This is a genomic window from Desertivibrio insolitus, assembly GCF_017355965.1.
In the GTDB taxonomy this organism is placed as follows: domain Bacteria; phylum Actinomycetota; class Actinomycetes; order Actinomycetales; family Microbacteriaceae; genus JAFIQW01.
Window position 1 is genome coordinate 1 of record NZ_JAFIQW010000004.1, and the last position, 57,671, is coordinate 57,671.

At 72.2% G+C, this 57,671-nt stretch carries 47 protein-coding genes and 1 rRNA gene (1 of these 48 running past the window's edge); 34 read left to right on the plus strand and 14 right to left on the minus strand.

What is annotated here, in order from left to right:
- Positions 1-83: ribosomal RNA gene (gene rrf, locus JUB10_RS09515) — 5S ribosomal RNA — on the plus strand; the annotation flags it as partial.
- Positions 84-328: 245 nt separating this feature from the next.
- On the opposite strand, the gene JUB10_RS09520 is transcribed toward rrf, so the two are convergent.
- Positions 329-949 (minus strand): DNA-3-methyladenine glycosylase I, encoded by a 621-nt coding sequence (locus JUB10_RS09520; RefSeq protein WP_207456107.1) that lies wholly within the window; start codon positions 947-949, stop codon positions 329-331.
- Between the two features lie 94 nt (positions 950-1,043).
- Between JUB10_RS09520 and JUB10_RS09525 the strand changes: the two genes are divergently transcribed.
- Positions 1,044-2,000, plus strand: a complete 957-nt coding sequence (locus tag JUB10_RS09525; RefSeq protein WP_207456108.1) for an aldo/keto reductase — start codon at positions 1,044-1,046, stop codon at positions 1,998-2,000.
- An 88-nt stretch (positions 2,001-2,088) separates the two neighbouring features.
- Here JUB10_RS09525 and JUB10_RS09530 read toward each other — a convergent pair whose 3' ends face one another.
- The 3 genes from JUB10_RS09530 to JUB10_RS09540 are packed head-to-tail and all read right to left on the minus strand — an operon-like array spanning position 2,089 to position 5,328.
- Complete coding sequence (locus JUB10_RS09530) at positions 2,089-3,453, minus strand: NAD(P)/FAD-dependent oxidoreductase (protein WP_307859176.1); 1,365 nt, start codon at positions 3,451-3,453, stop codon at positions 2,089-2,091.
- Complete coding sequence (locus JUB10_RS09535; RefSeq protein WP_207456109.1) at positions 3,438-4,847, minus strand: aspartate aminotransferase family protein; 1,410 nt, start codon at positions 4,845-4,847, stop codon at positions 3,438-3,440. Before JUB10_RS09535 ends, JUB10_RS09530 begins: the two co-directional genes overlap by 16 nt.
- 13 nt (positions 4,848-4,860) lie before the next feature.
- Positions 4,861-5,328 (minus strand): Lrp/AsnC family transcriptional regulator, encoded by a 468-nt coding sequence (locus JUB10_RS09540; RefSeq protein WP_207456111.1) that lies wholly within the window; start codon positions 5,326-5,328, stop codon positions 4,861-4,863.
- A 220-nt stretch (positions 5,329-5,548) separates the two neighbouring features.
- On the opposite strand from JUB10_RS09540, the gene JUB10_RS09545 reads away from it, so the two are divergent.
- From JUB10_RS09545 to JUB10_RS09610, 14 genes are all read left to right on the plus strand, one after another.
- Positions 5,549-6,121, plus strand: a complete 573-nt coding sequence (locus JUB10_RS09545; protein WP_307859177.1) for an FHA domain-containing protein — start codon at positions 5,549-5,551, stop codon at positions 6,119-6,121.
- A gap of 5 nt (positions 6,122-6,126) precedes the next feature.
- Positions 6,127-6,966, plus strand: coding sequence for a PP2C family protein-serine/threonine phosphatase (locus JUB10_RS09550; RefSeq protein WP_207456112.1), 840 nt, complete (start codon positions 6,127-6,129; stop codon positions 6,964-6,966).
- Between the two features lie 92 nt (positions 6,967-7,058).
- A complete protein-coding gene (locus JUB10_RS09555) occupies positions 7,059-8,489 on the plus strand; it encodes a serine/threonine-protein kinase (protein ID WP_207456117.1) in 1,431 nt (476 codons plus the stop codon).
- Positions 8,486-14,422 carry an Ig-like domain-containing protein gene (locus JUB10_RS09560; RefSeq protein WP_207456119.1) on the plus strand — a complete coding sequence of 1,979 codons (5,937 nt, stop codon included), beginning with the start codon at positions 8,486-8,488 and terminating at the stop codon, positions 14,420-14,422. The genes JUB10_RS09555 and JUB10_RS09560 overlap by 4 nt, the downstream gene beginning before the upstream one ends.
- Before the next feature lie 26 nt (positions 14,423-14,448).
- Positions 14,449-15,420, plus strand: a complete 972-nt coding sequence (locus tag JUB10_RS09565) for an AAA family ATPase (protein WP_207456121.1) — start codon at positions 14,449-14,451, stop codon at positions 15,418-15,420.
- A complete protein-coding gene (locus JUB10_RS09570; protein ID WP_307859178.1) occupies positions 15,417-16,835 on the plus strand; it encodes a DUF58 domain-containing protein in 1,419 nt (472 codons plus the stop codon). Before JUB10_RS09565 ends, JUB10_RS09570 begins: the two co-directional genes overlap by 4 nt.
- Complete coding sequence (locus tag JUB10_RS09575; RefSeq protein ID WP_242682441.1) at positions 16,832-19,207, plus strand: transglutaminase domain-containing protein; 2,376 nt, start codon at positions 16,832-16,834, stop codon at positions 19,205-19,207. Before JUB10_RS09570 ends, JUB10_RS09575 begins: the two co-directional genes overlap by 4 nt.
- Positions 19,204-21,063, plus strand: coding sequence for a double zinc ribbon domain-containing protein (locus JUB10_RS09580; protein WP_207456123.1), 1,860 nt, complete (start codon positions 19,204-19,206; stop codon positions 21,061-21,063). The genes JUB10_RS09575 and JUB10_RS09580 overlap by 4 nt, the downstream gene beginning before the upstream one ends.
- 82 nt (positions 21,064-21,145) lie before the next feature.
- Entirely contained in the window at positions 21,146-23,974 is a 2,829-nt protein-coding gene (locus JUB10_RS09585; RefSeq protein WP_207456125.1) for an FtsK/SpoIIIE domain-containing protein, read from the plus strand.
- Between the two features lie 117 nt (positions 23,975-24,091).
- Positions 24,092-25,315, plus strand: coding sequence for an ABC transporter substrate-binding protein (locus JUB10_RS09590; RefSeq protein ID WP_207456127.1), 1,224 nt, complete (start codon positions 24,092-24,094; stop codon positions 25,313-25,315).
- Positions 25,316-25,332: 17 nt separating this feature from the next.
- On the plus strand, positions 25,333-26,511 hold the full coding sequence (locus JUB10_RS09595; RefSeq protein WP_207456129.1) for an ABC transporter ATP-binding protein: 1,179 nt from the start codon (positions 25,333-25,335) through the stop codon (positions 26,509-26,511).
- 2 nt (positions 26,512-26,513) lie between these two features.
- On the plus strand, positions 26,514-27,431 hold the full coding sequence (locus JUB10_RS09600; protein ID WP_207456132.1) for an ABC transporter permease: 918 nt from the start codon (positions 26,514-26,516) through the stop codon (positions 27,429-27,431).
- Between the two features lie 8 nt (positions 27,432-27,439).
- A complete protein-coding gene (locus tag JUB10_RS09605) occupies positions 27,440-28,234 on the plus strand; it encodes an ABC transporter permease (protein WP_207457024.1) in 795 nt (264 codons plus the stop codon).
- Positions 28,235-28,328: 94 nt separating this feature from the next.
- Positions 28,329-29,003 (plus strand): DUF6518 family protein, encoded by a 675-nt coding sequence (locus JUB10_RS09610; RefSeq protein WP_207456134.1) that lies wholly within the window; start codon positions 28,329-28,331, stop codon positions 29,001-29,003.
- Between the two features lie 77 nt (positions 29,004-29,080).
- On the opposite strand, the gene gabT is transcribed toward JUB10_RS09610, so the two are convergent.
- Positions 29,081-30,460, minus strand: coding sequence for a 4-aminobutyrate--2-oxoglutarate transaminase (gabT, locus tag JUB10_RS09615; RefSeq protein ID WP_207456136.1), 1,380 nt, complete (start codon positions 30,458-30,460; stop codon positions 29,081-29,083).
- A 43-nt stretch (positions 30,461-30,503) separates the two neighbouring features.
- On the opposite strand from gabT, the gene JUB10_RS09620 reads away from it, so the two are divergent.
- Positions 30,504-30,971, plus strand: coding sequence for an OsmC family protein (locus JUB10_RS09620; protein ID WP_207456145.1), 468 nt, complete (start codon positions 30,504-30,506; stop codon positions 30,969-30,971).
- A gap of 60 nt (positions 30,972-31,031) precedes the next feature.
- Entirely contained in the window at positions 31,032-31,784 is a 753-nt protein-coding gene (locus JUB10_RS09625) for an SDR family NAD(P)-dependent oxidoreductase (RefSeq protein ID WP_207456146.1), read from the plus strand.
- 47 nt (positions 31,785-31,831) lie between these two features.
- Here JUB10_RS09625 and JUB10_RS09630 read toward each other — a convergent pair whose 3' ends face one another.
- On the minus strand, positions 31,832-33,166 hold the full coding sequence (locus tag JUB10_RS09630; protein WP_207456154.1) for an aminotransferase class III-fold pyridoxal phosphate-dependent enzyme: 1,335 nt from the start codon (positions 33,164-33,166) through the stop codon (positions 31,832-31,834).
- 70 nt (positions 33,167-33,236) lie between these two features.
- Between JUB10_RS09630 and JUB10_RS15060 the strand changes: the two genes are divergently transcribed.
- Positions 33,237-34,214, plus strand: coding sequence for an FKBP-type peptidyl-prolyl cis-trans isomerase (locus tag JUB10_RS15060; protein ID WP_207456157.1), 978 nt, complete (start codon positions 33,237-33,239; stop codon positions 34,212-34,214).
- Complete coding sequence (gene dxr / locus JUB10_RS09640) at positions 34,214-35,296, plus strand: 1-deoxy-D-xylulose-5-phosphate reductoisomerase (RefSeq protein ID WP_207456159.1); 1,083 nt, start codon at positions 34,214-34,216, stop codon at positions 35,294-35,296. The genes JUB10_RS15060 and dxr overlap by 1 nt, the downstream gene beginning before the upstream one ends.
- A gap of 14 nt (positions 35,297-35,310) precedes the next feature.
- Here dxr and JUB10_RS09645 read toward each other — a convergent pair whose 3' ends face one another.
- Genes JUB10_RS09645 through JUB10_RS09655 form a run of 3 tightly spaced genes read right to left on the minus strand, consistent with a single transcriptional unit; the run spans position 35,311 to position 37,914 of the window.
- Entirely contained in the window at positions 35,311-35,946 is a 636-nt protein-coding gene (locus tag JUB10_RS09645) for a hypothetical protein (protein WP_207456161.1), read from the minus strand.
- Positions 35,947-35,998: 52 nt separating this feature from the next.
- Positions 35,999-36,604, minus strand: a complete 606-nt coding sequence (locus tag JUB10_RS09650; protein ID WP_207456163.1) for a hypothetical protein — start codon at positions 36,602-36,604, stop codon at positions 35,999-36,001.
- Positions 36,601-37,914: a serine/threonine-protein kinase gene (locus JUB10_RS09655; RefSeq protein ID WP_207456165.1), complete on the minus strand. Its 1,314-nt coding sequence runs from the start codon at positions 37,912-37,914 to the stop codon at positions 36,601-36,603. The genes JUB10_RS09650 and JUB10_RS09655 overlap by 4 nt, the downstream gene beginning before the upstream one ends.
- A gap of 75 nt (positions 37,915-37,989) precedes the next feature.
- On the opposite strand from JUB10_RS09655, the gene JUB10_RS09660 reads away from it, so the two are divergent.
- The 3 genes from JUB10_RS09660 to JUB10_RS09670 all read left to right on the plus strand — a co-directional run bounded on the left by JUB10_RS09660 (position 37,990) and on the right by JUB10_RS09670 (position 41,301).
- Entirely contained in the window at positions 37,990-39,318 is a 1,329-nt protein-coding gene (locus JUB10_RS09660) for a M50 family metallopeptidase (RefSeq protein ID WP_207456166.1), read from the plus strand.
- Between the two features lie 62 nt (positions 39,319-39,380).
- Positions 39,381-40,529, plus strand: coding sequence for a flavodoxin-dependent (E)-4-hydroxy-3-methylbut-2-enyl-diphosphate synthase (gene ispG / locus JUB10_RS09665; RefSeq protein WP_207456174.1), 1,149 nt, complete (start codon positions 39,381-39,383; stop codon positions 40,527-40,529).
- 7 nt (positions 40,530-40,536) lie between these two features.
- Positions 40,537-41,301, plus strand: a complete 765-nt coding sequence (locus JUB10_RS09670) for an SGNH/GDSL hydrolase family protein (protein WP_207456176.1) — start codon at positions 40,537-40,539, stop codon at positions 41,299-41,301.
- A gap of 3 nt (positions 41,302-41,304) precedes the next feature.
- Here the strand turns inward: JUB10_RS09670 and poxB are convergent, their stop codons facing one another.
- Positions 41,305-43,023 carry a ubiquinone-dependent pyruvate dehydrogenase gene (gene poxB, locus JUB10_RS09675; RefSeq protein ID WP_207456183.1) on the minus strand — a complete coding sequence of 573 codons (1,719 nt, stop codon included), beginning with the start codon at positions 43,021-43,023 and terminating at the stop codon, positions 41,305-41,307.
- A 77-nt stretch (positions 43,024-43,100) separates the two neighbouring features.
- Here poxB and JUB10_RS09680 point away from each other — a divergent pair, with 77 nt between their 5' ends.
- The 9 genes from JUB10_RS09680 (at position 43,101) to rbfA (ending at position 53,137) form a co-directional block, all read left to right on the plus strand.
- Entirely contained in the window at positions 43,101-44,882 is a 1,782-nt protein-coding gene (locus JUB10_RS09680; protein WP_207456184.1) for a proline--tRNA ligase, read from the plus strand.
- A gap of 4 nt (positions 44,883-44,886) precedes the next feature.
- Entirely contained in the window at positions 44,887-45,900 is a 1,014-nt protein-coding gene (locus JUB10_RS09685; RefSeq protein WP_207456193.1) for a glycosyl hydrolase family 8, read from the plus strand.
- Positions 45,901-45,997: 97 nt separating this feature from the next.
- Positions 45,998-46,786 carry a polyprenol monophosphomannose synthase gene (locus JUB10_RS09690; protein WP_207456201.1) on the plus strand — a complete coding sequence of 263 codons (789 nt, stop codon included), beginning with the start codon at positions 45,998-46,000 and terminating at the stop codon, positions 46,784-46,786.
- A gap of 144 nt (positions 46,787-46,930) precedes the next feature.
- Positions 46,931-47,722: a DUF4397 domain-containing protein gene (locus tag JUB10_RS09695; protein ID WP_207456208.1), complete on the plus strand. Its 792-nt coding sequence runs from the start codon at positions 46,931-46,933 to the stop codon at positions 47,720-47,722.
- A gap of 2 nt (positions 47,723-47,724) precedes the next feature.
- Entirely contained in the window at positions 47,725-48,426 is a 702-nt protein-coding gene (locus tag JUB10_RS09700; RefSeq protein ID WP_207456209.1) for a class F sortase, read from the plus strand.
- 81 nt (positions 48,427-48,507) lie between these two features.
- A complete protein-coding gene (gene nusA / locus JUB10_RS09705; protein WP_207456216.1) occupies positions 48,508-49,503 on the plus strand; it encodes a transcription termination factor NusA in 996 nt (331 codons plus the stop codon).
- A 60-nt stretch (positions 49,504-49,563) separates the two neighbouring features.
- The gene (locus JUB10_RS09710; protein ID WP_207456218.1) at positions 49,564-49,851 is read left to right on the plus strand and encodes a YlxR family protein; all 288 of its coding nucleotides are present in this window, start codon (positions 49,564-49,566) and stop codon (positions 49,849-49,851) included.
- A gap of 44 nt (positions 49,852-49,895) precedes the next feature.
- Positions 49,896-52,694: a translation initiation factor IF-2 gene (gene infB, locus JUB10_RS09715; RefSeq protein ID WP_207456220.1), complete on the plus strand. Its 2,799-nt coding sequence runs from the start codon at positions 49,896-49,898 to the stop codon at positions 52,692-52,694.
- Positions 52,694-53,137 (plus strand): 30S ribosome-binding factor RbfA, encoded by a 444-nt coding sequence (rbfA, locus tag JUB10_RS09720; protein WP_207456222.1) that lies wholly within the window; start codon positions 52,694-52,696, stop codon positions 53,135-53,137. The genes infB and rbfA overlap by 1 nt, the downstream gene beginning before the upstream one ends.
- 175 nt (positions 53,138-53,312) lie before the next feature.
- Here the strand turns inward: rbfA and JUB10_RS09725 are convergent, their stop codons facing one another.
- From JUB10_RS09725 to JUB10_RS09735, 3 genes are read right to left on the minus strand one after another with little or no spacing between them, the layout of a single operon-like run.
- On the minus strand, positions 53,313-54,221 hold the full coding sequence (locus JUB10_RS09725; RefSeq protein WP_207456224.1) for a CAP domain-containing protein: 909 nt from the start codon (positions 54,219-54,221) through the stop codon (positions 53,313-53,315).
- Positions 54,222-54,268: 47 nt separating this feature from the next.
- Positions 54,269-55,129, minus strand: coding sequence for a DNA-formamidopyrimidine glycosylase family protein (locus JUB10_RS09730; protein ID WP_207456226.1), 861 nt, complete (start codon positions 55,127-55,129; stop codon positions 54,269-54,271).
- Positions 55,130-55,171: 42 nt separating this feature from the next.
- Positions 55,172-56,065, minus strand: a complete 894-nt coding sequence (locus JUB10_RS09735) for an A/G-specific adenine glycosylase (protein ID WP_307859179.1) — start codon at positions 56,063-56,065, stop codon at positions 55,172-55,174.
- Between the two features lie 18 nt (positions 56,066-56,083).
- Here JUB10_RS09735 and JUB10_RS09740 point away from each other — a divergent pair, with 18 nt between their 5' ends.
- Positions 56,084-56,572 (plus strand): nucleoside/nucleotide kinase family protein, encoded by a 489-nt coding sequence (locus tag JUB10_RS09740; RefSeq protein ID WP_207456228.1) that lies wholly within the window; start codon positions 56,084-56,086, stop codon positions 56,570-56,572.
- Between the two features lie 7 nt (positions 56,573-56,579).
- Here the strand turns inward: JUB10_RS09740 and JUB10_RS09745 are convergent, their stop codons facing one another.
- On the minus strand, positions 56,580-57,575 hold the full coding sequence (locus JUB10_RS09745; RefSeq protein WP_207456230.1) for a ketopantoate reductase family protein: 996 nt from the start codon (positions 57,573-57,575) through the stop codon (positions 56,580-56,582).
- 60 nt (positions 57,576-57,635) lie between these two features.
- Here JUB10_RS09745 and truB point away from each other — a divergent pair, with 60 nt between their 5' ends.
- Positions 57,636-57,671 carry the beginning of a tRNA pseudouridine(55) synthase TruB gene (truB, locus tag JUB10_RS09750; protein ID WP_207456232.1) on the plus strand. The gene runs 873 nt beyond the window's last position, so the window shows 36 of its 909 coding nt (coding positions 1-36); its start codon is at positions 57,636-57,638; the stop codon falls past the right edge of the window.

Sequence of the window (57,671 nt, forward strand, 5' to 3'; positions counted from 1 at the left end):
ACATTCCGAACCCGGAAGCTAAGACCTGCAGCGCCGATGGTACTGCGAGGGAGACCTCGTGGGAGAGTAGGACACCGCCGGACATCCTTTACGATGCCCACCCCCGTACCCTGACACCACAGACGGTGACCGGGTACGAGGGTGGGCATCACCTGTTTAACCACCCAGCCACAGACGTCGGTGGACGCGGCGATCGCTGAGCGGCGCCCGTGTTCCTAGGCGCGTGCCGCGCCCGGTCGACCTGAACCTTGCACTGCGCAGGACAACGCCAATCGGCTCGCGGTGCCCGTTCGGCCCCGCGTCGCGCACCTCCCGTGTGGCGGAAGTCTCAGTCGCCCGACGTCGCTTTCCAGCAGCCCTCGAGGTGGTCGTCGACGAGCCCGCCGGACTGCATGAGGGCATACACGGTGGTCGGCCCGACGAACCGGAAGCCGCGCTTCCTCAGCTCCTTGCTGAGCGCCGTCGACTCCGGTGTGACGGCGGGCACGTCCGCCCACTGCTTCGGCCGGTCCTGGCGTGGCGGGGCGAAGCTCCACACGAGCGCGTCGAGCGCGCCCGGCGCCTCGCGCGTCAGCTCGAGTGTCGCCCTCGCGTTGCCGATCGTGGCCTCGATCTTCGCGCGGTTGCGGATGATCCGCGCATCCGTCATCAGGCGGTCGACGTCGTCGGCGGTCATCGCCGCGACCTTCTCGGGCTCGAAGTCGTGGAAGACCTCCCGGAACGCCGGCCGGCGCCGGAGGATCGTGATCCAGGACAGTCCGGCCTGGAACCCCTCGAGGCACAGCTTCTCGAGAATGGCTCGGTCTCCGTGCAGCGGCACGCCCCACTCCTCGTCGTGGTAGCGCCGGTACTCGGCATCAGCGGCTGCCCAGGCGCAGCGGCTGCGGCCGTCGTCGCCCTCGATCACGGCGGGACGCGCGGCCGGTGGGGGAGCGGGAAGTGCTGTCATATGGGTCACGCTAGCCCCGGGATCGGATGTCGTCGCCGTCGGCGCCGCCTAGGGGGAGAACCGCGGCCTCCCCGCGGCTTGGGAGGATAGGACCATGGACTACCGCTCACTCGGCCGCTCCGGCCTCCGCGTCTCGACCATCGGCCTCGGCTGCAACAACTTCGGGCGCCCCGGCACCCGAACCGAGACGCAGGAGGGCACGAACGAGGTGCTGCACGCCGCCCTCGACGCCGGCATCACGCTGCTCGACACGGCGGACATCTACGGCTACCAGTACGGGCGCAGCGAGTCGATGATGGCCGGGGTGCTCAAGACCCGCCGCGACGAGGTCGTGCTCGCCACCAAGTTCGGTCACACTGACTACGACTCCCCGCTGCCGAGCTGGGGTGCCAGGGCGTCGCGGCGCTACATCCGCCTCGCCGTCGAGGGCTCCCTCACGCGCCTCGGCACCGAGTGGATCGACCTCTACCAGCTGCACACGCCCGACCCGAACACCCCGATCGAGGAGACGCTCGACGCCCTCGACGACCTCGTGCGCGAGGGCAAGATCCGCTACTACGGCCACTCGAACTTCGCTGGCTGGCAGATCGCCGACGCCGACCACGTCGCGCGCGCCGCGGGACATCCGGCCTTCGTCTCGGCCCAGAACGAGTACAGCCTGATCGCGCGCGGCGCCGAGGACGAGGTGCTGCCCGCCGTCCGCGCGTTCGGGCTCGGCTTCCTGCCCTACTTCCCGCTCGCGAACGGCCTGTTCACCGGCAAGTTCAGCCGTAACGAACGGCCCGAGGACTCGCGCATCGCGCGTCAGCGCCCGCACATCGCCGAGAACGCCGACTGGGACGCGATGGAGGCGTACCAGGCGTTCTGCGACGAGCGCGGCGTCACGATGCTGCAGGCGACCTTCGCCTGGCTGCTCGCGCAGCCGAACCTCTCGAGCGTCATCGCCGGAGCGACGAAGCCCGAGCAGGTGCGGCAGAACGCCGAGGCCGCGGATGCCTGGCGGCCGAGCCCCGACGAGGTCGCGACGATCTCGGGGTTCTTCCCGCGCTGATCCGCCTCGCACGGACGACACGGGCGACGCGCCGGCTCCGCACACCGCGTGCGGCGCGTCGCTCGTATCCGCCGTGCAGGTGCCGGGGTCAGTGCCCGATGAGCGGGCCCATCACGCGCGCCGCGAGCGAGGGCCGCCCGGTCAGACGCTCCTCGACGTCGGCGACGGTCATCGCCGCGAGCCCCGCGTTCGCGCCGAGGAAGCGCAGCGGCTCTGGCTCCCACTGCGGCGAGCGGTGGTTCACCCACGGCAGCGTCGTGAGCTCGGAGTCGGTGCCGGTCAGCAGGTCGGCGAGCGTACGGCCCGCGAGATTCGTGGTGCTGAGGCCGTCGCCGACGTAGCCGCCCGCACCCGCGAGTCCGGTCGCCGGATCGAAGCGCACCGACGCGTGCCAGTCGCGAGGCACCCCGAGCGGTCCGCCCCAGCGGTGCGTGATCGCGACGTCGCCGAGCGCGGGGAACAACCGGCGGAGCGCCTCGCGCAGATGCTCGAACACGCGGTCGACCCGGTCGTATTCGCTCCGGATGCTCGAGCCCCAGTGGTACCGCGCGCCGCGGCCGCCGAAGGCGATCCGGTCGTCGGCGGTGCGCTGGCCGTAGACGAGCAGGTGCCGATGATCGGTGAAGGTCTGGCCCGGTGCGATGCCGAGCTCGTCCCACACCTCCGCAGGCAGTGGCTCGGTCGCGATCATGAGGGAGTACAGAGGCAGCACGCGCCGCTGCCCGCTCGGCAGCTGCGACCCGTACCCCTCGCTCGCGTCCACGACGAGCGGCGCCGTCACCGTGCCGCGCTCGGTCCGCACCCGCCCCGGGGAGTACTCGATGACGCGGGTGCCCTCCGCGATCCGGGCGCCTCGGGCCTCGACTGCCCGCGCCAGACCGCGCACGAGCTTCGCCGGATGCACTCGCGCGCAGTTCGCGTCGAGCACGACCCTCTCGCCGGTCGGCAGCCGGGTGAAAGCGATGTCGTCGACGCCCCACGCCGCGGCATCCGCGACGTCGGCCCGGGCCAGGCGCTGCTGCGCGGGCGTCCGGGCGAACGCGACGGTCCCTGCCTTCAGGTAGTCGCAGTCGATGCCGAGGGCGGATGCCTCGCGGCCCACCTCGTCGACCGTGTCGATCATCGCGCGGCGCATCCGCACCGCCTGGGCGGGACCGTGCGTGCGGGCGAGGGAGCCGGTCGACCGGGGGAACAGGGCGCTGCACCAGCCGCCGTTGCGGCCGGACGCCCCGAATCCCGCGATCTCGCGCTCCAGGAGCAGGACCCGCAGTGAGGGGTCCCGCTCGAGGAGGTAGTGCGCTGTCCAGAGGCCCGTGAGACCGGCGCCGACGATCGCGACGTCCGCATCGGTGTCGCCGGCGAGCGGGGGCCGGGGCGTGAGGTCGTCTGGCACGGTCTCGTGCCAGAAGCTCAGCGCCCTGGCCCTGGCGCCGGGACTCAGAGGTGCGTCCACGCCTCGGTCAGCACGGAGCGGAGGATGCCCTCGATCTCGTCGAACTCGGCCGGACCCATCGTCAGCGGCGGCGCGAGCTGGATGACGGGGTCGCCCCGGTCGTCGGCGCGGCAGTAAAGGCCCGCGTCGAACAGCGCCTTCGACAGGAAGCCGCGCAGCAGCCGCTCCGACTCGTCGTCGGTGAACGTCTCCTTCGTCGCCTTGTCCTTCACGAGCTCGATGCCGAAGAAGTAGCCGTCGCCGCGCACGTCGCCGACGATCGGCAGATCGAGCAGCTTCTCGAGCGTCGAGCGGAAGATCGGGGAGTTCTCCTTGACGCGCTCGTTGAGGCCCTCCTCCTCGAAGATGTCGAGATTCTCGAGAGCGACGGCGGCCGACACCGGGTGCCCGCCAAATGTGTAGCCGTGGTAGAACGCCGTGTCGCCGTGGCGGAAGGGCTCGTAGATACGGTCGCTCACGATCGTGGCGCCGATCGGGGAGTATCCGCTCGTCAGGGCCTTCGCGCACGTGATCATGTCGGGCACGTAGTCGTAGGCGTTGCAGGCGAACATCTCGCCGATGCGGCCGAACGCGCAGATGACCTCGTCGCTGACGAGCAGCACGTCGTACTGGTCGCAGATCTCGCGCACGCGCTTGAAGTAGCCGGGGGGCGGCGGGAAGCAGCCGCCGGAGTTCTGCACGGGCTCGAGGAAGACCGCCGCGACGGTCTCCGGGCCCTCGAAGAGGATCTGCTCCTCGATGCGGTTCGCCGCCCAGAGGCCGAAGGCCTCGAGGTCGTCCGCGGGGCCGCCCATCTCGGCGGCGCGGTAGAAGTTGGTGTTCGGCACACGGAAGCCCCCGGGAACGATGGGCTCGAACATCTGCTTCATCGCCGGGATGCCCGTGATCGCGAGGGCGCCCTGAGGGGTGCCGTGATACGCGACGGAGCGCGAGATGACCTTGTGCTTCATCGGGCGGCCCTGGAGCTTCCAGTAGTACTTGGCGAGCTTGAAGGCCGTCTCGACGGCCTCGCCGCCGCCCGTGGAGAAGAACACCCGGTTCAGGTCGCCGGGCGCGTAGTCCGCGAGGCGGTCCGCGAGCTCGATCGCCGACGGGTGGGCGTACGACCAGATGGGGAAGAAGGCGAGCTGCTCGGCCTGCCGCGCGGCGGTCTCGGCCAGGCGGCGGCGTCCGTGCCCCGCGTTGACCACGAACAGCCCCGCGAGTCCGTCGAGGTAGCGACGCCCCTTCGAGTCGAAGATGTGGTGTCCCTCGCCCTTCACGATGATGGGCACGCCCTCGGGGGACTCCATCACCGACTGCCGGGCGAAGTGCATCCAGAGATGGTCCTTCGCCTTCTGCTGCAGTCCCTCGCTGCCGCCGAGGGTCGTCACGGGCTGTTCCGTCGTCGTCATCGTTCTTCCCTACTCACCGCGTGCCCCAGTTGTAGAACTGCTTGTGCAGTCGGAGGTACACGAAGGTCTCTGTGGACTGCACACCCTCGATCGCGCGGATCTCGCGGTTGAGCAGTTCGATCAGGTCGTCGTCGTTTTCGCAGACGACCTCGGCGAGGATGTCGAAGCTCCCCGCCGTCAGCACGACGTAGTCCACGCTCGGCAGGCTGCCGAGCGCCTGCGCGACCTTCGTCGTGTCTCCCGTGACCCGCACGCCGATCATCGCCTGCCGGTAGAAGCCGAGCTGCATCGGGTCGGTCACTGCGACGACCTGCATCACGCCGGCATCCGTCAGCTTCTGCACGCGCTGCCGCACGGCGGCCTCGCTGAGACCGACCGCCTTGCCGATCTCGGCGTAGGAGCGGCGGCCGTCCTCCTGCAGCTGCTCGATGATGGCCTTCGACACGTCGTCGAGCGAGACGGGCTTGTGGGAGTTCGTCACGCAGGCATTCTGACAGTGAAGAGCGCGCGCGACAAGCGATTCCGTAGCGAAACACGCCGAACTGCTACGGATCCTGTTGCTGTCGAGGCGCGAGACGGCACGCCCGCCCGGAGGCGTCCCCTCCAGTCAGCACGTCCGCGGGCCGCGAGGCAAGGCCTTGCCGCGAAGGGCGACTCGCGTGCGCGTCGGCGGCCGTCGCGCCAGCGCGCATAATGAAGGAGTGGGGGAGACGGACGACGACACCGTCATCGTCCCTCCGCGTGCCACGCCGGCGCTTCCCGACGACCTCCTCGACGGCGACACCGTGCTCGTCGGCCGGACCGTCGCCGACCGGGTTCCGGATGACCCGGCGCGCGGCCCCGCGGCATCCGTCGCCCCGACCCGGCGCCCGCCGGTCGCCCACGCCCCCGCCGTGACCGGCCGCTACCGGCTGCAGGTCAACCGCGGCCCCGCGGTCGAGCTCACGGCGCCCGTCGTCGTCGGGCGGCGGCCGTCGCCCCCGCGCGTGCCGGGGCGCGAGACGCCCCTGCTCGTCGCCGTGCCGAGTCCCGGGCAGGAGGTCTCGTCGTCGCATCTCGAGATCCGACAGCAGGGAACGACCGTGGTGATCACCGATCTTCGCTCGACGAACGGTAGCGTCGTCTCGCCGCCCGGGCGTCCACCCGTCGCACTGCGTCAAGGGGACTCCGTCGTTGTGGTGCCCGGCACCCTGATCGACATCGGCGACGGCAACCTGCTCGAGATCCTCCCCGCCGCCCGGCTGCAGCCGGAGCGGCACCCCGGAAAGGCCTGACCTGAGTGACTGAGATCGGCGACCGCGACGCTGAACGGCGCGTCCTGCTGCCCGGACGCCCCGACGTGACGCTGCGGCTGTCGTGGGCCGCCGCCACCGACACCGGCCGCCGGCGTCAGCAGAACGAGGACAGCTTCATCGCGCAGCCTCCCGTCTTCGCCGTCGCCGACGGCATGGGCGGCCACGCGGCCGGCGACATCGCCTCGGGCGCCGTCGTCTCGCGCCTCGGCGAGATCTCGCGCTCGGACTTCACCGAGCCCGACTCGATCGACGCGTCGCTGCGCGCCGCCACCGACGACATCGAGCGCCTCGCCGGCGACCTGCCGATGGGCGTCGGCACGACGGTCACCGGTGCCGCCCTCACGGTGCACGCCGGAGAGCCCTACTTCGCGATCTTCAACATCGGCGACTCCCGCACCTACCTCTACGATCAGGGCGACCTCACCCGCGTCACCGTCGACCACTCCGTCGTGCAGGAACTCGTCGACGCCGGGCTCATCTCCGAGCAGGAGGCCGAGCACCACCCCGACTCGAACGTCATCACGCGCGCGGTCGGCTTCAACGCCGAGCCCCAGCCGGACTACTGGATGCTGCCGATCCGGCCGAACCTGCGCCTGCTGGTCTGCTCCGACGGGCTGACCAAGGAGGTCAGCGACGACCGGATCGCCCGCTACCTGGCATCCGGGCTCGACGCGGTCGACACGGCGCACGCCCTCATCGACGCGGCGCTCGCCGCCGGCGGTCGGGACAACGTCACCGCGGTCATCGTCGACGTGATCGAGTACGCCGGCGAGGCCGAGCTCGACGACACGATCCCGCGCAACCGAGGTGCAAGCGGCGCCTGAGACTCGCGCCCCCCGTTAGGGGGGAATGAACCGGGCTGAGCGCAGGCCTCTGCCTACAATTGCGCGAACGCTGGCGAGTGTAGGGAGTGAGCATGGCGCGGCGACTGCCTTCGCAGCCCCCGAGCCTTCCCGGTTTCTCGTACCTGCATGTACTCGGATCCGGCGGGTTCGCGGACGTCTTCCTGTACGAGCAGAACATGCCTCGCCGTCAGGTCGCCGTGAAGGTGATGCTGAGCGAGGTCGTCAACGACCAGGTGCGACAGATGTTCCAGGCCGAGGCCAACCTCATGGCCCAGCTGAGCTCGCACCCGTCGATCCTCACCGTGTTCCAGGCGAGCGTGTCGGCCGACGGTCGGCCCTACCTCGTCATGGAGCTGTGCTCCGCGTCGCTCTCCGAGCGCTACCGGCGCGAGCGGCTGCCCGTCGCCGAGGTGCTCCGTATCGGCGTCAAGATCGGCAGCGCGATCGAGACCGCGCACCGGCAGGGCGTGCTGCACCGCGACATCAAGCCCTCGAACATCCTGCTGACGGCGTACGGGCACCCCGTGCTCAGCGACTTCGGCATCGCCGCGACCCTCGCCGAGAGCGACGGCAGCCAGGCCGTCGGGCTCTCGATCCCGTGGTCGGCGCCCGAGGTGCTCATGGACGAGACCGCCGGCACGATCGAGTCGGAGGTCTGGTCGCTCGCGGCCACCGTGTACTCCCTGCTCGCCGGGCGCAGCCCGTTCGAGGTGCCGGGGGAGTCGAACACGTCGCACGACCTCATCCAGCGGATCAACAAGGCGAAGCTGCCGCCGCTCGGCCGGCCCGACGTGCCGCAGTCGCTCGAGCGCGCGCTCGCCCGCGGGATGTCCCGGAAGCCGGAGAACCGGCCGTCGAGCATCCTCGAGCTGGTGCGGGAGCTGCAGGCCGTCGAGACCGAGCTGGGCCTGCCGCAGACGGCGGTCGAGGTCGCGATGGACGACTGGGCTCTCGCGACGGTCGGCGACCTCGAGGACAAGACGCGCGTGCGCGCGGTCGGCTCCGGCGCGGCATCCGGACCCGCCCGGCGACGACGCCGTCGCGCCGTGCAGGGCGGCGACTACAGCGCCGTCGGCACGCTGCTCAAGCACTCGGGCGGCGCCCGCAGCACCGGAACGACGCCCGCCGTCGCCGGCAGGGGCATGCGGGCCCTCGCGTGGAGCCTCGTCGCGGCCGCCGTCGCCGTCGTCGCGCTCGGCGCGACCGCGACGTTCGTGCTGATCCGCAGCGGAAGCGCCGGCGACGAGGGGATCCCGCGGGTCACCGACATCGCCACCTCGATCGAGGGCACGAGCGTGCAGTTCAGCTGGAGCGATCCGGGCATCGCCGGCGACGACGCGTACTACGTGCAGATGAGCGACGGTGCCACGAGCATCCAGTCCGCGACGAGCTTCACCGTGGACGCCGCCCCCGGTGAGCGGGTCTGCCTGACCGTGACGGTCAACCGGAACGGCGAGACCGGCGAGCGCAGCGGCGAGAAGTGCGTGGACGTGCCGCAGTGACGCTCCGGACGTGGATCGCCGCGCGGAAGTCGCTCGCGGCGACGGTCGCGAGCTCCGTGCTGATCGGCGCGGTCGTCGCGGGCATCGCGGTCACGTCGGAGGGCTACACGGCCCAGCGGATGGACCTCGACGACGCCTCGGTCTGGGTCGGCAACGGCGAGCGGCAGTACATCGGCCGCGCCAACACCGAGGTGCTCGAGCTCAACACCGCCCTGCAGTCCACGAGCGCCGACGTCGAGCTCGTGCAGCGCGGCGCCACAGTGCTCGCTGTCGATCGCGGCAACGCGAGCCTCGACGTCGTCGACCCCGCCACGAGCACCGTCGCGGAGTCCGTGCCGCTGCCGCCGGAGTCGCCCGAGGTGTTCCTCGCCGGCGACCGCGCGGTCGTCGTCGCGACGGGCACGGGTGAGCTCTGGATCCAGCCGCTCGCCGAGCTCGCGGTGTTCGACGCCGAGAGCGAGCCCGACCTCGAGCTCGGCTCCGCCGTCGAGGTCAGCGTCGACGACGAGGGCACCCTCTTCGCGCTCTCCGCAGAGCAGGGCGAGGTGTACCGGGTCGACGCGGCGCGAGCCGACACGGTGGCTCAGACGAGCACCGTCGAACTGGCCGACCCGCAGGACGAGCACGTCATCACCTCCGTCGCCGGGCGCTGGGCCGTGCTCGACGTCGACGACGCGGTGCTGTACGCCGACGGCACCGAGACCGACCTCTCCGGCGCGATCGGGGGCGACGCGGATGCCGTGCCGCAGCGCGCCTCCGCCCAGGGCGACGCCGTGCTCGTGGCGCACACCGGCGGCCTCGTCAGCGTGCCCGTCGGCGGAGGCGAGCCGACCGTCCTGAGCGACGACCGTTCGGGAACGCCCGCCGCTCCCGCACGCGTCGACGGCTGCACCTACGCCGGGTGGTCGGACGGGTCCTGGTGGACGCGCTGCTCGGGCGACCCCGCCGGGGGAGCGGTCGGGCAGCTCGCCGACATGCCCGCCGGCGCGACCCTCGCCTTCGCCGTCAACGACGACCGCGTCGTGCTCAACGACCGCCTCGCCGGCGCGTCCTGGGCCGTGCAGCGCGGCGGCGCGCTGATCGACAACTGGGACGACCTCATCGTCGTCGACGAGGACGAGGAGCAGCTCGAGGAGAACGAGCAGGACACTCCGCCGGAGTTCGAGACCGCCCAGGTGCCGCCCGTCGCGATCGACGACGAGTTCGGCGCCCGTCCCGGTCGCTCGACCACGCTGCCGGTGCTGCTCAACGACTACGACGCCAACGGCGACGCCCTCGTCATCTCCGAGGTGTCGCCCGTCTCCGACGAGGTCGGGCGGATCGACCTCATCAGCAACCGCCAGCAGATCCAGCTGACGCTGACGCCCGAGGCATCCGGAACCGTGCCCGTCGTCTACACGATCACCGACGGCCGGGGAGGCTCCGCGACCGCGACGGCGACCGTTACCGTGCGGCAGCCCGAGGAGAACTCGCCGCCGTACCAGGCCCGGCCGTCGAAGTCGATCGTGCAGTCGGGCAACCGGGTCACGACGAACGTGCTCGGCGACTTCGTCGACCCCGACGGCGACCCCTTCTACCTGACCAGCGCGTCGGCGGCGTCGCCCGACGCGGCGAGCTTCGAGCCGGACGGCACGGTCACCTTCTCCGACGCGGGTGAGGGCGGCGAGCTGAAGGACGTCGCCCTCGTCGTGAGCGACGGCACGGCGCAGGGCGCCGGCACGCTGTCGATGACGGTGCGCCCCGCCGGCGAGGTCGACATCATCGCCGACCCGTTCGTCGTGCCCGCCTACGCGGGGCAGGACGTCACCGTGCGCCCGCTCGACCACGTGCGCGGCGGCACCGGCGTGCTCCGCCTCAACGGCGTGCCCGCGAAGCCCGGCGCGACGATCGTGCCGAGCTACGAGGCCGGCACCTTCACGTTCACCTCGACCGAGGTGCGCGACCACATCCTCGAGTACACCGTCACCGACGGCGACCAGACCGTCACCGGCATCGTGCGCGTCGTCGTCGAGGCGCCGCCGAACGCGAACGCGGCGCCGATCACGATCCCGAAGACGGTGTTCGTCAAGACGCTCACGAGCGACACGATCGACGTCGCCGGCAGCGACATCGATCCCGCGGGCGGCGTGCTGCTCGTGACCGAGCTGTTCAACGTGCCCGAGGCGAGCGGTGTCCAGGCCGAGGTGCTCGACCAGCGCACCGTCCGCGTCACCCTGACCGGACCGCTCGACGCCGGGCCGGTCGTCTTCAACTACACCGTGACCAACGGGCTCGCCTCGTCCACGGGCACCATCACCGTTATCGAGATCCCGCGGCCCGGAACGCTGCAACCGCCGATCGCCACCGACGACGAGGTCACGGTGCGCGTCGGCGACGCGATCGACATCCCGGTGATCGCCAACGACGAGCACCCCGACGGCGAACAGCTCACCCTGCGCCAGGAACTCGCGCAGGGCCTCGGCGGGGAGGGCGGCCTGATCTTCGCCTCCGGCAACGTGCTGCGCTACCTCGCGCCCGCCGAGACCGGCGACTTCACCGCGATCTACACCGTGCAGGGTCCGGACGGGCAGACGGCCGACGGCACCGTGCGCATCTCCGTGCGCGAGGCGGACGCCGCGACGAACAACGCCCCCGTGCCCACCCGGGTCACCTCCCGCGTGATCGCGGGGGAGACCGTGCGGATCCCCATTCCGCTCACGGGCATCGACCCCGACGGCGACTCGGTGCAGCTGCTCGGCCAGGAGACCAACCCCGAGCTCGGCAGCGTGGTCGAGGTCGGCAGCGACTACATCGAGTACCAGGCGGGCAGCTACTCCGCCGGCACCGACACCTTCACCTACTCCGTCGTCGACGGGCTCGGCGCCCGCGCGACCGGCACCGTGCGCGTCGGCATCAGCCCGCGGCCCGAGGGGGTGCGCAATCCCGTCGCGAACCCGGACACGGCGACAGTGCGCCCAGGCGGCAGCGTCTTCGTCCAGGTGCTCGCGAACGACTCCGACCCCGACGGCAGCGCCTTGACGGTGACGTCGGTCGAGCCGACGAGCGAGGGCGTCGAGGCGGAGATCGTCGACGACATCGTGCGGATCACCCCGCCTCTCGAGGCCGGCGAGTACGGCCTCATCTACTCGATCGAGAACGCCTTCGGCGGCACGAGCTCGAACTTCGTCACCGTCGTCGTCGATCCCGACGCGCCGCTGGCCTATCCCGAGGCGGATGACGCCGTGCTGAGCCTCTCCGACATCCTCGACCGCGAGGTCGTCGAGGTCGACGTGCTCGCCAACGTGTTCTTCGCCGAGGGCGAGGTCAACGAGCTCGGGCTCGCCGTGCTGCCCGGCTACGGCGGCACGGCGGAGGTCAACGCCGACAAGACCATCTCGGTCACCGTGCGCGACCAGTCGCAGATCATCCCGTTCTCCGTGACGCACCCCGAGGACCCGTCGATCGTGTCGTACGCGTTCATCCGCGTGCCCGGTCTCGACGACGCGCTCCCGCAGCTCGATCGGGGCGCCGAGCCGCTGACGGTCATCAGCGAGGAGACGCTGACGATCGAGCTCAACGACTACGTCGTGGCCGTCGGCGACCGCCCCGTTCGGATCACCGGGTCGACCACCGTCAGCGCGACTCACAGCAACGGCGAGGATCTCGTCGTCGACGCCGACACTCTGCGGTTCACCTCGGCCGACCTCTACTTCGGCCCGGCCTCGATCTCGTTCGAGGTGACCGACGGCGAGTCGGCGGACGACCCGGACGGCCGGGTCGCGACCCTCGTGCTGCCGATCACTGTGACCCCGCGCGACAACCAGCCGCCGGTCTTCAGCGGCGCGGTCGTCGACCTCGAGCCGGGCCAGGAGCGCGAGTTCCAGCTCACCCGCCTCACCACCTACCCGTACCCGGACGACCTCGACGAGCTGAGCTACCGGGTTTTCGACCCGCAGCCGACAGGGCTCAGCTACTCGCTGGAGGGGCAGACCCTCACCGTGCGCGCGGACGAGGGGGTGCCGAAGGGCACGACGACGAACATCGTCCTCGGCGTCTCCGACGCGACCAACGAGGGGACCGCGGGCCGCGTCCAGGTGACGATCGTGCCGTCGACGCGTCCGCTCGCCCAGCCCGCCCCCGACTCCGCCATCGCCCCCCGCGGCACGACGACGGTCGTCGACGTGCTTGCCAACGACGGCGCGACGAACCCGTTCCCCGGCGAGCCGCTCCGGGTCGTCGACATCCGCGGCCTCGAGGGCGCCTCTCTCCCCGCCGGGGTGACCGTGCGTCCGAACGATTCCGAGCTGACCGTCTCGGTGGCGGATGCCGCGGCGCCGGTCAACACGACGCTGCAGTACCAGGTGGCCGACGTCACCGGCGACCCCGACCGCTACGTCTGGGGTGCCGTGACGATCAGCGTGCAGGACGTGCCTGAGGTGCCGACCAACCTCGCGCTCACCGCCGTCGGCGATCGCTCGGTCACGATGCGCTGGAACGCGCCGCAGGCGAACAACTCGGCCATCACCGGCTACGTCGTCACGCTGCTCGGCCGCGACGGATCTGTCCGCTCCACCCAGAATTGCCCGACCACCTCCTGCACGATCGCGACGCCGGGCAACGGGCCCGGCAACGCCGTGCGGGTCTCCGTCGCCGCGCAGAACGCGATCGGGCTCTCCGAGACCGCGGTGAGCGCCGAGGTGTGGTCGGACGTCGTGCCCGGCGCGCCGCGCAACGTGCAGGCGTTCCCCGTCGACGGCGGCCTGGCGCTCTCCTGGTCGCGCCCCGAGCAGAACGCCGGGTCCAACGCCACCCACTACGTGGTCACCTACAACGGCCGGGAGTCGGGGCGGGTCAACTGCAGCGCCGAGACGTGTGCGACCACGATCAGCGGGCTCTCCAACGGCGCTCCCGTGACCTTCACGGTCAGCGCGCGAAACGACGTGTTCAATCCGACCGGCACGTGGAACGCGTCTCCGCCGCAGCAGGCGACGCCCGCCGGTGCGCCCGTCAACACGAACGGCACGGGAGCTTCGGCCTCGACCGACGGCACCAACACGGCGACCGTGTCGTGGCCGAACGGGTTCTCGAACAACGGACGCGCGATCACGAACTACTTCGTGGGCTGGTACACCGGCAGCAACCCGTACAGCTGCCGCGTCACCGGCGTCGGGACATCCGACCCGCGCGTCGACTTCGGCGGCCCGGGCTCGCAGTTCGCCTCCGTCGGCACCGCGACAGATCACACCTTCACCGGGCTGCAGCGCAACACCGACTACCAGTTCGTGGTGTTCGCCTACAACGGCCAGGGCTGCACGATGTCGAACGTGGCGGCGGCGACGCCGCGGGCCCCGAGCGTCGCGGTCACGAACGTGCGGACCGGCGACCGGCCCGACTCCAGCGGCACCAACACCTGGGACGCCCGCATCTCGAACTGGGACTACGCGAAGCAGGGCGGTGACGACAGCAGCGTCTCCTTCGAGTACGAGCTGCTCGGGGTGAACTCCTCGCCGCAGCCGCTCACGGACCGCAACCAGTTCCTGCTCGCCGGTGGGGCACAGTACGGCGTCGCCGAGCTCAGGGTCCGCGTGCGGGCCGTCGAGACCTACCCCGGCGGATTCACGAGCGTCGGTCCGTGGTCCGGTGAGGTCGCGCTGCCCACCCCGGTGAGCCTCAACGGCGTGTCGGTGACGAGGGAGACTCGCGAGGACGGCCGCATCGTCTACAACTGGTTGGGCCTGCCACAGGGAGCGGCGCCCGACGGCAGGGACGGTTACGACACGGTCGAGTACAAGTGCGAGCCACCGGCCGACCCGCAGCGCGCGGGATGGCAGCCGATGGGGCAGAGCGGCTCGTGCGTGGGCGAGAGCGTGCTGGACCTCCCTGTGCCGCCCAGCCTGCAAATGCGCGTGACCGCGAACGGCCAGACCTACGGGCCCGTCGACCTCCGGCCCTGAACGAAGAAGAGAAAGAGATCGACCCCGTGACCATGACCCCGGAACAGGCCACCTGGTTCTCCGACATCTTCGGCCGACTCGTCGCGAACGTAGAGCAGGTGCTGCTGGGCAAGACCTTCGTCATCCGGCTGTCCTTCACCGCGCTGCTGAGCGAGGGCCACCTCCTGCTCGAGGACTACCCGGGCACCGGCAAGACCTCGCTCGCCCGCGCCATCTCCCAGAGCGTGCAGGGCTCGACGACTCGCATCCAATTCACCCCCGACCTGCTACCCGGCGACATCACCGGCGTGACGATCTACGACCAGAAGTCGGGGGAGTTCGAGTTCCACCGCGGACCGGTCTTCTCGAACATCGTGCTCGCCGACGAGATCAACCGAGCCAGCCCCAAAACGCAGTCGGCGCTGCTCGAGGTCATGGAGGAGGGCCACGTCACCGTCGACGGCATCACCCACCCCGTGCAGCCGCCGTTCATGGTCATCGCGACGCAGAACCCCATCGAGCAGGCCGGCACGTACCGACTGCCCGAGGCGCAGCTCGACCGCTTCCTCATGAAGACCTCGATCGGCTACCCCGACCACGCCTCGACCCTTCGCATCCTCGAGGGCGCCGGCCAGAAGGCGCACGACGTGACGCTGCCGCCGATAATCACGCAGGACGTCGTCGTCGAGATGGGGCGGATGGCGCGAAGCGTGCACGTCGACCCGTCCATCAACGACTACGTCTCCCGCCTCGTCGAGGCCACCCGCACCGCCACCGAGGTGCGCCTCGGCGCGAGCGTGCGCGGTGCGCTCGCGCTCGTGCGCACCGCGAAGACGCTCGCGGCCGCGAACGGCCGCCACTACGTGGTGCCCGACGACATCAAGCAGCTCGCCGAGCCCGTGCTCGCGCACCGCCTCGTGCTCGACCCCGAGGCCGAGTTCGACGGCGTCACCGCGTCCGGGCTGCTCGGGCAGGTGCTGCTCGAGACGCCGCCGCCCAGCGAACGGCAGGCCGTGTGACGGACACCGACAGCAGGTCGAGGCCGCGCACCCGCGGCGCGACCCGCGCGACGACCCGCACGAGTTCGCGCTTCGACAGCGCCTTCTCTACGGGCACGCAGGGCCTGACGAACGCGCGCACGCGCATCGTGGGCAACCGCACCGGCTTCGCCGCCGACGCTCTCGTCGCGATCGTCAAGGCGTGGCGCGAGCTGCGCCGCGTCGTCCGGATCGGCTTCGAGCGGATGTCCGCCGTGGTCACCGCCCTCGGCTGGTCGATGCTCGCGATCGTGCCGCTCGCCCTCCTCGCCGGCTACGCGTTCGGCTGGCGGGAGCTGCTCGTCGTCGGGTTCGCCGGTGTCGTGCTGCTCGCGGTCGCCGCGGTGTACCTGGTCGGCCGGAACGCCTTCGACGTGACGCTCGCGGTGGCGCACCAGCGTGTGGTGGTGGGGGAGCGGGCCACCGGCGTCATCCGCGTCTCGAACCCGACGCACCGGCGCCTCCTCGGCGTCAAGATCGAGATCCCCGTCGGGCGCGGGCTCGCGGAGATCGCCATGCCGGGCCTGCGCTCGGGCGCCTCCTTCGAGCACGAGTTCGTCGTGCCCACCGTGCGCCGCGGCGTCGTGCCCGTGGGACCCGTCCGCACCGTCCGAGCCGATCCACTCGGGCTCGTGCGGCGCGAACTGGTCTGGACGGGCGCCGAGCAGCTCTTCGTGCATCCGCGGACGATCGCGATCCCGTCCACGTCGACCGGGCTCATCCGCGACCTCGAGGGCAGCCCGACGCGGGACCTCACGACGAGCGACGTGTCCTTCCACGCCCTCCGCGAGTACGTTCCGGGCGACGAGCGGCGTCACATCCACTGGAAATCCACCGCCCGCACCGGCACCTACATGGTCCGTCAGTTCGAGGAGACGCGGCGCAGCCACCTCGTCGTCGCCCTCAGCCTCGCGAGCGGCGACTACGCCACCGAGGAGGAGCTCGAGCTCGCGGTCAGCGCCGCCGGGTCGCTCGGTGTGCGCGCGATCCGCGACGGCCGCGACCTGACGGCCGTCGTCAGCGGGCGCACGCCCGAGTTCGCCAAGCGCAAGGTGTTCGAGGTGCGCCGGCTGCGCACGACGAGCCCCGCGCGGCTGCTCGACGAGCTCGCGGTCGTCGAGCACGCCGAGTCGGCGCTCTCGATCCAGGACGTCGCACGGGTGAGCGGCGAGCAGGTGAGCGGCATCTCGGTCGCGTTCCTCGTCTGCGGCTCGCCGACCCCGCCCGCGGCCCTCCGCGCGGCGGCGAACTCCTTCCCCCTCGGCGTCGAGGTCGTCGCCATCGTCTGCGACCCCGAGGCGGTGCCCGGGCTCCGCCGCACCCAGGGACTCACCGTGCTGACGATCGGGTACCTCGAGGACCTGCAGAAGGCCCTGGCGAGAGCGAGCGCGGCATGAGCGGCGTCGCCGCGGCTTCCGCCCCCACGCTCCGGCCACGCCTGCGCGAGTCGCGGCTGCCCGCGCGCCGGCTGATCGCCGGGCTCGTCGGCGCGCTCGTGACCAACGCGATCGCGGCGGCGACCTTCTGGCCGATCTACGCCGACTCGAGCTTCGTCGTCATGGCCGTGGTCACCGGACTCGTCGCGGCCGCGATCGCCGTGACCGGCGCGTACTTCCGGCTGACCAGCATCGTGATGCTGCTCGCCTGCCTCGTCGCGTTCCTGCTGCTCGGGGTGCCGCTCGCCGTGCCTGGCTCGGCTCTCTTCGGGGTGCTGCCGACCGCCGGCGGCCTGCGCGACCTCGCCCTCGGCGTCGCCCTCGGCTGGAAGCAGCTGCTCACCATCAGCCTCCCCGTCGGCGACTACCAGGCCCTCCTCGTTCCGGCGTTCCTCCTGATCCTGCTGAGCGTCGTGATCAGCCTCAGCGTCGCCCTCCGCGCGCGGCGCGGCGAACTCGCGGTGATCCCGCCCGTCCTGCTCTTCCTCGCCGGTACCGCCCTTGGCCCGGAGACGGAGTTCATGCCGCTCGCGTCCGCGCTCGCGATGCTCGCCGCCTGCCTGCTCTGGCTCGTGTGGTGGCGGACGCACCGGCGGCGGGAGAGCATCGACCGACTGCAGCGCTCCGCCGCGACCGCCGAGGGTCGCGCCTGGCAGCCGGAACGCGACCGCGGCGTCGCAGCCCTCCGGGCGCCGCTCAGCGCGCTGCTGCTCCTCGCGATCGCCGCGGGTGCCGGGGTCGCCGCCGTCACCGCCCTGCCGCCGCGGTCCGATCGCGAGGTGCTGCGGAGCGCGGTCGAGCAGCCGTTCGACCCCCGCGAGTACCCGAGCCCGCTCAGCGGGTTCCGCTCCTACCTGCAGGGCGAGGCCGCCGGCGCCACGATGCTGACGGTCGACGGGCTGCAGCCCGGCGACCGCCTCCGCATCGCGACCCTCGACACGTACGACGGGGTCGTGTACTCCGTCGGCAGCGACCAGGTCGACAGCGCCTCCGGGTCCTTCACCCGCGTGCCCTACCGCCTCGATCAGTCGGAGACCGGCGGCGAGCAGGCGACGCTCGACGTGACGGTGGGGGAGTACGGCGGGGTCTGGGTGCCGACCCTCGGCCTGCTGGAGAGCATCGAGTTCACCGGCGCCGGCTCCGCGCGCCTCGCCGACGCGTTCTACTACAACGACGTCAGCGGCACGGCCGCGGTGCTCGACGGACTCGGCTCCGGCGACGGCTACCGGCTCGAGAGCGTGCGCCCCGACCAGCCCACCGAGCAGGAGTACCCGGAGCTGTCGCCGGGCAGCGCACGCGTGCCGCAGCCCGCCGTGCTGCCGGAGGAGCTCGACGTCGCCCTGGCCGGCTGGACCCGCGGCATCGACGGGTCGGGCCCCCGGCTCGTCGCGATGCTCGCGGGGTTGCGCGAGAACGGCTACGTCAGCCACGGCCTCGACGACGACGAGCCGTACAGCCGCTCGGGTCACGGCGCCGACCGCATCACGGAACTGCTGAGCTCGCCGCTCATGCTCGGCGACGGCGAGCAGTACGCCGTCGCGGCCGCGCTCATGGCCACCGAGCTGGGCTTCCCCTCGCGCGTCGTCTTCGGATTCGCGCCGGCAGCCGAGGACATCACCGCCGGCGGCACGGATGTCACGGGCGACGACATCAGCGCATGGGTCGAGGTCGACACGGCGCAGTACGGCTGGGTCGCGCTGGACGCCACCCCCGACGACCGCCCCATTCCCGAGGAGCAGCCCGACGACCCGACGCAGGTGTCGCGCCCGCAGTCCGTGGTGCCGCCGCCCCCCGAGGATCCGGAGCAGCTCGACGACCAGACCCCGCCCGAGACCCGCCGCGAGGACCCCGAGGAGCCGAACGTGCTGCTCGAGGTGCTCCTCCGCGTCGCGACGATCGCGGGCTCGGTGCTCCTCGTCGCGATGATCCTGCTCTCCCCGTTCCTGGCGGTCATCGGGGCGAAGGCGCGCCGCCGCCACCGGCGCCGTAAGCGCGGCTCCCCGCAGGAGCGGATCCACGGCGGCTGGAGCGAGTTCCGCGACGCGGTCACCGACCACGGCATCGACGTGCCCGCGACGGCGACCCGCAGCGAGGTGGCGTCCGCCGTCGGCGGGGTGCAGCCGGCGCTCCTGGCATCCGTCGCCGACCGGGCGACCTTCGCGCCTGCGACACCGACGCAGAAGGAGGCCGACCGGGTGTGGCACGCGGTCGACGAGCTGCGGAAGTCGCTCGACAAGGGGCTGACACGGTGGCAGCGCCTCAAGGCACGCGTCTCGCTGCGATCGATGCAGGGTTATAGTTCCGGCAGACTTCGAGGGAGGGGACCGCGATGACGTGTGTCCAGTGCGGAACCGCGCTGCCCGACGGAGCGCTGTTCTGCGGCGAGTGCGGCCACGAGGTGACCGCGCGCAAGGCGCCGGTGCCGGAGCAGTCGCGCCCGGCGCAGCTCGTGTGCGGGCAGTGCGGCGCCGCGATGAACCCCGAGGAGATCTTCTGCGGCGACTGCGGTTTCGTCGCCCGGGGCGTCGCCCGTCGCGCCGACGCGCCCGCCGGGCTGCCAGGGGCCGCGGGCGCGATGCCGCTGTTCGCGTCCGTGCCGTCCGCGCCCGCCCCGTCCGCGCAGGGCTGGGCTCCGCCGCCGCGTCTCAGCTCGACGGTGCCGCCCTCGGCTCCGGTCGCGCCAGCCGGCGCGACGCCTCCGCCGGTGCCGCTCGCACCGCGACCGGTCGTGCCCCCGGTCGGCTCCGCACCGGGCTCCGCCCCCGCGTCGGCGCTGCGCCAGATCCCGCCCGTGCCGGTGCTTCCGCCGCAGACGGGTGCCGTGCCCGTGCCGCCGCCCGCCTCCGCGGTGCCGGCGCCCTCGGTGTCCGCCGCGACTCCGCCGCCTCCGGGCGTCGACGCTGCCTCGGCGGACGAAGCTCCTGTCGACGAGGTGTCCGAGCGCTCCGTCTACGACGACCCCACGGCTCTCCTGCCGGCCGCGGACCTCGAGGATCTCCCGCCGGTTGAGCCCGCCCCGGTCACACGGTCCACGCCCGCCGAGGCCGCCCCGGTGACACGGTCGACGCCCGTCGTGGTCGACGCCGAGCCCGTGAGCGGCGCCGGCATTCCACCCGCCTCGTTCCTCGTGGCGCTGCCCGAGCACGCGCCCGCGCCGACCGTCTCCCCGTACTCGCCTCCGATCTCGATCATCCCGCCACCCCGCGTGACCGAGGAGGAGCTCGAGTCCGCCTCGGCTCCGTTCGGGGCGGAGGGCGACGGCGTCATCTACTCCGCCGACGAGCGGATGCCGGAGCCGCTCACCGCCCACGAGCGGATGCCTGAACCGCTCGCCACCCACGAACCGCAGCCGGAAGCCGCTCCCGCCCCTGCTGCGTCCGCCGCTGAATCCGCACCCCTTGCGCCCACGACGGCGACGGGGTCGGTGCCGGTGGCGCCCGCTCCGCCCGGAGGGCCGCCCGCGCTCGTCGAGCCTGCCGAGGCGCCCGCCCCCGCCCGCATCCCCACCGGGCCGATAGACCTGCCGCCGGGCTCGCGGGGAGGGGGAGCCGCTGGCGCGCCGCCCCAGGTCGCGACCGGGTCGGTACCCCTCGTGTCGGCCTCGGCTCCCGTTGCGCCGCCGGCCCCCGTCGCGCCGCCCGCCGCCGGGTCGCCGCCTCCCGCCCCCGTGCCGCAGGCCCCCCTGTCCGCCGTGCCTCCGCTTCCCGTCGCGCCCCCCGCGCCGGCACCGCAGCCGCCGACACCGACCGGTGGTGTGCCGATCACCGCGGGCCGGACACCCGCCCCCGCAGGTGACTGGGCGCAGGACGAGGACGAGGAGGACCTCGAGTCCACGCGGATCACGGGCGCACGCCCGCTCGGCGGCACCCGCTTCGTGCTGCAGTTCAGCACCGGCGAGAGCGTCACCACGTTCGGCACAGGGCTCGTCGGCCGGAACCCTCAACCGCAACCGGGGGAGTACTTCGATCAGCTCGTGCGCATCCTCGACCCGGGCAAGTCCGTGTCGAAGACGCACCTCGAGTTCGGGCAGGAGTCCGGGGTCTTCTGGATCAGCGACCGCTTCAGCGGCAACGGCACGATCCTCCGGGAGCCGGATGCCGCGCCGCGCCGCTGCGACCCCGGCAAGCGTTACCGCGTCTCCCGCGGCGCCCGCATCGAGATCGGCGAGCAGTTCGTCGTCCTGAGCTGAGCGGCGGTCCGTCCACAGCCGTCGTCGGATCGGGCTCGCCCGCAGATCCACGTCCGGCCTCCGCTGAGGAGCCCGGCCGCGCTTGTCTGGGACGGTCATGCCGCCCCTCGCCCCGCCCCGCCGCCCCGAGACCGTTCCGCCCTTCACTCCGCCCGTCGTCGCGGCCCTCGCTCCGGTCGCCGTCTCCCTGGTGATCTTCGCGGTCACCCGGTCGCCGTTCGCCCTGCTGTTCGCCGCGCTCGGGCCCGCCGTCGCCGTGGCCGGATGGCTCGACCACCGCGTGCAGGCGCGCAGGACACGGCGCCGCGGGCTCGTCCGGTTCCGCGCGGATCTCGCCCGCATCGAATCCGAGGTCGCGGCGACCCACGACGCCGAGCGCGCCGAGCTCGACCGACGACACCCCGGTGCGTTCGCGCACCTGGCCGCGGCGCCCGCCGACCCCGAGCGCTGGCGGCTCGACCTGTCCGCGGCCGTGCCGCTCGTGCTCGGCCGCGGCATCGTTCCGAGCGCCGTCTCCCTGACCGCCGACCGACGGGACGACGGCGTCGACGATGAACTCGCCGCCGTCGCCGAGAGCGCCGCGCGATTGTCCGACGCCCCGGTGACCGTGGACGCCCGGCACGGGATCGGGCTCGTCGGACCGCCCGCGATCACCGGGCCCGCGCTCCGCGCCCTCGCCGTGCAGCTGCTCTCCTTGCTCGACCCTGGGCGCGTCACGCTGCTGGCGCCCGACACGGTGGAACTCGCCTGGCTCGGCACGGCCCCGCATCGCCGCGTGGGCTCGCCGGAGGAGTTGCGCTTCGCGGACGGGAGGACGGGCGCCGAGTTGGTGCTCGCGGCCGCCTCCGCCGCCGAGCATCTGCCGCGCGGCTGCCGGGTCGTCGTCCGGCTGACCGGCGCGAGTGCCGTCCTCACGCGGCATCCGGACCGGGCGTCCGGCGAGCGGTTCCGGGTCGAACTGGTCTCCCTCGCAGACGCCGAGCGGCACGTCGCGTCGCTCGCGCGGCTCGCGCTCTCGAGCGGCCGAGGGACGGGCGGCGCCCTGCCGGACGCGGCCGCCGTGTCGGAGCTCCCGCCGGCCGCGGGCGGCGCCGGGCTCGCCTGCCCGCTGGGCGTGGATGCCACGGGGCCCGTCGTGATCGATCTCGTCGCAGACGGGCCGCACGCCGTCATCGGCGGCACGACCGGCACCGGCAAGAGCGAACTGCTCACGACGTGGGTGGTGTCTCTCGCGCGCGAGCATCCGCCGAGCGTCGTGTCGTTCCTCCTGATCGACTTCAAGGGCGGCGCGTCCTTCGAGCCGGTGCGAGCGCTGCCCCACGTGGTGGGCGTCGTCACGGACCTCGACGCCGCGTCGGCCGCCCGCGCGATCGCGAGTCTGCGCGCGGAGATCCGGCACCGTGAGCGCGTGCTCGCGGAAGCGCGGGTCCGGACGATCGACGACGTCCCGCCGGGGTCGCTCCTGCCGCGCCTCGTGCTCGTCGTGGACGAGTTCGCTGCGGTGCTCACCGAGTTCCCCGACCTGCACGAGCTCTTCGCCGACGTCGCGGCCCGCGGCCGGTCCCTCGGGCTGCACCTCATCGTCTGCACGCAGCGTCCCGCCGGTGTCGTCCGCGACTCCCTGCTCGCCAACTGCCCGCTGCGGCTGTCGCTGCGCGTCACCAGCCGTCCCGACAGCGTCGCCCTGCTCGGGGTACCCGACGCCGCCGAGCTTCCGCGCACTCCCCGCGGGCGGGCCGTCGTCGCGACGGGTGACGGCGCGCCGCGCGCTTTCCAGGTGGCGCTGACCTCGCCGGAGGACGTCGCTGCGGCCGCGGAGGCCGGGTCGGACGCACCCGCGCCCCGGCGCCCCTGGCAGGAGCCGCTCCCGGCCGAGCTGCCGCTCTCGGCCCTTCCCGCCCACGCGCCCGGTCTCGCCTTCGGGTTGGTCGACCTGCCCGAGGAGCAGGACAGGGGAAGGGCGGTGCTGCACGGCAACACGCTCGTGCTCGGCACCCGCGGCAGCGGCCGCACGACGCTGCTCGACACCCTCGAGCAGCAGGCCGGGTCATCGATCGCCCGGGTCGGCGCAGACCTGGAGCACGCGTGGGACGTGCTGACCGCGCTCGCCGAGGGCGGTGGCGACGCCGCCCTCGTACTGGTCGACGACGTCGACGCCCTGCTCGCGCGGGCCGGCGACGAGCACCGCGCGGTGCTGACGGACGCGCTCACCCGTCTGCTGCGCGACCTCAGCGACACCACCGTCGTCCTGACCGCACAGCGACTCGCGGGACCGGTGCTGGGTCTCGCCGCGCTCTGCCCCCACCGCGTCCTGCTGCGCGTCGCCGACCGGCAGGAGCACCACGCCGCGGGCGGGCGGCCGGGCGAGTGGTCCGGCGCACTGCCGCCCGGTGTGGGATGGTACGACGGGCGGCGGCTGCAGATCGCTATCGGCGACGCGCCGCAGACCGCCGGGGAAAGAACGGGGACGGTTCAGCCGCTCGAGCTCCCGCTGGCGATCGTGTCCCGGCGCGCCCGAGCGCTTGCGGGCGTGCTGCGCGACCGGCTCGTGGTGCACGGGGTGGAGGCGACGCAGGCCGCCGACGCGTACGCGGCGTGGGTGGGCGACCCCCAGGAGTGGCAGTCGGACCCGCGCGCCTTTTCGGCAGCGCGTCGCCGCGGCGCGGTGTACTTCGACCGCTGCTCGGCGAGCGACCTGCGGATGCTCGCGCGCCCGAGCGGGACGCCGCCGCTCGTGGACCCCGCGAGGGGGAGCGGTTGGCTGCTGCACGAGGACGGCTCGGTGCACCGTGCGAGGCTGCCCGAGAGCGTCGAGGACAGCCTCCGTGCCGCCGCGGGCGCATCTACTGATCCCGTTGTGGCCACTGCGCAAAAACGCCGTCGAACACCGAGTGCGCCGCTGATTTCGTGAAATCTATGTTTCAGGATCGACGATTTGGTCCGTGAGTGTATGAGCCGGGGGAGGGGGTGTGCTTGTATCTACCCACACGCGACCCCTGGGGGTCCGCTCAGCCGAAGGAGTGCACCGATGACCCGCCCGCAGCCCGGTTCCCTTCCCACGGATCCGCTGATCCGTCAGCTCGTCCTGCAGGCCCGCCGCGCCACCATGTCCCGCCGCAACCTGCTCCAGTTCGGCGGGCTCGGCGCCGCCAGCCTCGCGCTCGCCGCCTGTTCCTCCGGCGGCGGTGAGCGGCCGCAGGCCGCCGAGGACCGCTCCGAGTCCGACAAGTCGCTCATCTGGGCGAACTGGCCGCTCTACATCGACGAGGACGACGAGGGCAACTACCCCACCCTGGTCCGCTTCCAGGAGGAGACGGGCATTGAGGTCGAGTACCGCGTCGACGTCGACGACAACAACTCGTACTACGGCCGCGTGCGCGACCAGCTCCAGCTCGGCCAGGACATCGGCGCCGACACCGTCTGCCTCACCGAGTGGATCGTCGCCCGCATGATCCGCCAGGGCTACGTGCAGGAGTTCGACCGCTCCAACATGCCCAACACTGAGAACCTGCTGCCGATCCTCAATCAGGCCGACTTCGACCCCGACCGCACGTTCTCCATGCCCTGGCAGGGCGGCTTCGCCGGTATCGCCTGGAACAAGGAGGCGCTGCCGAACGGCATCCGCAGCGTCACCGAGCTGTTCGAGAACCCCGACCTCATGGGCCGCGTCGGCGTGCTGAGCGAGATGCGCGACACGATCGGGCTCATCATGCTCGAGCAGGGCGTCGACATCTCCGGCGACTTCAGCGCCGAGGAGTTCACGGCCGCCAACGACGTCTTCCGCGAGCAGGTCGAGCGGGGCCAGATCCGCAACGTTAAGGGCAACTCGTACATCGAGGACCTGCAGAACGAGGACACGCTCGCCGCGATCTGCTGGTCGGGCGACATCGCCGCCCTGAACCTCGAGGCGGGCGACCGCTGGGAGTTCGCGATCCCCGAGGCCGGGGGCACGTTCTGGAACGACTCCTTCATCATCCCGATCGGATCGACGAAGAAGACCAACGTCGAGACGCTCATCGACTACTACTACCGCCCCGAGGTCGCGGCCGAGGTCGCCGCCTGGGTCAACTACGTCACCCCTGTCGAGGGCGCCCAGGAGGCGGCCCGCGAGCTGTTCCCCGACATCGCCGAGGACACGAACATCTTCCCCGACGAGGAGAAGCTCTCCCAGGTGCACGTCTTCCGCACCCTGACCAACGAAGAGGAAAGCGAGTTCGCGGAGCAGTTCCAGAGCGTCCTGCTCGGCGCCTGATCCGTCGCGATACACCTATGGCAGCACCATCGAAGCCCGCCGAGTCGGGCGCCGACCTCGAGCTCGTCGGCATCACCAAGCAGTTCCCCGGCTACCGCGCCATCGAAGAACTCGATCTCTCGATCCCCGCCGGAAGCTTCTTCGCCCTGCTCGGCCCCTCGGGCTGCGGCAAGACGACGACGCTCCGGCTGATCGCGGGACTCGAGGAACCGACCTCCGGCCGGATCCTCATCGGCGGGTCGGATGTCACGGGGCAGAAGCCGCACGAGCGGCCCGTCAACACGGTGTTCCAGAGCTACGCCCTGTTCCCGCACATGACGATCCTCGAGAACGTCTCCTTCGGGCTGAAGCGGCGCGGCGTCTCGGACTACAAGGTGAAGGCCATCGAGGCGCTCAAGCTCGTCGAGCTCGACCACCTCGCTGGCCGGAAGCCGTCCCAGCTCTCCGGCGGGCAGCAGCAGCGCGTCGCGCTCGCCCGCGCGGTCGTCAACCGGCCCGCCCTGCTGCTGCTCGACGAGCCGCTCGGCGCGCTCGACCTCAAGCTGCGCCGTCAGATGCAGCTCGAGCTCAAGACGATCCAGACCGAGGTCGGCCTCACCTTCCTGCACGTCACGCACGACCAGGAGGAGGCCATGACGATGGCCGACACCGTCGCGGTGATGAACCGCGGGCGGATCGAGCAGCTCGGCGCCCCGCAGGAGCTCTACGAACTGCCGCGCACCGCGTTCGTCGCCAATTTCCTCGGCCAGTCGAACCTCTTCACCGGCGAGGTGCTCGAGGCGACCGACGCGCTCATCGCGCTCGAGGTCGGTGGCCGCCGGGTCGTCGTGCCCGCGGCCCGCGCCGCGCGCCGCAGCGGGCAGGTCACGATCGGCGTCCGTCCGGAGAAGCTGCTGCTCCACCTCGAGGAACCGTCGCTCGACGGGGTCAACACGCTCGGGCCCGGGCGCGTCGTCGACGTGTCCTTCAGCGGCGTCAGCACGCAGTACCTCGTGGCGGTACCGGGCGTCGGGCAGATCATCGTGTTCTCGCAGAACCTCGTGCACGGCGCCGTCATCAACCGCGGCGCGACGGTCTGGCTCACCTGGTCGATCGAGCACGGGTTCGGGCTCGAGGACATCGCCGAGACCCGTCCGCACTTCGACGACGAGGCGTCCGCCCCCGGGCTTCCCGGGGTCGTCGCCGAGGCGGTCTGACCGTGGCCTTCACCGCGTTCGCGTCGGACACCGCGCTCGCGCCGCAGCAGGAGCCGACGAAGCGCGGCCGCGTCGCGCTGCTCCTGCTGCTGCCGGGACTGGCGTACCTCGCCGTGTTCTTCCTCGCCCCGCTGATCTCGCTGATCCTCACGAGCCTGCAGCGCCCCGCCGAGTTCGGCGACTTCGGGCAGTACGAGTACGCGTTCAACGTCGACAACTACGCCGACGTCTTCGGTGCCTACGGCGGCCACATCGTCCGCTCGATCGCCTACTCCAGCGCCGCGACGGTCGCGGCCCTGCTGCTCGGCTATCCGCTCGCGTACTTCATCGCGGTGACCCTGCGCCGCTGGCCGGTCTGGCAGGGGCTCGCGCTGACGCTCGTCATCGCCCCGTTCTTCATCAGCTTCCTGCTGCGCACTCTCGCCTGGAAGCAGATCCTGAGCGACGAGGGCCCGGTGCTCGGGTTCCTGCAGCTCGTGCAGGTGCTGCCCGACGGTGCCCGCCTCACGGGCACGGACTTCTCGGTGATCTTCGGTCTCACCTACAACTTCCTGCCGTTCATGGTGCTGCCGATCTACGCGTCGCTCGCGAGCCTCGATCTGCGGCTGCTCGAGGCGAGTCGCGACCTCTACGCCAACGCGTGGTCGAGCTTCTGGCGTGTGACGGTGCCGCTGTCGCTGCCCGGCATCATCTCCGGGTCGCTGCTCGTCCTGATCCCCGCGGCGGGCGACTACGTCAACGCGAGCCTCGACTTCCTGGGCGGCACGGGCACGGCCATGGTCGGCAACGTGATCGAGACGCTGTTCATCGAGACCGGCAACTATCCCGAGGCCTCGGCGCTGTCGGTCATCCTGATGGCGCTCATCCTCGTGCCGGTCGCCTTCTACGTCCTGTTCACCCGCACCGAGGACCTCATCTGATGCGCGGCATGCGTGGCTTCGGCAAGTGGGCGCTGCCGGTTTACAGCGTCATCGCCTTCGTCTTCCTGCTGATCCCGATCGCCTACACGATCGCGTTCTCGTTCAACGACTCCCGCCGGTCGAACATCTCGTGGCGCGGGTTCACGCTCGACAACTGGTTCGGCGTCTGCCAGGCCCAGGACGTCTGCACCGCGTTCGGCAAGAGCATCGCGATCGGTCTCGTCGCCACCCTCGTGGCCACGGTGCTCGGCACGATGATCGCGATCGCCCTCGTGCGCTACCGGTTCCGGTTCCGGTCGAGCACGACGCTGCTGCTGTTCCTGCCGATGGCGACGCCGGAGGTCGTGCTCGGCTCGGGCCTCGCGGCGCAGTTCCTCGCCGCAGGCGTGCAAAAGGGGATGCTGACGATCGTGCTCGCGCACATCATGTTCTGCATCAGCTTCGTCGTCGTCACGGTGCGAGCCCGGGTCGCGAGCCTCGATCCCGCGCTGGAGGAGGCCGGGCGGGACCTGTACGCCAACCCCCGCCAGGTGTTCTGGCGCATCACCTTCCCGCTGCTGCTGCCCGGCATCGTGGCGGCGGCACTGCTCGCCTTCGCCCTCAGCTTCGACGACTTCATCATCACGAACTTCAACGCCGGCCCGGAGGTGACGCTGCCGAAGTACATCTACACGGCCGCGGCCCGCGGCATCCCGGCCGAGGCGAACGTGATCGCGAGCGCCGTCTTCCTGCTGGCGATCGTGATCGTGCTCGCGGTCCAGTTGACGGGGGCTGTGCGCCGCAAGCGACTGCTGCAGCAGTAGGGCACGGATGCCTGACGGCGATCGCCCTGCCGACTGACGCGGGTCGTCCTCCAGGCTGACGCGGGCGGCGCCGCGCCGCCGTAACGTCGGTGCCATGACCACCGCCGCTGCCTCCGCCCGCGACCACGGCCCCGGAGGCAGCGCCCGCGCCGACCGGGCCGCCGGCACCGGGTGGTGGCGGGAGTCCTGGCGCTCCGCGCTCATCGCGACGGCCGTCGCGCTCTTCGGCGGTGTCGCCGTCGGCGCGGCCACACCGCTGCTGCAGGGCGCCCTGCCCGCCGCGGTCAACTCGTTCGCGAACTCCGCGGGCGGTTGGACCGCGCTCGCGTTCCTCCTCGTCTGGGCCGGTCGTGCGCGTCCCCTGCTCGCCGCTCCGCTCGGCGCCGTCGCGTTCGTTGCGATGGTCGAGTCGTACGGCGCGGTGAGCGCCTCCCTGGGCGCCTTCTACTCCGCGCCCTTCACCGACCTGTTCACGTTCGTGGGAATGGCGGCGGGGCCCGTGCTCGGCGTCGCGGCCTCCGCCGCGCGCTGGGCCCCCGTGCCGCTCCGGCCGCTCGGCGTCGCGGTGCTCTCGGCGGTGCTCGTCGGCGAGGGGGTGTACGGCCTCGTGGTGGTCGCCGCCACGACGAGTCCGGTCTACTGGAGCATCCAGCTCGCGGCCGGGGTCCTCGTGCTCGTCGCCGCGCTCGGCATCCGCCCCGCTCGGCGATCGGTGTTCGCGGCGGTCGGCCTCGCTGCCCTCGGTGCGGCCACGTTCTACTGGCTCTAAACCTTCGTGCTGCAGTGAGAACGCGCGGCGACGACGAAGGGCCCGCCATCGCAGCGGGACCCTTCGTCGTCGTCCGATCAGACGGTCGTGAGCACGGCCTTGCCGGCGTGGTCGCCGATCGCCTCGTCGATGATCGCGACGGCCTCACGGATCTGCTCGTCGGTGACGGCGAGGCTTGGCAGGAAGCGGAGCACGTTGGCGTAGGTGCCGGCGCTCAGCAGCAGCACCCCGTTCTTCGCCGCGTGCTGGATGATCGCGGTGACCGCGGCGCCGTCGGGCTCGTGCGTCTCGGGGTCGGCGAGCTCGATCGCGAGCATCGCGCCGATGCCGCGGACGTCGGCGACGATCGGGTGCTTCTGCTGCAGCTCGAGCAGCAGCGGCTTGAGAGTGCCCTCGATGCGGCGCGCCTCGGCGAGCAGTCCCGCCTGCTCGATGTGCTCGAACACGGCGATCGACGCGGCGGCGGCGACGGGGTTGCCGCCGAACGTGCCGCCGAGGCCGCCGGGCTGGGCCGCGTCCATGATCTCGGCGCGGCCGGTCACGCCCGCGAGGGGGAGACCCGCCGCGATGCCCTTCGCGCTCAGCACGAGGTCGGGAACGAGTCCGAAGTGCTCGCTAGCGAAGTACGCACCCGTGCGGGCCATGCCGCTCTGGATCTCGTCGGCGATGAACACGACGCCGTTCGCGGTGCACCACTCCTGCAGAGCCGGCAGGTAGCCGTCGGCGGGCACGATGAAGCCGCCCTCGCCCTGAATGGGCTCGACGACGAGGCACGCGAGGTCCTCCGCGCCGACGGTCTTCTCGAGGTAGGTGATGGTGCGCTTCGCGGCATCCGCCCCGCTCAGTCCGTCGTGGAACGGGTAGGAGTTCGGCGCGCGGTAGACGTCGCCGGCGAAGGGGCCGAAGCCGGTGGCGTAGGGGGAGGCCTTGTAGTTCATGGCCATCGTGAGGTTCGTGCGGCCGTGGTAGGCGTGGTCGAGCACGGCGACGCCGTTGCGGCCCGTGTGCTTGCGCGCGATCTTGACGCCGTTCTCGACCGCCTCGGCGCCCGAGTTCACGAGCACCGTCTTCTTCGCGAAGTCGCCGGGGGTGTGCTCGGCGAGCAGCTCCGCCACCCGCACGTACTCCTCGTAGGGCGTGATCGTGAAGAGCGTGTGCAGCACGTCGCCGAGCTGCTCGGCCGCGGCCTGCACCACGGGCTCGACGGTGTGGCCGACCGTCGTCACGCCGATGCCGGCGCCGAAGTCGATGAACTGGTTGCCGTCGACGTCGACGAGGATCGCGCCGTGCGCCTTCTCGATGTAGACCGGAAGGGCACTCGACACGCCCTTCGGCACCACGGCGAGGCGGCGCTCGTGCAGCTCTCGGGAGCGGGGGCCGGGGATCTCGGTCACGACGCGTCGCGTCTGCTCGATGGGCTCGGATCCGGTGGCGGTCGTGTCGAGGGTGTTCGTCATGATGGGATCGAGTCTAGAACCGCGACCTGTCGGAAGGACGCTCATGCGCGACCACTCCTACGCCGTTTCCCTCGAATGGACCGGCAACCGCGGCACCGGCACGAGCGGGTACCGCGACTACGCCCGCGAGCACGTCGTGCGTGCCGAGGGGCTCGAGCCCATCGCCGGGTCGAGCGACCGCACGTTCCACGGCGACGCCTCCCGCTGGAATCCCGAGCAGCTGCTCCTCGCGGCGCTCAGCCAGTGCCACCTGCTGAGCTACCTCCACGTCGCCGCGAACCATGGCGTGATCGTCGAGACGTACGTCGACGACGCCGTCGGCACGATGCGCACGGATGCCTCGGGCGGCGGCAGGTTCACTGAGGTCACGCTCCGGCCGAGGGTCACGATCTCGGCGGGGAACCCGGAGACCGCGACGGCGCTGCACGAGGAGGCCGCCGCGAAGTGCTTCATCGCGGCATCCGTCAACTTCCCGGTGAAGCACGAGGTGGTCACGACGACCGTCGGCTAGTTCTGAGCCTCGCTTCTTACCGTAGGGGTGTCCAACGGGGGACCCACGGAAGGAAGAGACATGGCTCGATTCGACGGAAAGACCGCGCTCGTCACGGGTGCCGGCAGCGGCATCGGAGAGGCCGTCGCGAAGCTGCTCGCGGCCGACGGGGCGAGAGTGGTCGTGGCAGACATCGACATGACCGGCGCGAACCGCGTGGTCGAGGAGATCACCTCGGCGGGCGGCAGCGCCGCGGCCTTCGAGCAGAACACGGCCGATCCCGCGGCGAACGAGGCGGTCGTCGACTTCGCCAAGCGCGAGTTCGGCGCGCTCCACCTCGCGGTGAACAACGCGGGTATCGGCGGTCCGCTGGCGCACACGGGGGAGTACCCGATCGACGGCTGGCAGCGGGTCATCGACATCAACCTCAACGGCGTCTTCTACGGCCTGCGCTACGAGCTGCCCGCGATCGTCGAGGCGGGCGGCGGCGCCGTGGTGAACATCGCGTCGATCCTCGGCACCAACGGCACCGCCGGAAGCCCCGCCTACGTCGCCGCGAAGCACGGCGTCGTCGGCCTGACGAAGACCGCGGCGATCGAGTACTCGAGCCAGGGCGTGCGGGTGAACTCCGTCGGACCGGGCTACATCGAGACGCCGCTGCTGACGAAGGCCCTCGACCAGGACCAGATGCAGGGCCTCGTCGGGCTGCACCCGATCGGGCGGCTCGGCCGCGCCGAGGAGGTCGCGACGCTCGTAGCGTTCCTGCTGAGCGACGAAGCGAGCTTCATCACCGGCTCGTACCACCTCGTCGACGGCGCCTACGCCGCGCAGTGACGTGCGGAGGCCCGGGCCGACCGTCGCCGCCCGGGCCTCCCGGCGCCTCAGCCCTGCGCCTTCGCCAGCCCCTCCTCGAGCACGCCGGCGGCGTCGTCGATCAGCTCCTCGCTGATCACGACGCTCGGCAGCAGCCGCAGCACGCTGTCCCAGCTGCCGGCGTCGAGCGGGATCACGCCGTTCGCCGTCGCGTGGGTGAGCACGGTGTGCAGCGCCTCCGGGTTGGGCTCGCGGGTGCCGGGGCGCACGAGCTCGACCCCGAACATCGCGCCTTTGCCGCGGACCTCGCCGACGATGTCGAAGCGCTCGGCCCAGTCGCCGATCCGGGCGAGCAGGGCGCGCTCCACCCGTTGCGCCTCCGCGATCAGGTTCTTCGACTCGATCTCCTCGAACGTCGCGAGGGCCGCCGCGGTCGAGACCGGGTTGCCGCCGAAGGTGCCGCCGATGCCGCCGGGCTGCACGGCATCCATGATCTCGGCGCGTCCGGTCACGGCCGCGAGCGGGAAGCCGCCCGCGATGCCCTTCGCGCTCGTGACGAGGTCGGGCACGACGCCGTGGTGCTCGATCGAGTACCACGCGCCGGTCCGGGCGATTCCGGCCTGAATCTCGTCGGCGACGAAGACGATGCCGTTCTCCTCGCAGAACTCCTTGATCCGGGCGAAGAAGCCGGGGGCCGGGATGACGATCCCGCCGTCGCCCTGGATCGGCTCGACGAAGAAGGCGGCGACCTCGCTCGCGCCGATGTGGGTGCGGATGTAGTCGATCGTCCGCTCCGCGGCATCCGCCCCGCTCAGGCCGTCGCGGAAGGGGTAGCTGACGGGCACGCTGAACAGGTCGCCGGGGAACGGGCCCATGCCGGCCCGCTCCGGCCACGGCCGGTAGGTCATCGCCATCGTGAGGTTGGTGCGGCCGTGGAACGCGTGGTCGAGCGACAGGATGACGCGGCGTCCCGTGTACTTGCGAGCGATCTTGACCGCGTTCTCCACCGCCTCCGCGCCGGAGTTGACGAGGATCGAGCGCTTCTCGAAGTCGCCGGGAGTGATCTCGGCGAGCTTCTCCGCGACGCGCACGTAGTTCTCGTAGGGCGTCACGGTGAACAGGGTGTGGGTGAGCTTCGCGGCCTGCTCGGCCGCGGCGGTGACGACCGCGGGGTTGGCGTGGCCGATCGTCGTCACGCCGATGCCGCAGCCGAGATCGATGAGCTGGTTGCCGTCGACGTCGACGAGGATCGCCCCCGCGCCGTGGTCCATGTAGATGTTCGCGAGCGTTCCCGCGCCCCGGCTGACCGACTTCTCGCGTCGCCGCTGAAGGGCAACCGAGTTGGGTCCCGGGAGGGAGGTCACGAGCTTGCGTCTCTGTTCCACCGCGAAGGTCTCCGTCATCCCTTCATGCTAGAACTGGGGGTTCGACCGGCAGGTGGACGACCGCCCGCCTCGACACCGAAGGTTTCCCGTGCGCACCCTCCCCGTCGCCCTCACCGCCTCGCTCGCGCTCCTGCTCACCGGGTGCTCCGGCAGCTCGACGCCCGAGCCCACCCCGAGCCCGTCCGAGACGCAGACCGCGGACCTCGACTGCGTGGAACCCGGCGCGGCCACCGAGCAGGTGCAGGTCAGCGGCGGTTTCGGCACGGCGCCCTCCGTCACCGCGCCCGCCGACCTCACGGCCGAGGGGACCGAGGCGACGCTCACCGTCGAGGGCAGCGGACCCGTCTCCGAGGTCGGCGACACCGTCTGGACCAACCTCACGGTCTACAACGCGACCACCCAGACCCCCATCGAGCAGTCGAGCTACGCCCCCGGCGGGCTCGTCTCGTTCCCGATCGATCCCGCGCAGGTGCTCACCGGCATCGTCGAGACGCTCAACTGCGTTCCGCAGGGCTCGCAGGTCGTCGGCGTCGTGCCGCCGACGCAGGGCTTCGGCACCACCGGCTCCGAGCAGCTGGGCGTCGGCGCCGACGACACGATCGTCATCGTCGCCGACCTCGTCTGGGTGCAGCCCGACCGCGCGAACGGCGCCGACCAGGAGCCCCAGGCCGGGTTCCCCGAGGTCGAGCTCGCCGAGGACGGCACGCCGACCCTGACCATCCCCGAGGGCGCGACCCCGCCGACGACGACGTCGACCGAGGTGCTCAAGCGCGGCGACGGACCCACCGTCACCGATCAGAGCACCGTGAGCGTGCACTACACCGGCGTCAACTGGACCACCGGCGAGGCGTTCGACTCGAGCTGGGAGCGCGGGGAGCCCTCGTCCTTCCAGGTGCAGGGCGTCGTGGCCGGCTTCCGCGACGGGCTCGTCGGGCAGACCGCCGGCTCGCAGGTCGTGATCATCGTGCCGCCGGACCAGGGCTACGGCGAGGCCGGCAACGAGCAGGCCGGGATCGCGGGCACCGACACGATCGTCTTCGTCGTCGACATCCTCGGCACCACCTGATGGGTGCCCGTCGCGTCCTGATCCTCGGCTCGACAGGCTCCATCGGCACGCAGGCGCTCGACGTCATCGCGGCGAACCGCGACCGTTTCGAGGTCGTCGGCCTCGCCGCGGGCAGCAACCGCGCCACCGTCGCGGAGCAGGCGGAACGCTTCGGCGTCGAGCACACCGCGTTCGGAGCCGACGAGGCGGCGCAGCTCGTGCGCGACGTGGACGCCGACGTCGTGCTCAACGGCATCACCGGCTCCGTCGGGCTGCTCCCGACGCTCGCCGCGCTGGAGAAGGGCACGACGCTCGCGCTCGCCAACAAGGAGAGCCTCATCGTCGGCGGCGACCTCGTGACGGGGCTCGCCACTCCCGGGCAGATCGTGCCGGTCGATTCGGAGCACTCCGCGATCGCGCAGGCGCTGCGCTCCGGCACCGCTGCGGAGGTGCGGCGGCTCGTGCTCACGGCATCCGGCGGCCCGTTCCGCGGTCGCAGCCGGGAATCGCTGCGGAACGTCACTCCGCGGGAGGCGCTGGCGCACCCGACGTGGGACATGGGGCTCGTCGTCACGACGAACTCCTCGACGCTCGTCAACAAGGGTCTCGAGGTGATCGAGGCCCACCTGCTCTTCGGGGTGCCGTACGACCGGATCGACGTGACCGTGCACCCGCAGTCGATCGTCCACTCGATGGTCGAGTTCGTCGACGGTTCCACCATCGCCCAGTGCTCGCCGCCCGACATGCGGTTGCCGATCTCGCTCGGGCTCGACTGGCCGAACCGGGTCGCGGGCGTCGGCGCCCCGCTCGACTGGACCACCGCCAGCTCGTGGACGTTCGAGCCGCTCGACGGCGACGCGTTCCCGGCGGTCGCGCTCGCCAAGCGCGTCGGCGAGGCCCGCGGCACCTACCCCGCGGTGTTCAACGCCGCGAACGAGCAGGCCGTGCAGGCGTTCCACGCCGGGGCCATCGGGTATCTCGACATCGTCGAGACGGTCGCGCGCGTGGTTGACCGTCACGACGGGGGAGAGGTCAGCCTCGAGGGCGTGCTCGACGCGGAGCGCTGGGCCCGCGCCGAGGCGGACGCGCTGCTCGGGCGCTAGCCGCGCCCGGGCGATCAGTCGTCGTCGCCGTCCTCGCCCGTGCCGGCGGACGGAGACGGTGAGGGCGAGGAGGGCGCCGGGGACGCCGAGGGAGAGGGCTGACCGGCCGGGCCGCCGTTCCCCGAGTTGCCGTTGCCGGAGTTCCCGTTGCCCGAGTTGCCGGTGTTCCCGTTGCCGGAGTTCCCGCTGCCCGAGTTCCCGTTTCCGCTGTTGCCGGTGCCCGAGTCGTCGTTGCCCGACGTCTCGTCGTCGCCGGAATCCTCGTCGCCGGAGTCGTCCTCCGTGCCTCCGCCTGAGGCGTCGTCCTCGGTACCGCCGCTGCTCTGCTGCTCGTCCAGCTCCGCCTGCTGATCGGCCAGTTGCTGCTCGAGCGCGGCGCGCTCCGCCTCGGCGATGATCGTGCCCAGCGTGCCGCGCACCTGCTCGACCGCGAGCATGATCCGGTCGTAGCGGGCGCGGTCTATCTTGCCGGACGACAGCGCCGCCTCCGCGGCGGCCACGATCTCGTCGAGAGCGGTCAGCGCCTCCGCGTGCTTCGACTGCGCTGCGAGGTCGCTGACGGTGTAGACCTGCGACTGGAGTTGCTCCGCGGTGGCGAGGTCGTAGTCGGATGCGGCGCCGTCGGTCGAGCAGCCCGACAGCGCGAGCATCGTGGCGAGGGGCAGGGCGATCAGGCCGCGCGCGACGGCGCGGCGGTGCGGACTAGTCGTCGTTCTTCCCCTGCTGCTTCTCGGCCTGCTCCTCGGCCTTCTGCTTGGCTTCCTCGGCCTTCTTCTCGGCTTCCTCGGCCTTCTTCTCCGCCTCGTCCTTCGCCTTCTCGAGCTTCTCCTCGACTTCGGCCTCGACGTCCTCGTCGATCGGCGCCACGTCGTCGCCGCCCGAATCGTCGCCCGAGCCGCCGGGGGACTGCTGCTGCTGCTGCTGCCGCTGCTGCTCGTCGATCTCGGCCTGCTGCTCCTCGAGCCGCCGCTGCTGCTCCTGCAGCTGCTGCTCGAGGGCCGCCTTCTCACCGCTCGCGATGATCGTGCCGAGCCGGCCGCGCACCTGCTCGATCGCGAGCATGATCCGGTCGTACCGGGCCTGGTCGATCCGACCGGCGGACAGAGCGGCCCCGGCCGCCGCGCTCAGCTCGTCGAGCTTCGCGAGCGCCTCTGGATGCTTGGCCTGCGCCGCGAGGTCGCTGACGGCGTACACCTGGGTCTGCAGGCCCTGCGCGGTCGAGAGGTCGTACTCCGGCGGCTGCTCCGTGGCGCAGCCTGCGAGCGCGAGCATGCCGGCGAGCGGCAGCGCGATCAGGAGGCGTTTCACGGCTCCACCGCCTCCTGGAGCTGCTGCAGGTCGCTGCCGAGGTCGCCGTCCACGACGGGGTAGTTCTGCTGCAGCGAGCGCGCGGGCTCGTCCTGCTGGTTCACCAGCAGGAGGCCGGTCACGGCTCCGCCGACGACGAGCACGAGGGCGGCGACGGCGATCGCGATCACCCGGCGGTGCCATCCGCCGCGACGCTCCCGCTTCGGCTCCGCATCGACCGGCTTGACGGCGTCGAGGAGGAGGGTGTCGTTGTCGCTGCCCGGGCGGCGCACCGGCGTGGGCGCGGCGTGCGCCTGTGTCGCGGCCATCGCCGCGGTGTCGATGTCGGCCGGGGACTGCGGGGCGGGCGGTAGCGACTCGCGCTCCCGCTGGAAGCCGGTGTCGGAGGACAGCGGCGACGAGGGCGCGCCCGTGACGGGAAGGCGCACGGTGGCATCCGGCACGTCGGCCGCCTCGGCGACGAGGGCGCGCAGGCTCTTCGCCGCGTCGGCCGCGCTCGGGCGGTCGGCGGCGTCGCGTGCGGTCATCGCGCGCAGCAGCACGCGCCAGGCGTCGCCCACGTAGTCGGGGATGTCGGGGTCGCGGTTGAGCCTGGCCGCCACGGCCGAGACGGCCGTGCCGGGGAACGCGCGCTGCCCGGTGAGGGCCTCGACGAGCACGAGACCGAGCGAGTAGACGTCGCTCGCGCCGGTGACGTCCCCGCCGACGGCCTGCTCGGGGGAGAGGTAGCTCGCGGTGCCGATGACGGCGCCCGTGCCGGTCATCCGCGCGGCGTCGATCAGGCGGGCGATGCCGAAGTCGGCGAGCTTCGCGCGGGTGCCGGTGCCGGTGCCGCGGGAGGGCAGGAGGATGTTCGCGGGCTTGACGTCGCGGTGCACGACGCCGCGGTGATGCGTGTACGCGAGCGCGTCGCAGACGTCGGCCCCGATGAGACCCACCTCGGAGGCCGGGAGAGCGCCCTGCTGGAGCCGGTGGCGCAGGTCCGGGCCCTCGACGAGTTCCATGACCAGGTAGGAGCGGGGCCCCGAGGACGCGGCGAGCTCCTCGCCGGCGTCGAACAGGGTGACGAGCGCGGGGTGGTTGAGGCTCGCGAGCAGCTGGACCTCTTCGTGACGGCGCCGGGCATCGTCCTCGTCGGTCGGGTCGGAGCGGAACAGCTTGATCGCGACGGCACGCCCGAGGAGCGTGTCCGTCGCCCGGTACACGGATGCCATGCCCCCGCGCCCCAGCATCGAATCGAGCCGGAATCGTCCGCCGACGATCTCGCCCGTCAATTCGGAGGCGGCGGAAGTCGCAGTGTCTCCGCTCATCATCCCCACCATATCCCCGCCGTCCTGAGGGGCGTACAGCAGACTCAGCGGATCGTTACGGCTACCCTTCTCCGCGTGGAAGCCGCCCTCCTGTACGTCCTCGGCATCGTGGTGGTGCTGATCGGCGTCATCGTCTCGATCGGTCTCCACGAGATCGGTCACCTCGTGCCTGCCAAGCTCTTCGGCGTGCGGGTCGGTCAGTACATGATCGGCTTCGGCCGCACCCTGTTCTCCTTCCGGCGCGGCGAGACGGAGTACGGCCTCAAGGCGATCCCGCTCGGCGGTTACATCTCCATGGCAGGCATGTACCCGCCGGCGAAGGCCGGCGGCAAGGCGCGCACCGCGAGCACCGGGTTCTTCCAGACCCTGGTGCAGGACGCCCGCACCGCGAGCGCCGAGACCGTGCCGGAGGGCGAGGAGGCCCGCACCTTCTACCGGCTGCCCGTGCTCAAGCGCATCGTCGTGATGCTCGGCGGGCCGGTCATGAACCTGCTGATCGGCGTCGTGCTCTACGCCGTCGTGCTCTGCCTCTTCGGCATCCAGACCCCCTCCACGACGATCGGCAACGTGCAGGAGTGCGTGCTGCCAGCGACCAGCGAGCGCCAGACCTGCCAGAGCGGCGACACCGAGGCGCCCGGCAACGCGGCGGGTCTCCTGCCCGGCGACCGGATCGAGGCCATCGACGGCACGGCCATCACGTCCTGGAACCAGGCGACCGCCCTCATCCGCGAGTCCGCCGGAGACCCGCTCGAGTTCACGATCGTGCGCGAGGGCGAGACGACGGATGCCACGGTGACCCCGCTCCTCTCCGAGCGCTACGTCACCGACTCGTCCGGCGCCCTCGTCGAGGACGCCTCCGGCGCTCCCGTCACCCAGCAGGTCGGCTTCGTCGGGATCGGGCCGGCCTACGAGATCGTCCGCCAGCCCGCATCCGAGGTGCTGCCCGCCGTCGGCGACAACATCGTGCGCGTCGCCGGGATCGTGCTCACCCTTCCCGAGCGGCTCGTCGACATCGCGCAGGCCGCGTTCGGCACGGAGGAGCGCGACCCCGAGGGGCCGATGAGCATCGTCGGCGTCGGCCGCATCGCGGGGGAGATCACGAGCCTCGACACCATCCCGATCGTCGAGCGCATCTCCTACCTGCTGGGGCTCCTCGCGAGCCTCAACATCGCGCTGTTCGTCTTCAACCTCATCCCGCTGCTGCCGCTCGACGGCGGTCACGTCGCCGGCGCGGTGATCGAGGGCGTCCGCCGCTTCTTCGCGAAGCTCTTCCGCCGCCCCGACCCCGGCCCCGTCGACACGGCGAAGATCATCCCGATCACGTTCGCCGTCGTCCTCCTGTTCGGCGGCATGAGCCTGCTGCTCATCTACGCGGACATCGTGAACCCGGTCAGCATCCTCTGACGCCGCTCCGGGCGGTCGCGCCGTCCAGCGATCGCCCACCGCCCGGTCCTAAACTTCTCGGCGTGCCAGCAGTGAATCTCGGTATGCCGAAGGTCCCCGAAGTCCTGAGCCCCCGCCGCAAGTCGCGGCAGATCAAGGTGGGCAAGGTGCTCGTCGGCGGCGACGCCCCGGTGAGCGTGCAGTCGATGACCACGACGCCGACGCCGAACATCAACGCGACGCTGCAGCAGATCGCCGAGCTCACGGCCTCCGGATGCGACATCGTGCGCGTCGCCGTGCCGAGCCGCGACGACGCCGAGGCCCTTCCGATCATCGCGAAGAAGAGCCAGATCCCGGTGATCGCCGACATCCACTTCCAGCCGAACTACGTCTACGCGGCGATCGACGCCGGCTGCGCCGCCGTGCGCGTGAACCCCGGCAACATCCGAAAGTTCGACGACCAGGTCGGCGAGATCGCGCGCCGCGCCAAGGAGGCGGGCGTCTCGATCCGTATCGGCGTGAACGCCGGCTCCCTCGACCCGCGCCTGCTGCAGAAGTACGGCAAGGCCACCCCCGAGGCGCTCGTCGAGAGCGCCGTGTGGGAGGCGAGCCTGTTCGAGGAGCACGACTTCCACGACTTCAAGATCTCGGTCAAGCACAACGACCCGATCGTCATGGTGAAGGCGTACCGGCTGCTCGCCGAGCGCGGCGACTGGCCGCTGCACCTCGGCGTCACCGAGGCGGGCCCCGCGTTCCAGGGCACGATCAAGAGCGCGACGGCGTTCGGCATCCTGCTGTCGGAGGGCATCGGCGACACGATCCGCGTCTCGCTCTCCGCGCCGCCCGTCGAGGAGGTCAAGGTCGGCCTGCAGATCCTGCAGTCGCTCAACCTGCGCGAGCGCAAGCTCGAGATCGTCTCCTGCCCCTCGTGCGGTCGCGCCCAGGTCGACGTCTACTCGCTCGCCGAGAACGTCACCGAGGGCCTGCAGGGCATGAGCGTCCCGCTGCGCGTCGCCGTCATGGGCTGCGTCGTCAACGGTCCGGGTGAGGCCCGCGAGGCCGACCTCGGCGTGGCATCCGGCAACGGCAAGGGACAGATCTTCGTCAAGGGCGAGGTGATCAAGACCGTGCCGGAGTCGGAGATCGTCGAGACGCTGATCGCCGAGGCGAACCGCCTCGCCGCCGAGATGCCGGCGGGCGCCACCGGCACGCCTCAGGTCGTCACCGCCTAGCAGGCCCGTGTTCCGCAGTCTCGTCGCGATCGGCGACAGCTTCACCGAGGGCGTCGGCGACGTGCTGCCCGACGGCTCGGAGCGGGGCTGGGCCGACCTCGTTGCGATCGGGCTCGCCCGGCACGCCGCTCCCGAGGAGTTCCGCTACGCGAACCTCGCGATCCGGGGCCGCAAGCTCGGCCCGATCGTCGAGGAGCAGGTCGACGCCGCGATCGCGCTCGGCGCCGATCTCGTGAGCATCAACGGCGGCGGCAACGACATCATGCGCCCGCGCATCGACATGGCAGCGGTCGTCGACCGGCTGCACGACGCCGTCGCCCGCATCGCCGACAGTGGCGCCCACGTGCTGCTGCTGAGCGGCGGAGACCCGTCCGCGCACCTGCCGATGGGCCGCATCATGTCGACCCGAGGCCGGCGGATGACCCGTGAGCTGCTGTCCCGCGACCTGCCCGCCGCCGTCACGGTCGTCGACAACTTCGGCGACGAGGGCCTGCGCGACATCCGCTACTGGTCCGAGGACCTGCTGCACCTCGGTCCCGCCGGGCACGCCCGCGTCGCCGCCAACGTGCTGCGAGCGCTCGACGTTCCGGTGCCGCCGGAGTGGGGCGTCGACGAGGTCGCCGCCGCCGCGCCCGGCGCCCCGGCCAGACGCACGGCGGGCTACTACCGGGAGTACGTGCTGCCGTGGCTCGGCCGCCGGCTCAGCGGCCGCTCGTCCGGCGACGGACGCACGCCCAAGCGGCCGACGCTCGAACCCGTCGTGCTCGCCTGAGCGTCAGAACACCTGCTTGAGGTTGGCGCGCGCGAGGTCGATCAGCTCCCGCCCGTTGCCGGCGAGCACCGTGCGCAGCGCGTAGAGCGCGAACCCCTTCGCCTGCTCCGCGGTGATGCTCGGCGGCAGAGAGAGCTCCTGCGGTTCGACCACGACGTCGACCACCGCGGGACCGTCGTGGGCGAGCGCGCGCTCGAGCGCGGGCCGCAGCTCCTCGGAGCGCTCGACCCGCTCGCCGTGCAGTCCCATCGCCGTCGCGATCGCCGCGAAGTCCGTGGCGTCGAGCGCCGTGGCATGGGTCACGAACCCGGCCGCCTTCATCTCCAGGTCGACGAACGCGAGCGAGGAGTTGTTGTAGACCACGACCTTCACCGGCAACCGGTTGTGCCGCAGCGTCAGCAGCTCGCCGAGCAGCATCGCGAGTCCGCCGTCGCCCGCCATGGCGATGACCTGCCGGCCCCGGTCGGCGGCCTGCACTCCCGCCGCGAGCGGCGTGGCGGCGGCCATCGTGCCGTGCCAGAACGAGCCGAGCATCCGGCGTCGCCCGTTCATCGTCAGGTAGCGGCACCCCCAGATCACCGGCGTACCGACGTCGGGCAGGAAGACCGCGTCGTCGGATGCCACCTCGTCGAGCACCCGCGTGAGGTGCTCCGGCCGCAGCGCGCCGCGCCGGGTCGGCTCCGTCAGCTCGTCGAGGCCTCGGCGGGTGCGGCGGTAGTGCTCGAGCGCGTCGTCGAGGTGGTCGCGGGAGCGGTCGCCCTCGAGGAGGGGGAGGAGCGCCGTGAGCGTCTCCTTCGTCGTGCCGACCAGTCCGACCTCGACGGGCACCCGTCGCCCGATGTGCTCGCCGCGCACGTCGAGCTGCACGACGGCGGCGTGCTCCGGATAGAACTGCACATAGGGCAGGTCGCTGCTGACGACGAGCAGCACGTCGCAGCGCTCCATGGCCCGGTACCCGGAGGCGAAGCCGAGCAGCCCGGTCATGCCGACGTCGAACGGGTTGTCGTACTCGACGAACTCCTTGCCGCGCAGCGCGTGCACGACCGGGGCGGCGAGCCGGTCGGCGGTCGCGACGAGTTCGTCGTGGGCTCCCTCCACGCCGGCGCCGGCGAGGATCGTGACGCGCGACGCCCGGTTGAGCACGGCCGCCGCCTCGCGCAGGTCCTCCTCCGCAGGCAGCACGGCGGAGCGGCTCGGCCGGATGCGGATGACCCGCTCGTCCGCCGCGGCGGCGAGGGCGACCTCGGGCGGCAGCACGACGACGGCGACGCCCCGCTTCTCGAGCGCCGTGCGGATCGCGATCTCGAACACGCGCGGCAGCTGCTCCGGCGTCGCCGCGAGCTCGCAGTACACGCTGCAGTCGCGGAAGAGGTCCGTCGGCTGCGTCTCCTGGAAGTACCCGGAGCCGAGCTCGCTCCCGGGAATGTGCGCCGCGATCGCGAGCACCGGCACCCGGCTGCGCTGCGCGTCGTAGAGACCGTTCACCAGGTGCGTGTTGCCGGGGCCGCTGCTGCCGGCGCACACCGCGAGCGCCCCGGTCACGGCCGCTTCGCCCGCCGCCGCGAATGCCGCGCCCTCCTCGTGGCGCACCGGCGTCCACTCGATAGAGGAGTTCCGGATCGCGTCGGTGACCCCGTTGAGCGAGTCGCCCGCGACACCCCATACCCGGCTCACGCCGTTCGCCTCGAGCAACGCCACCAGGTTCTCCGCCACCGTCGTCATACCCGCCATGCTGGGGGCGGCGGCTGAGCGGAACCGGTGACGGCGGAGGCATCCGGCCCGCTCAGTAGGATTGCGGGGTGTCAACGCGCCTGTCCCAGCTCTTCGTCCGCACGCTGCGCGAGGACCCGTCCGACGCCGAGGTGACGAGCCACCGGCTCCTCGTGCGCGCCGGGTACATCCGCCGCCAGGCGCCGGGGGTCTTCGCCTGGCTGCCGCTCGGGCTGCGCGTGCGCGCCAAGGTCGAGCGGATCATCCGCCAGGAGATGGAGCGCGCGGGCGCGCAGGAGGTGCTGTTCCCCGCGCTGCTGCCGCGTGAGCCCTACGAGGCGACCGGCCGGTGGACCGAGTACGGCGACGGCATCTTCCGGCTCAAGGACCGCAAGGGCGCCGACTACCTGCTCGCGCCCACGCACGAGGAGGTCTTCACCCTCCTCGTCAAGGACCTGTACTCCTCGTACAAGGACCTGCCTCTCACGATCTTCCAGATCCAGGACAAGTACCGCGACGAGGCGCGACCCCGCGCGGGCCTGCTGCGCGGCCGCGAGTTCACGATGAAGGACGCGTACTCCTTCGACCACACGGACGAGGGTCTCGACCGGAGCTACCAGGCGCAGCGCGACGCCTACGAGCGCATCTTCGCCCGCCTCGGTCTCGAGTACGTCATCGTGCAGGCGGATGCCGGTGCGATGGGCGGCTCGCGCAGCGAGGAGTTCCTGCACCCCACCCCCGTCGGCGAGGACACGTTCGTGCGCTCGGCCGGCGGCTACGCCGCGAACGTCGAGGCGTACACGACGCAGATCCCCGAGCCCGTCGACGCGACGGGCGCCCCCGCGCCGACCGTCTTCGACAGCCCCGGCACCCCCACGATCGCGACCCTCGTCGAGCTGCTCAACGCGGAGTACCCGCGCGAGGACCGCCCCTGGCAGGCATCCGACACCCTCAAGAACGTCGTGCTCGCGCTCACCCACCTCGACGGGCGCCGCGAGCTCGTCGTCGTCGGCGTGCCCGGCGACCGCGAGGTCGACATGAAGCGCGTCGAGGTCGCCTTCGCCCCCGCCGAGGTCGAGCCCGCCACCGAGGAGGACTTCGACAAGGTCGCCGACCTCGTCAAGGGCTACATCGGGCCGTGGTCTGCGCTTGGGCCCGTGCTCGGCGAGGACTCCGCGACCGACATCCGGTTCCTCCTCGACCCCCGCATCGTCGACGGCACCGCGTGGGTCACCGGCGCGAACGAGCACGAGAAGCACGTCTTCGGTCTCGTGGCGGGTCGCGACTTCACGGGCGACGGCTTCATCGAGGCCGCCGAGGTGCGCGAGGGCGACCCCGCGCCCGACGGCTCCGGCCCCATCGAGACCGCCCGCGGCATGGAGATCGGCCACGTCTTCCAGCTCGGCCGCAAGTACGCCGAGGCCCTCGGCCTCAAGGTGCTCGACGAGAACGGCAAGCTCGTCACCGTCACGATGGGCTCGTACGGCATCGGCGTCACCCGCGTGCTCGCGATCATCGCCGAGACGAACAACGACGAGAAGGGCCTCATCTGGCCCCGCGAGGTCTCGCCCTTCGACGTGCACGTCATCGCCACCGGCAAGGACGAGGCGGTGTTCTCGTCGGCCGCGTTCCTCGTCGACCAGCTCGACGCCCACGGGCTCGACGTGCTCTACGACGACCGGCCGAAGGTCTCGCCCGGCGTGAAGTTCGGCGACGCGGAGCTGCTCGGGGTGCCGACGATCGTCATCGTCGGTCGCGGCGTCGCCGACGGCGTCGTCGAGCTGTGGGACCGTCGTTCGGGCGAGCGCACCCAGGTGCCGCTCACCGAGATCGCCGACCGCGTGCGCGCCGACCTCAGCGCCTCCGCCTGATGCCGTGACGGAGCCGGTAGGCGTGGTCGCGCACCTCACCGACCGGTTCTTCGCGCGCCACCTCGCCCCCGACGGCCGCGTCGTGCGGCACGACCAGCGCGGCGACACGGTCAGCGAGGGGCAGGCGTACGCCCTCTTGCTCGCGGTCGCGACCGCCGACGAGCGCCGCACCGAGCTCGTCTGGCAGTGGACCAGGCTGCACCTGCAGCGGACTGACGCCCTCCTGTCGTGGCACTGGGCCGGCGCCGTGACGGATGCCGAGCCCGCGAGCGACGCCGACCTCGACGCCGCCCGCGCGCTCGTGCTCGCGGGGGAGAGGTTCGGCCGCGACGACCTCTGCGACGACGGCCTCGCCCTCGCCGCCGCCGTGCTCGACGGGCTCACGATGCCGACGGATGCCGGGCGCGTGCTGCTGCCGGGCACCTGGGCGCGCCGCCCGCGCGGTCCCGTTCCGTACAACCCCAGCTACGCCTCGCCCGCCGCCTACGCCGTGCTCGGCCGCGCGTCCGGCGACCCGCGGTGGGCCGAGCTCGCCGCGGGATCGGCCGCCGTCGCCGAGCGACTCCTCGACTCGCCGCTGCCTCCCGACTGGGCGCTCGTGCACCCCGACGGGCGTGCCGAACCGGCGGCCGAGCCCGGGCCCGGCATCCGCTACTCCTACGACGCCGCGCGGCTGCCGATCCGGCATGCGGAGTCACCGGCCGCCGCCGACCGAGCCAGGGCCGCGTCGCTGCTGCCCGCACTCGGGAGCGGATCCGCGCTGCCGATGGTGCTCGCGCTGGACGGCACGCCGCTCTCCGACGAACAGCACCCGCTCGGGTACATCGCACGCGCCGCGGCACTCGGCGCCGCCGGGCGCGAAGCCGACGCGGCCGCGGATCTCCGCCGCGCGCTCGACCTGGGGGTGCGGTACCCGGGCTACTACGGCGACGCGTGGCTCGCGCTCGGCGCGGCGCTGCTCACCACGGACACCCTCGGCGGCCACCCGGTGCTCGACCCCTCGTCACTGCCGGGCTGATGGTCGTTCCTGCCCCGTTCCCAGGCAACCCCAGGATCGCGGCGAGCCGACCGGGTTACATAGAAGGTCAGTCGGGCGTTCCGGAAAGCAGGTGAGCATGCCGCACTGCCTCGTCGTCATCCCCACGTACAACGAGCGCGAGAACATCACGCCGATCGTCGAGCGCGTGCTCGCGCTGCCGGTCGACGCGCACGTGCTCGTCGTCGACGACAACTCGCCCGACGGAACCGGAGACCTCGCCGACGCCCTCGCCGCCCGGCATCCGGAGGTGCACGTGCTGCACCGCAGCGAGAAGAACGGACTCGGCGGGGCGTACCGGGCGGGCTTCGCCTGGGGTCTCGAGCGCGACTACTTTGCGATCGTCGAACTCGACGCCGACGGCTCGCACCACCCGGAGGACCTGCCCCGGATGCTCGGGCTGCTCGAGGAGCACGACCTCGTGCTCGGCAGCCGCTGGGTGCCCGGCGGCCGGGTCGAGAACTGGCCGCTGCGCCGCGAGCTGCTGAGCCGCGGCGGCAACACCTACACCCGGATCGCGCTCGGCATCGACGTGCGCGACGCGACCGGCGGCTATCGCGTCTTCCGCGCGAGCGCGCTGCGCACGATCGAGCTCGAGACGGTGGCGAGCCAGGGCTACTGCTTCCAGGTGGACCTGCTGTGGCGCGCGCTGGAGCGCGGGCTGCGGGTCGCCGAGACGCCCATCACGTTCACGGAGCGGGTCGTCGGCGAGTCGAAGATGAGCACCGACATCGTCGTGGAGTCGCTCGCCCGCGTCACGGGCTGGGGCCTCTCGCGCCGCATGCGCGCGATGGGCGAGCGGATGCTGCACGGCCGGCGCCTCCCGTCGGTGCGCGAGGGCTACCACCTGGCGCTTCCGCAGCGCTGACGCTCCGCTCCTGGGAAAGCCTCGACCACCGATCCTCCGGTCGGCCTGATCCTCCGATCGGCCTGAGAGCCGCAGCCGACCCTGTTTGGGTCCGGCGGCCTGCGGGCACGACGCAAGGGACAGCCGCTCCTCGGAAGGATCGCCATGCCCTCCCGTCCCGCCGCCGCCGGAGCCGCCCTCGCGCTGGGCGCCCTGCTCGCCGCCCTCGTGCCCGCCCCGGCCGCCGCGGTCGAGGAGGGCGGACTGCTGCGCCTGGCGCACCTCTCGCCCGACACCGCCGAGGTCGACGTCGTCGTCGCCGCCGACGCGGGCGGGTCGTTCGAGCTGACGGATGTCGGGTACGGCGTCGTCTCCGCGTACCAGGAGCTCGAGCCCGGCGGCTACACGATCAGCATGATCCCGGCGGGTACCGACCCCGCGTCGGCGCCGCCCGTGATCAGCGCCGCGATCGACGTCACGGCGGGCCGCGCGCTGACCGTCGCCGCCTACGGCCCGAACGACGCACTGCAGGCGTCGGTCTTCGAGGACGACCTCACCCCGCCCGCTGAGGGACAGGCCCGCGTGCGCGTGCTGCAGGCGTCGACGGTGTCCGACCCGGTGACCGTGCGCACCACGGCCGGCGAGGTGCTGGCCGAACAGGCGGACACGGGCGAGGCATCCGGCTACGCGGCCCTCCCGGCGGGCACCAGGACCGTCGAACTCTCCGGCAGCGGCGGCGCGAGCGCGAGCGCGGACGTCGATCTCGCCGCGGGCACCGTCTCCACCCTGCTCGTGCTCGACACCGCCGACGGCGGCCTCACCGCGACCGCGGTGGTCGACAGCGCCGCGACCGCGCAGCGACCGATCGGCGGCGTCGACACCGGCGGCGGCTGGCTCGCCCAGGCGGAGTCCGCGCCGTCGCTCGCGGTGCCGCGCGGCGCCCTCCTCGCGGTGTAGGCGTGAGTAACCACGTTCGACGGCGCGGCCGGCACGCCGCCCCCCGGCAGGCGCTGCCCCCGCGCACCCAGACCGCCCTCGTCGCGGGGCCGGCCGGCTCCGCGGCCGCGCTCCTCATGGGGCTCCTGCTTGCGCCTCCCGGCGCGCAGCAGCCCGAGGACCGCGTCGTCGCGGCGCCGGCGGTGGCCGCGATCTCCACGGCGGCCGCCGGACGGCTGCAGGACCCGCGGCCCGCGGCATCCGCGCCCTCCGCTCCCGTCCGAGTCGAGATCCCCGCGGTCGGCGTCGCCAGCGACCTCGACGAGCTCGGCCTGGGGCAGGACGGCCGCCTGCAGGCGCCCGCCCGCTTCGAGGCCGCGGGGTGGTACTCCGGCGGCGTCATGCCGGGCCAGGTCGGCCCGGCCATCGTCGCCGGGCACGTCGACTCCGCGACCGCGCCGGCGGTGTTCGCGCGGCTCGGCGAACTCAGTAGCGGAGACGTGATCGAGGTGACGACGGAGGCGGGGGAGCGGCTCGAGTTCGAGGTCTACGAGAGCTCGCGGAGCGCGAAGGCGGACTTCCCGACGGATGACGTGTACGGCGCGACGGCCGCTCCGGAACTGCGCCTGATCACGTGCGACGGCGCGTTCGACGCGGCGAGCGGGCACTACACCGACAACCTCGTCGTGTTCGCGCGGCTCGTGCGGCAGGTGGATGCCGGATGAGCGGAGCGCCCTCATCGACTATCCTGAATCTCTGCCCGCGCACGTCCGGCGGGCATCAGATCTGAATAGTGGAGGCCCTCGGTGGACATCGACCTGAGCGTGCTGCGCCTCATGGAGCGCGAGCGGGAGATCCCGTTCGACGAGCTCGTGAGGATCATCGAGCAAGCGATCCTGACCGCCTACCTCAAGCACACGGCTGAGAACGCGGGGACCTCCGATGCGGAGCCCAAGCGCGCCCGTGTGGAGCTCGACCGCAAGACCGGTCACGTGACCGTCTACGTCGCCGAGGTGGACGAGAACGGCGACGTCATCGGCGAAGCCGTCGACAGCCCCAGCGGCTTCGGCCGCATCGCCGCGTTCGCCGCCAAGCAGGTGATCAACCAGCGGCTCCGCGACATCGGCGACGACCGCATCCTCGGCGAGTTCCGCGGCCGCGAGGGCGACATCGTCGCCGGCGTCATCCAGCAGGGGCCGAACCCCAAGATGGTGCACGTCGACCTCGGCACGATCGAGGCGATCCTGCCGCCCGAGGAGCAGGTGCCCGGCGAGGAGTACCGCCACGGCTCGCGCATCCGCGTGTACGTCACGAGCGTCTCGAAGGGCATGAAGGGCCCGTCGATCACGGTCTCGCGCACTCATCCGTCGCTCGTGCGCAAGCTCTTCGCGCTCGAGGTGCCGGAGATCGCGAACGGCGTCGTCGAGATCGCCTCGCTCGCCCGCGAGGCCGGCCACCGCACGAAGATCGCCGTGCGCGCGAAGGAGCCGGGCGTCAACGCCAAGGGCGCCTGCATCGGCGAACTGGGCCAGCGCGTCCGAGCGGTGACGGCGGAGCTGAACAACGAGAAGATCGACATCGTCGACTTCTCCGAGGACCTCCCGACCTTCGTCGCGAACGCCCTCTCGCCCGCCAAGGTCACCCGCGCCTACGTCGTCGACGAGTCGCTGCGCGCCGTGCGCGCGCTCGTGCCCGACTACCAGCTGTCGCTCGCGATCGGCAAGGAGGGCCAGAACGCCCGCCTCGCCGCGAAGCTGACGGGCGCGAGGATCGACATCCAGCCGGATTCGACGCAGGAGTAGTTGAAACTCCGTCGCGCGGCATCCGCCCGTCGGGTGGAGCCGGACGGGAATAGGGGTACCATGGAGCCCGTTAGAACTTGCGTGGGCTGTCGCCTGCGCGCCTCCCGCTCCGAACTCCTTCGAGTCGTGGCGCAGGACTCGGAAGTCGTGATCGACGATCGTGCGACCATGCCGGGCCGTGGCGCGTGGTTGCATCCTTCACCCGAGTGCTTCACCCTCGCGATCCAGCGCAAGGCCTTCGGGCGGAGCCTGAGGATCGCGAATCTCTCGACAGCTGACCTACAGAACAGGCTGAACGGCAAATGGACAACTGATGAGCGGCTCGAAATGAGACCCGTCAACGACTAGGCGTCTGCTCCTGACTCGGAGTAGGCCCGAGACAGGAGAAATCTGTGGCTAAACCACGCGTGCACGAGATCGCGAGCGAGCTCGGCATCGACAGCAAGAAGGCCCTTGAGAAGCTCAAGGAGATGGGGCAGTTCGTCAAGGGACCGTCGTCCTCGATCGAACCCCCCGTGGCGCGGCGCCTGAAGGCCGCGCTCGAGGCCGAGGGCATCGCTGCGCCCGCCAAGCCCGCGGCTCCCGCCGCGCCGAAGGCCAAGGCTCCGACCCCCGCGTCGGCCCGTCCGACCCCGCCCGCTCCGGCCAAGCCCGCCGCGGCTGCGCCGGCGCCGGCCCCTGAGGCGCCCGCCGCTCCTGCGGCTCCCGCGCGTCAGACCCCCGCCCGTCCCGCCGCGTCGACCCCCGCCGCTCCGGCCCAGCCGCAGCAGCAGCGTCCCGCCGCCGGTGGCGACGGCCCGCGTCCGGGCGCCCCGCGTCCGGCTGCGCCGACCCCGGGCGACGCCGCGTCGAACATCCCGCGTCCCTCCGCGATCCCGCGTCCGGGTCAGCCCCGTCCGGGCAACAACCCCTACGCGTCGTCGCAGGGCATGGGTCGTCCGCGTCCCGGCAACAACCCCTTCGCCTCGCAGCAGGGCATGGGCCAGCGCCCGACCCCGAACGCGATCCCGCGTCCTCCGCGTCCCGGCTCGCCGCGTCCCGGCCAGCCCGCTGCGGCGGGCACCGGTCGTCCCGGCGGCCCCGGTCGTCCCGGTGGCGCCGGTCGTCCCGGCGGTCCCGGTCGTCCGGGTGGTGCCGGTGCCGGTACGGGCACCGCTGGTGGCTTCCAGCGTCCCGGTGGCGGCTTCGGCGGCCCGCGTCCCGCGGGTGGCGGCGGTCGTGGCCGTGGTCCCGGTGGTGGCACCGCCGGTGCGTTCGGTCGTGGTGGCGGCAAGAGCCGCGCCCGCAAGTCGAAGCGTACGAAGCGGCAGGAGTTCGAGCTCCGCGAAGCCCCGTCGCTGGGCGGCGTCAGCGTCCCCCGCGGCGACGGCAACACCGTCGTCCGCCTGCGTCGCGGCGCGTCCATCACGGACTTCGCCGACAAGATCGAGTCGATGACGGGCGTCAGCGTGCAGCCCGGAAACCTCGTCACGGTGCTCTTCCACCTCGGCGAGATGGCGACCGCGACCGAGTCGCTCGACGAGGCCACCTTCGAGGTGCTCGGCGACGAGCTCGGCTACAAGGTGCAGATCGTCTCGCCCGAGGACGAGGACAAGGAGCTCCTGGAGGGCTTCGACATCGACCTCGACGCCGAGCTCGAGGACGAGGACGACGCCGACCTCATGGCGCGTCCGCCGGTCGTGACCGTCATGGGTCACGTCGACCACGGTAAGACGAAGCTCCTCGACGCGATCCGCAACGCGAACGTCGTCGCGGGCGAGGCCGGTGGCATCACCCAGCACATCGGTGCGTACCAGGTGAGCACCGAGCACGAGGGCATCGAGCGCGCCATCACCTTCATCGACACCCCCGGTCACGAGGCGTTCACCGCCATGCGTGCCCGTGGTGCCCAGGTCACCGACATCGCGATCCTCGTGGTCGCGGCCGACGACGGCATCATGCCGCAGACGGTCGAGGCCCTGAACCACGCGCAGTCGGCCGGCGTGCCGATCGTCGTCGCGGTCAACAAGGTCGACAAGGAGGGGGCGAACCCCGCCAAGGTGCGTCAGCAGCTCACCGAGTTCGGCCTCATCGCCGAGGAGTACGGCGGCGACACGATGTTCGTCAACGTCTCCGCGCTCAAGGGCAGCGGTATCGACGACCTGCTCGACGCGGTGCTGCTCACCGCCGACGCCGGTCTCGACCTGCGCGCGAACCCGGACAAGGACGCGCGCGGTGTCGCCATCGAGGCGAAGCTCGACAAGGGCCGCGGTGCCGTCGCGACGGTGCTCATCCAGTCCGGAACGCTCCGCGTCGGCGACGCGATCGTCGCGGGCACGGCCTACGGCCGCGTCCGGGCGATGATGGACGAGAACGGCAAGACCGTCACCGAGGCCGGGCCGTCGCGTCCGGTGCAGGTGCAGGGTCTGTCGACGGTGCCCCGCGCCGGCGACACCTTCCTCGTCACCGAGGAGGACCGCACCGCCCGTCAGATCGCCGAGAAGCGCGAGGCCGTCGAGCGCAACGCGTCGCTGGCCAAGGCCCGCAAGCGCATCAGCCTCGAGGACTTCACCCGTGCTCTCGAGGAGGGCAAGGTCGAGTCGCTCAACCTCATCATCAAGGGTGACGTCTCCGGTGCCGTCGAGGCGCTCGAGGAGTCGCTGCTCAAGATCGAGGTCGACGAGAGCGTCCAGCTGCGGATCATCCACCGCGGTGTCGGCGCGGTCACCGAGAGCGACGTCACGCTCGCCACGGTCGACAACGCCATCATCATCGGGTTCAACGTGCGACCGGACCAGAAGGCCCGCGAGCGCGCGAACCGCGAGGGTGTCGACATCCGGTTCTACTCGGTCATCTACTCGGCGCTCGAGGACATCGAGAACTCGCTCAAGGGCATGCTCAAGCCCGAGTTCGAAGAGGTCCAGTCGGGTGTCGCGGAGATCCGCGAGGTGTTCCGCTCCTCCAAGTTCGGCAACATCGCCGGTGTCTACGTGCGCAGCGGAACCATCACCCGCAACGCCAAGGCGCGGGTCATCCGCGAGGGCGTCGTCGTCGGCGACAACCTGGCGATCGAGTCGCTGCGTCGCTTCAAGGACGACGTCACCGAGGTGCGCACCGACTTCGAGGCCGGTATCGGACTCGGCAAGTTCAACGACATCCGTGTCGGTGACGAGATCGAGACGATCGAGCTGCGCGAGAAGCCGAGGGCGTAATGGCTGATCCGGCACGCGCTCGCAAGATCGCGGACCGCATCAAGGTGATCGTGGCGAAGGCGCTCGAGCGGGGGATCAAGGATCCCCGGCTCGGCTTCGTCACCATCACCGACGTGCGCGTCACCGGCGATCTCCAGCACGCGAGCATCTTCTACACCGTCTACGGCTCCGACGAGGAGCGCGCCGACACCGCGGCCGCGCTCACGGCGGCGACCGGCATGCTCCGCAAGGAGGTGGGCCGCAATCTTCAGATCCGGCTCACCCCGTCGCTGGAGTTCATCCCCGACGCGATCCCCGAGACCTCGGCGCGGCTCGAGCAGCTGCTCGCCGAGGCGCGGGAGCGCGACTCCGCATCCCAGGCCGCGGCCGCCGGCGCCCAGTACGCCGGCGACCCCGACCCCTACGTGAAGCCCCGTCAGTACGACGAGGACGACGAGGACTGATCCTCACGCCGCAGCGCCCGTCTCCACCCGGAGGCGGGCGCTTCGTCGTTTCCGCGGAGCTCTCCCGATCACGACCGGTCGGGCGTGGCGTCTGTAGGAGGGCGTGTGTGGACACGCCGCGGGCAGGCGCTCCCGCGCGGCGTGTCGCGGCTCGCGTCCTGCAGACGCCGCACGGTCAGCCGGATGTCCCGGTGTCCGAGTCCCGCGGCGGCCCTCCTGACCAACGGCCCGCGGCCCTCCGCCCGGACCCCCGGGATGCGCCGGCCCCACGCCGGCGTCTGGCGTCGAGCACGGCCGCGGCGACGGCGGCCGCCACGAGCAGCGCGAGCAGCGCCCACGCCCAGGCGGGCAGCGGGGTCGAGGCCGACACCGGCGCGGCATCCGGAGTCTCGGCGCCGTTCGCGGCGGGCGTCGGCGCGGCGGTCGGGGTGGTCACTGCGCTCGGCGTCGGCGACGGCACGGGCGTCGGGGTCGGCGTGAGGGAGGGCGTCGGCGACGGCGTCGGCGTGGGCGAGGGCACGACGGGAGGCGGCTCCGGCGACGGCACCACCGGAACGGGCGCGGCCTCGGGCTCGGGCGCGGGCGGCGCGACGCCACCGTGTCCGGGATACGCGGCGAACACCTGCACGCCCCAGGGGTGCCCGTTGACCACGACGTAGGCGACGCCGATGTCGGTGAAGTCGCCGAGCACGTTGGCACGGTGCCCGGGGGAGTTCATCCACGCGGTGTGCATCTCCGCCGCGTCGTCGTAGCCCTCGGCGACGTTCTCGCCCCAGCGCTGCCAGCCGCCGGGGATCTGGGTGCCCACGTCGGGGTTGTGGTACAGCCGGTTCTCCGCGGCCATCCGCTGCGCCCACGCGTTGGCGACGGCGTCGAGGTCGGGGTTGCGGGCGAGCCCGTTGAGCCCCTGCGCCCAGCGCTCCTGGTTGACGAGAGCGGCGATGTCGTCGCTCGGCGCGGCGGCCGCCGGGGCGACGCCGAGCGCGCCGACCAGCACGGCGACGAGCGCCGCCAGCAGCGGCGCGAGCCGTGCGCGGAACGACCGCGGCCGTTCCGTCCGGGTGCGAGTCCCCGTCGTCCTCACCCGTCCACGGTAACCCCGCGCGGGGCTGCCACGGCGTGTCCGCTGGGCTACTTCAGCAGCCGCGAGAGCACGCGGTCGGCGAGCGGCTTGCCGCCCGTCTGGCAGGTGGGGCAGTACTGCAGCGTCGAGTCGTGGAAGATCACCTGCCGCACCGTGTCACCGCACACCGGGCAGGCCTCGCCCGTGCGGCCGTGTACGCGCAGGCCCGACTTCTTCTCGCGCTTGAGCTCGCTCGCGGCGAGCCCCTCGGAGCGCGCGACCGCGTCGCGCAGCGTCGTCTGCATCGCCTCGAACAGCCGGTGCGTCTCCTCGGGTGTCATGGCGGCGGGCTTGAACGGCGACATCCGCGCGACGTGCAGGATCTCGTCGGAGTACGCGTTGCCGATGCCCGCGATGTTCGACTGGTTGCGCAGCACGCCCTTGATCTGCGCGCGCCCGCTGCGGGCGAGCAGCGCGGCGAAGTCCTCCTCGCTGTAGCCCTCGAGCGGGTCGGGTCCCAGCCGGGCGATTCCCTCGACCTCGCTCGGATCGCGTACGAGGTAGATCGCGAGGCTCTTCTTCGTGCCCGCCTCGGTGATGTCGAAGCCGTCGCCCTCGTCGAGCACGAGCCGCGCGGCGAGCGGCCCCTTGCCGGGACGGCCGGCGGATGCCGCGGGCGCGGTGTTGCGCCACTTGATCCAGCCCGCGCGGGCGAGGTGCACGACGAGGTGCAGGTCGTCGACGGCGAAGTCGAGGAACTTGCCGTGCCGGCGCACGTCGAGCACGCTCCCGCCGTCGAGCGCGCCGAGCGGGGGATCGAAGGTCTTCACCGCGGCGAACGACAGCGCCTGGAAGCGGGCGACCTGACGCCCGACCAGCCGCGACCGCAGGTCGGCGACGAGCGCGTGCACCTCTGGCAGCTCCGGCATACCGCCAGTCTGCCGCGAACCGCCGCGGGCCGCACGAGCGGGCTAGGGCAGCAGGTACCCGCCCTCGGCGGCGACCGCGAGCCCGTCGTGCAGCAGGGATCGCAGCGCGCGCTCGCGCTGCGCGTCATCCGGCCACACGCGCTCGAGCTCGGCGGCGGTGACGGGCACGTCGGCGGCGCGCAGCTCGGCGAGCAGCAGACCGCGCACCTGACGGTCGGAGCCCTCCCACGACTTCTGCTTCGGCGCCACGCGCCCCTCGTACGGCGGGTACCCGGCGAGCCGCCACGCGCAGCGGTCGGCGAGCGGGCAGCTGTCGCAGAGCGGCGTGCGCGCCACGCACACGATCGCGCCGAGTTCCATAACGGCCGCGTTGACGACCTTCGACTCGGCCTCGTCCGCGGGCAGCAGCGCCTCCATCGCTGCGAGGTCGCGGCGCGTCGACGGCGGACCCGCCTGCCCCTGACCGTCCACCGCGCGGGCGATCACGCGCCGCACGTTCGTGTCGACCACCGGATGCCGCTTGCCGAACGCGAACGCGGCGACCGCGCGCGCCGTGTAGTCGCCGACCCCGGGCAGGGCGAGCAGCGCGTCGACGTCGCTCGGCACCTCGCCGCCGTGCCGCTCGGTGATCGCGACGGCGGCGGCGTGCAGGTTGAGCGCGCGGCGCGGGTAGCCCAGCCGCTCCCACGCGCGGACCGCCTCGCCGGGCGGCGACGCGGCGAGCGCGGCGGGCGTCGGCCAGCGCTCGAGCCACTGCGCGAGCCGCGGGATGACGCGGGCGACGGGCGTCTGCTGCAGCATGATCTCGCTGACGAGGGTGCCCCAGGCGGGGAAGCCGGGCTCCCGCCACGGCAGCTCGCGCCCGTGCGCCCCGAACCACGCGGCGACGGGGCCGGCGATGTCGGGAGCGCCGTTCTCAGCCACCCCCGAATGCACCCGCCTAGCCTAGGTCGCATGGCTCGATGGGCTCCGCAGAAGCAGGACGTCATGGATCAGCTCGCAGAGGAGATCCTCCACAACTACGGCCACGGCAGGCCGGTCGTCGCGATCGAGGGGTTCGACCCTCAGGTCTCGGCCGCGTTCGCGGACGACCTCGCCGCGGCGATCACGGCGAAGGGGCACGCCGCGGGGCGTGAGACGCTGTCGATCGACGCGGAGCCCGACGCCGGCACCGTGCGCGACCAGCTGGCCCCGTTCAAGGCGGGCGAGTCGGTCGAGGGCGCCGACGCGGTGCTCGTGGTCGACGGCTCGTTCCTGCAGAACCAGGCGCTGCGGGGCATGTGGAGCTACTCCGCGTGGCTCGAGAACGAGGCGACGCGCCCCGACGAGAGCGCCGACGAGGCCCGCTACCGGGCGAGCGTCGACCCGTCGCGGCAGGCGACCGCGATCTACAGCGTCACCGACCCGGAGCACCCGCGCCGCATCTTCGCCGACTCCTGCTGACCGGCCGTCAGGGCAGGGGCACCCGGGCGAGCACCTCGCCGGGGGAGAGGAATGCACCGGTGCGCTCGACCTCGTGCACGAGCCCGACGATCGCGGCGGTCACGGGCGCCGGCACCCGTGCCTCGTCGCCGAGCGCGACGACCGCTCCGCCGAGCGCGTCGACCTCGGTCGGCCGTCCGCGGCGGATGCTCTGCAGCGTCGACGCCTCGTTCGGCACGTCGCCCATCCCGCGCGCCATCGCCCGGGGCACATCGACGGCCTCCTCGAGCGGCGCCGCGACAAGCCTCCGGAGCACGGCGTCGTCCATCACCCCCATCGGCACGAAGCGGATGCCGCGGGCGATGCCGACCCTGGCCGCCTCGCGGATGCTCTCGGCGACGAGGCGCACGAGCCCCGGGTGCGCGTGCACCTGCTGCACGCTGAGTCCCGTCACGGCCGGCAGCGCGTTGACCTGATTGACCACGAGCTTGGTGAACTGCGCCGCCTCGAAGTCGTCCACGAGTTCGACCGGCACCGCGTCGCCGAGCAGCCGGGCGACGGATGCCGCGGCGCCCGGCAGTCGCGAGCCGAGGTAGGTCACGGCGGGGGCGGTCACCTCGACGAGTCCCGGCCCCGAGATCCGCGCCGCGAACATCGCGAGGCCGCCGACCACGGTCGCGCCCGGCAGCACCGGCTCCGACACGGTGAGGGCGCCGAGCCCGTTCTGCACGACGAGGAGCGGCACGCCGGAGAGCAGGGCGGCGTTGTCGCTCAGCGCGCCCGCGGCATCCGTCGCCTTCGTCGCGACGATCGCGAGCCGGGGCGCGCGCTCGAGAGCGGGGGAGGCCTGCACGCGCGCGACGTGCTCGCCCCAGCCGCCGGTGAGCCGCAGCCCGTCGACTCCGATCGCATCGAGGTGGGCGCCGCGCGCTGTCACGTCGACCTCGTGCCCGGCCCGGTCGAGCAGTGCCGCGAGGGTGCCGCCGACGGCGCCGGCCCCGAGCACGGCGATGCGGGTGGTCACGTCGCCCGAGTCTACGGAGGGCGGCGGCGGCGCGGTCGCGGCACTACAGTCGAGGGCGGCATGGACGAGCGCGCACCCTCCCCCGACGGCATCCTG

What these genes read in the sequence shown, in the direction of transcription:
- JUB10_RS09690 (WP_207456201.1), top strand. Translation starts at nt 45,998, where the DNA reads ATGCCGCACTGCCTCGTCGTCATCCCCACGTACAACGAGCGCGAGAAC.
- rbfA (WP_207456222.1), top strand. Translation starts at nt 52,694, where the DNA reads ATGGCTGATCCGGCACGCGCTCGCAAGATCGCGGACCGCATCAAGGTG.
- JUB10_RS09520 (WP_207456107.1), bottom strand. Translation starts at nt 949, where the DNA reads ATGACAGCACTTCCCGCTCCCCCACCGGCCGCGCGTCCCGCCGTGATC.
- JUB10_RS09645 (WP_207456161.1), bottom strand. Translation starts at nt 35,946, where the DNA reads ATGCTCGCGCTGTCGGGCTGCTCGACCGACGGCGCCGCATCCGACTAC.
- JUB10_RS09525 (WP_207456108.1), top strand. Translation starts at nt 1,044, where the DNA reads ATGGACTACCGCTCACTCGGCCGCTCCGGCCTCCGCGTCTCGACCATC.
- JUB10_RS09620 (WP_207456145.1), top strand. Translation starts at nt 30,504, where the DNA reads ATGCGCGACCACTCCTACGCCGTTTCCCTCGAATGGACCGGCAACCGC.
- JUB10_RS09575 (WP_242682441.1), top strand. Translation starts at nt 16,832, where the DNA reads ATGAGCGGCGTCGCCGCGGCTTCCGCCCCCACGCTCCGGCCACGCCTG.
- JUB10_RS09625 (WP_207456146.1), top strand. Translation starts at nt 31,032, where the DNA reads ATGGCTCGATTCGACGGAAAGACCGCGCTCGTCACGGGTGCCGGCAGC.
- dxr (WP_207456159.1), top strand. Translation starts at nt 34,214, where the DNA reads ATGGGTGCCCGTCGCGTCCTGATCCTCGGCTCGACAGGCTCCATCGGC.
- JUB10_RS09580 (WP_207456123.1), top strand. Translation starts at nt 19,204, where the DNA reads ATGACGTGTGTCCAGTGCGGAACCGCGCTGCCCGACGGAGCGCTGTTC.
- gabT (WP_207456136.1), bottom strand. Translation starts at nt 30,460, where the DNA reads ATGACGAACACCCTCGACACGACCGCCACCGGATCCGAGCCCATCGAG.
- JUB10_RS09605 (WP_207457024.1), top strand. Translation starts at nt 27,440, where the DNA reads ATGCGTGGCTTCGGCAAGTGGGCGCTGCCGGTTTACAGCGTCATCGCC.
- JUB10_RS09610 (WP_207456134.1), top strand. Translation starts at nt 28,329, where the DNA reads ATGACCACCGCCGCTGCCTCCGCCCGCGACCACGGCCCCGGAGGCAGC.
- JUB10_RS09655 (WP_207456165.1), bottom strand. Translation starts at nt 37,914, where the DNA reads ATGAGCGGAGACACTGCGACTTCCGCCGCCTCCGAATTGACGGGCGAG.
- poxB (WP_207456183.1), bottom strand. Translation starts at nt 43,023, where the DNA reads ATGACGACGGTGGCGGAGAACCTGGTGGCGTTGCTCGAGGCGAACGGC.
- JUB10_RS09695 (WP_207456208.1), top strand. Translation starts at nt 46,931, where the DNA reads ATGCCCTCCCGTCCCGCCGCCGCCGGAGCCGCCCTCGCGCTGGGCGCC.
- JUB10_RS09630 (WP_207456154.1), bottom strand. Translation starts at nt 33,166, where the DNA reads ATGACGGAGACCTTCGCGGTGGAACAGAGACGCAAGCTCGTGACCTCC.
- JUB10_RS09590 (WP_207456127.1), top strand. Translation starts at nt 24,092, where the DNA reads ATGACCCGCCCGCAGCCCGGTTCCCTTCCCACGGATCCGCTGATCCGT.
- JUB10_RS09730 (WP_207456226.1), bottom strand. Translation starts at nt 55,129, where the DNA reads ATGCCGGAGCTGCCAGAGGTGCACGCGCTCGTCGCCGACCTGCGGTCG.
- JUB10_RS09555 (WP_207456117.1), top strand. Translation starts at nt 7,059, where the DNA reads ATGGCGCGGCGACTGCCTTCGCAGCCCCCGAGCCTTCCCGGTTTCTCG.
- JUB10_RS09710 (WP_207456218.1), top strand. Translation starts at nt 49,564, where the DNA reads ATGGAGCCCGTTAGAACTTGCGTGGGCTGTCGCCTGCGCGCCTCCCGC.
- JUB10_RS09595 (WP_207456129.1), top strand. Translation starts at nt 25,333, where the DNA reads ATGGCAGCACCATCGAAGCCCGCCGAGTCGGGCGCCGACCTCGAGCTC.
- JUB10_RS09535 (WP_207456109.1), bottom strand. Translation starts at nt 4,847, where the DNA reads ATGACGACGACGGAACAGCCCGTGACGACCCTCGGCGGCAGCGAGGGA.
- JUB10_RS09740 (WP_207456228.1), top strand. Translation starts at nt 56,084, where the DNA reads ATGGCTCGATGGGCTCCGCAGAAGCAGGACGTCATGGATCAGCTCGCA.